This is a genomic window from Rhizobium sp. BK661, assembly GCF_024808825.1.
Lineage (GTDB): Bacteria > Pseudomonadota > Alphaproteobacteria > Rhizobiales > Rhizobiaceae > Rhizobium.
In genome coordinates this window covers 224163-281575 of sequence record NZ_JANTYT010000003.1, presented here as the reverse complement: position 1 = coordinate 281575, position 57413 = coordinate 224163, and the positions used below count along the sequence as shown (strand labels likewise).

Genomic DNA, 57413 nt, shown 5'->3' with positions numbered 1-57413 from the left:
TCGGCTGCGGCTGCTCGGGCAGCGTTTTCAGCACACATAGCCCTCGCGGACACCGAAATCGTCGACGGGCAGGATATCCATCCGCTCCAGCGAATACATCAGCAGCATTTCGACGGTCCAGCGGTCGATTCCCGTGATGACGGTCATGCGCTCGATCAGCGCCTCGTCGTCCATGGTGGCGGCGATGTCGCGGGTGGGGATCAGGCCGTCCAGCGTTCCTTTCGCGATCGCCTTGATGGTGGCGATCTTGCTGGCGGAAAAGCCGCAGGCTCGCAGCGGGTCGACCTCGGCCGCGATCAGGTCTTCCGGGGTCGGGAAATCGCGACCCTCGAATAGCCCCTTGAGACGGCCGATGATAGCGTCGCCGGCCCTGTCCGTCAGCTGCTGATAAGCGATCGCCCGCACGAGCGCCTGGTAGGGCTCGCGGGCGGCTTTGGCATCGTGCCGGCAAGGGCCGACCAGCTTGATCAATCTGGCCCAGTCCTCGTCATGGCTGGCGAGGAAGGCTACGGAGGCGTCACAGCACGAAAAGGCCTTCATACATTCGATTTCCAGCTTATGCACTTTGGGGCGCTTCCCTGTCGAGTAATGCTCGTTTGCGATCAACGCCCCAGGCATAACCGGAAATCGCCCCGTCGTTGCGCACCACGCGATGGCAGGGAATGGCGACCGCGATACTGTTTGCAGCGCAGGCACCGGCGACCGCCCGGGTGGCGCGCGGCGCGCCGATACGGCGGGCGATTTCCGAATAGGACACGCGCTCGCCGACCGGAACCTCCTGCAAAGCTTGCCATACCCGGCGTTGAAACGCCGTGCCGCGAACGTCGAGCGGCAGATCGAGGCCGATGCCGGGATTTTCGACGAAGCCGCAGACCTGGGCGACCAGCGCCTCGTAGTCGCGGTCCATGCCGATCAGGCGCGCCTTCGGGAAACGATCCTGAAGATCGCGAACCAGCGCCTCCGGGTCGTCGCCGAGTAGGATCGAAGCCACGCCCTTCGTGCTGGACGCCACCAGGATCGCGCCGAGATAGGATTGGCCGACTGCAAACTTGATGTCCTCGTTGGTGCCGCCGTCACGATACTGGGTCGGCGTCATGCCAAGCATGCCGTTCGATTTCTCATAGAAGCGGCCACTGGAATTAAAGCCGGCGTCGTACATCGCTTCGGTGACGCTCGTCCCGGTCTCGAGGCCTTCACGCACTTTTTTGGCGCGCTGGCCAACTGCATAGGCCTTCGGGGTCAGCCCCGTCGATGCCTTGAACATGCGATGGAAATAGCTCGGACTGCGATCGACAGCAGCTGCCAGATCCTCCAGCGAGGGCTCTTCCTCGCTGTCCTCGATGATCCGGCAGGCCTTCGCGACGAGCGCGGCCTTCCCGCGTTCGAGTGTAGGACCGTCGGGATTGCAGCGCCGGCAGGCCCGGAAGCCGGTCGCGCGGGCGCTTTCGATCGTGTCGTGCAGGGTGACATTCTTCGGGTTCGCCGTGCGCGACGGGCACGAGGGCCGACAATAGACGCCGGTCGTCGAAACCGAGTACCAGAGCTTACCGTCCGCGGACTTGTCGCGAGTGACGATACGCGCCCAGCGAGGATCGTCCGCTACGAAAGGGTGCGACGTGCGAAGGGTTGGCGCGGGGCGGATGTTCATGTTCATGGTTTCTACCCGAATTCGTTCCAGATCGACCGTGCCTTGGATCCGCAAGGGGCCACACTCCGATCCTCGCTCTCACATGAAGCAAAAACCACCCGGATCTTGCGCAGGTTGTCGACAGAGCGCCTGGTTCGCTTGGAGGTGAAGGCAGATGAGGCTCGCACAGGGGCTGTGCGAGCCTTGGTTCTCCTGACCAAGATTAGCAGCCAGGTGGGCTAGCGCTGTCAGGTTTCAGGCCTTATCGATCAGACTGAGCTGCATCATTGCAGTCAGACCATCGTCGAGACCATTTTCTTCGACGATCATGCCATCGACGATCTTCAGCACGGTCTTGCCAGTGAAGCGCATCTTGCGGCCGGTTGCGGCCGGCAAGCCGCCGAGAAGGAAGTCATCAAAGGCCGGGCCGGTGTGCGTGCCGCCGCCTTCCCACTGGCCGACGACATAGTCGCCCTCGGCGATCAGGTCGGCGGTGCCCCAGAAGTTGAGATCGGGGAACGCGGCTCGGAAGTCGGTCATGAACGCCTTGATGTCCTCGCGGCCGCGGCGCGGTTCATGCAGGGAATATTGCAGGAGCATGTCGGGTGCCGCGATGTCATCGATAACAGCAAGATTGACCTCCTTGCCCCAGAATTCGGTGAACCAGCGAACCACGACGGCCTTGTTGTCCTCTTCCTTGCTCATGGGAAGTCCTTTCTTCAAATCGTGCGACCATCGAAACCACTCGATGACCTGATGAAACGGATATTTGAGCTTTCCGGCGACCAAACTCCGGTTCTTATCTTCGAATTGGAAACGGGTGTGCTGGGCGATCCCATCAAAGGCGAAAGGCGCGCCCGCCCAGTGAAGAGATGCAGATCCGGCCGGACCTGCATCGCATTCGTTTCACTAGAATGAGTGATCAGCAGGCACCATCTGCGTTTCGATGGCGATGGTGATGATGTCGCCGAGTTCGGGGATTGCGAAATCCAGTCCCCATTCGCTGCGGCGGATCCTGCCGGTTGCCGAGAAGCCGATCTTCGGGACACCCATCCTTGGGTGCTTGGCCATCGAGCCGTTGAAGGTGACGTCGAGCGTTGCCGGGTGTGTCTCGCCGCGAAAGGTGAGGAGGCCTTCGACCGTGCCGGTGTTCTCGCCGGTCACGTGGATCGTCCTGGAGACGAAAGTGATCGGCTTGGCTGCCAGGAAGGTCTCCCCTGTACCGATTTCTGCGTCGAAGTCGACCTTCTCCGGCCAGGGATAGTCGGTGCGGACTGAGAGCGGATCGATCGCAACCGAGAGCGTGGAGGTTTCCGGCTGTTCCGGCTTCCAGTCGAGTCGCGCATCGACTTTGGTGAACCGCGCGGTGTAGTGCGACAGGCCGGAGTGGTCGAAGGACCAGCTGAGACTCGAATGCGAGGGGTCGGTCTTATAGGTCCCGGTCGGCGCCGGATCTGTGGCGGCGGCAAGGGCGAGCGTCGTGCTCAAACCAAGAGCAAGGGCGAATGTGGTTATGCGAAGCATGGATGTTTCCTCGGATGTGGGATGATGCGGGGCATCGGCTCAAGCCGCCTTGTCGCGGCTGATGGCCTGGAGGCGCTCCCAGACGTGGCCGGGTTGTGGGATATCGAGATCGAACACGGTCTCGAACGTGTCGGAAAGATGTCCGGCGCTCGTGATGCGCTGCTCGGTGACGCTGTTCGCCGTCACATGGCTCAGACGGTCGTTCTGAAGTGCGACATAACCGTCCGCCGTGTGACGCAGGACCGCGAGTGCATTTGTGAAGGGGGAGCCTGGATCCTGCATCAGCCAGCCATGCGTTGCGACCATTGCGGACTCGTCGCTATGGTCGGCCTGGAAATCGAAGCTTTTCGCGATGCCGTGCACATGGTTGTTGAAGCGGAGCCAGCCGTCGTCCGTTGGCATGATCGAGAAGTCGAAGCCGCGCTGGCTGAATGGTCCTGAGGCGAGTGGCACCGGCTCGATGATGGCGTCCGCCACGCCGACTTCGGCAAGATAGGGCCGATCGAGGTCGATACGCAGCGTCAGATGGTTGCCGATGGCGATGTCGCCGAGCCTTTCCCGGTCGACGCCGCCGCACAGGCGGGTCACGCGGAAGCCAAGTGCGGCAAGGGCGGCACCGAAGAGGCCGTTCATTTCGTAACACCAGCCGCCGCGCCGCCGTTCGACCATCTTGGCGAAGGCCCCAGCCGGGGTGATCGTTGAGGGCCATCCCATGAAGGCATCGACCGCCTCCCATGTAAAGCTCATGAGATGCGCGCGGTGCAGCTGCGATAGGCTTCGGATGTCAAGACGCGACGGCCGCTCGACCGCGATCCGGGTCAGATAGGCATCGAGCTGCGTGGCTGTCAGGGGCATAGCGTTTTCGTTCGAAGGCACGTGTGTCATCCTTCGATCTCCTTTCAATGGACCGTTGTTCAGTTCCGGTGTTGTGCTGGGGTGGTTCAGGCGACCTCGCGGTCGTCCTCGGGCGGGAAGGCCAGACCGAAGTCCTTGGCGACCGAGGCGATCTGCTCGGGCGTTTCGGGTTTGCAGAGCTCGACGATCGGAAAGAAGCTTTCGAACCCGCCCGGTGTGACGACGCCCATGAGGCGGCCCTCCGTCTTCCCGACATTGCGAAAGCGGTGCGGCACGCCGCGCGGCAGTGCGATGCAGCCGCCTTCGGCAAGTTCGATATAGTCGCCGCCGCACCAGAAGCCGAAGCGCCCGCTAAGGACGCGAAAGAACTCGTCCTCGCGCTCGTGTATATGCAGTGGCGAGCCTTCGCCGGCCTGCAAATAGGCCTCGTACATGCCGAGGGAACCGCCAGTATTGTCCGCCATCATGCGGATCACATGCTTACCGAACGCCATTGCTCGCGTCCCATGCCTCGGCGGCGAAACCGCCGCATAGGTAAACTTTTTCATCTTGCTCTCCAGGTTCGGAATGCATCGATCGTCGATGCTTTCACTGTTGCGGCAGGACGCAGAAATCCGAACCGCGCTCCGACTACCGGGGCGCGGTGCCAATGTCTTTTGCCCGGCCGCACGAGGCCGCCGATGGCGTGCAGATGACAATTGTCCGGGCCGTCCAGCCGGTACGGCATTTCTATAGCGCACCGCGAAAACCGGCGTTCCTAAATGAATGTGCAAGCCATGCCGAATATCCTAAAAGTTTGCTAAGAAGATCGGGGATGCGCGCAATGGGGGACGGCAGTGAGGTTCGACGACAGGCTTCTCGATTTTTTCAATCGGCCGCTGATGTGCATTATCGCCGCGGCTGACGAGACCGGCCGTCCTTCGGCGGGACGCGGTGTCGGCTTCCATCCCCTGGAAGACCGCGAGACAGTCGACGTCATCTTTTCCGCTTGGCAGTGGCCACGGCTCGAAGCTTGTATCCGGCAGACCGGGCGGCTCGCTGTCACCTTCGTCAGCCCGTCGGATTATGTCAGTTTTCAACTGAAGGGGTCCGCCGAGATGCGGGAGACGGAAACACCCGACCTCGATCGCGCCGACCACTTTATAATGGCAGCGACCGACGAGCTGGAATCCCTCGGCGTGCCGCGGCGCCTTATCGCTCCATGGTTGACGGCACGAGAGGCGCGCGTCGCTCGGCTCATGATCAGTGAAATCTACATACAGACGCCCGGCCCGCTCGCGGGCATGTTGGCAGGCACGCAGACTGGTGCGAGGTCTCAATGAACCTGCGGCTTTCCGATCTTTCCGCCTGCTTCGAGGGCGTCATTCCGTCCATCATCGCCACGGCGTCGGCCGATGGCATGCCGAACATCTCCTATCTCTCGCATGTGGTGCGGGTCGATGAAGAGCATGTCGCGCTTTCCAACCAGTTCTTCGCCAAGACGGCGGCGAATGTACGCGCCAATCCCAAGGTCACACTGATCGTGGTCGACGGCTTCACCGGCGATCAGTTCCTGCTCGACATCGGTTTTGTTCGTTCCGTTGATACCGGTACACTGTTCGACAGGATCGCCCGCCAGCTCAAGGCGAGTAGCGCGCAGGTCGGCATGTCCGATGTCATGCGGCTCAGAAGCGCCGATATTTTCCGAGTGCACGGAATAGAAAAGGTTCCATCGCCGGCGGAAACAGGCTCACCCGCGACGGGCCGCGCGCCCGTCAGCCTTCCCGCCCTTTCTGAGGCGATCAAGGTCATCGAGCGACAGGCGGAAGCCGATGAGATCATCGACAGTCTGCTCGGCGGCGTCCAGCGCGTCCTCGGATACGATCATGCGCTCGTGCTCATCCACGACAGCCATCGTGGCTGCCTCATCACCACCGGTAGCATAGGCTACGAGCGCTCGGGTCTCGGATCGGAAATCGCCGGCAGCGAGGGATTGATCGGCGCAGCTGCGACGAGCGGCCAGACGATCAAGGTTAGCGACATGAGCCGCGTGCGCCGGTTCGGAGAGGCGATCGGTCTGGAGGCAGAACGGACCGAAAATGCCACGCGTACTGTCGCTTTCCCGCAATTGTCGACGGCCATGAGCCAGATCGCCATTCCCATGACCGCCCAAGGAACGGTGACAGGTGTACTCTTCATCGAGAGCACCGAGCGGCTCGCCTTCCGCGAAGAGGACGAGGCTGCTCTCGAAATTCTGGTTGGACAGGCGGCCAGCGCCCTCAGGGCCAGCGAGCGGGAAGCGGCGGCGGCCGAATTGAAGCCGGCGGTCGGCATGCCCGAGTCTGTTATCGCCGGGCGGGAAGTCCGCGTCGTCCATCACCGCTTCGACGACAGTGTGTTCGTCGACGGAACCTACATAGTGAAGGGCGTTGCCGGGACCTTGCTGCGCCTGATGCTCGATTGGCATCTGAGCGACGGCAGGACCGAATTCACGAACAGAGAAATGCGGCTTGCGGTCGGTTCCCGGATGCCGGAGATCAAGGACAATCTTGAAACCCGGCTTCTGCTGCTGCGTCGCCGACTCGACGAAAAGCAGGCGCCCGTACGCCTCGTCCGCGTCAGCAGAGGCCGCGTCAGGCTGAAGGCGGAAGGACCGCTCATCCTCGAGGTCACCGCCTCCGACGAGACGACCTTCGAGAGGCTCTAGCCGGTCGGTAGTCTAATCCTTTCAAGGCGTAGGTCGATCTCAGTTGACAAACTTTGCATGCTCATTTGCGTTCAAACTGAGGAGCCCAACCGCGCGTTATGCCCCGGCTCATGGCGCTCTTGGCCAGTGACAGTTGCTGCCGCAAGTGCCTGATGTCCTCGAGCAGTGTGGCAATCGTCGCATTCACGTCGTCGTCATGCCAGGCGAGGGCTGCCTGCACTTCGAAATCGACGTCTTCCTTGGCCACGGGCAGCATCAGTGTAAATCCAAGCTCAGTTGCTGGCCTTTCAGAACGGGCAGGGGGCGACCGATCTCGATGTTGCCAAATACGCGCTTGCGGCGTTCGGCATCGCGTTCGCGCTCAGCCTTACTCGCGGCTACGGCTGCCAGGGCATTTGCAATGACTTGCTCTGTATGGGTCATAGGAGCCTCCATGGGAATGTTCTTATTTTGTTCTCATTCAATGAAAAGTCAAGGACGTGCGGGCTCAGTGCTCTGGACGAAAGCGAATCGGCCTCCATTTATCAATACGGAAAAGTCAAGGGAGTTAGGGGCATGGTTGGCGAAATCCCCGTCTTTATCAGTCCGATGGACGTCGAAATTGAAGGCAACGGCCGATATCGACATGCTGATACAGTCGCAGATCTCGCCGCCATGCTCCTAAGCAGCAAATGGCCGAAAAGTCGTCCGTCGTTTCACAGCGCTCTGATGGCGTCCCTGGAGGCGATGGAATTTTACACTGACGCAGCGACAGCTCGGGCAGCTTTCGTAATTGCGGCGCACGAAGCGGGGCTTCGCGTTCTTCCGGACGACGGAGAAAAATCGCAAAAGAACTACCCAAGAAATGATGAGCAGCGCCCCAGAGCGCACGCCGGGGGGAAGGTCCGCCCTTTAGAGGACGGCCCAAGGTAAACAGATGATTGCCGCTCCCCGACGGTACACGCGATGGCGGCCGCCCTTCATCGCAGTGACGCTAGTGCTGTTCTTTTTTACCTGCGGATTGCCAAAAGTTACCTTCGCAGATCCCGTTACCGATGATGGTCGCGCTTTGATAGCAGCGATACGGGCGAACGATTTTCTTAGCGCTCGCAACATCTTACGCCGCGGGAATATCGACGGAAATGGATTTGCCGATGGGCGTTTCAAACGAAGTTTTGTAAAGGAAGCTCTACAGGCGCAGGCTGATGACCGTATGGTCGACCTATTGCTGGAGAACGGCGCGGACCAGAAGGGATGGGACTATTTCGCAGGTCGCGCCTCAGGCGCTTACGTGGTGGCCGTCGGGGGTGTCAAAAGGCGCGGTGCTGATTCGACGGTTCGGATCATCAAGGCGCTAAGAAGCAAAAACTTCGAGCATATTCGTGGTGTAAAGGAGAACATCAGCCTCCTTTCGATTAATGGGCTTCCCTATCCAGATTTCGTCTCCATTGTTGACGAGCTGTCCGCCGATGGAATTGACCTGAAGGGTGAGTTTCGTAACGGGACGCTCAAAATGGTGCGAGTTTTCGATACTGGCGTTGAGACCACCTGGCCGTATCTTCTTAAAATCATTGATGTGAATGAGGCCGATGCGTGGGGAAATACCATTATGGGCGTTTACGCTGGGGCCAGTTGCACGGTGGAGAGCTGGCAGCAAGACGATCCTGTTTGGTTTTGCAACGAGGATCCTGCCAGGTTGAGGAAGATTGAAATTGCTGCCCATTCGCCGGGGTTTAAGGGAGACACACTTCTACAAAAGGCCGGTGGCTGGACCACGTTCGACTATCTAGACTTCACATCTGGTCAAACTGGGAGTTGCTTCAGCCTCCCACGCGAGATCAGTCCGGTTCAGGACGAAATTCGGGACTTCGTGAAATCCACCTTCTCAGGAGAACTGGCGCAGTGGACACCGGTGAACGACCCGTCATGTTCGGTACGCGGTTCGACCATCGTTTGCAAATGCCTGAGGCCGTAAGAAGTTGCTCACCGCATGGGTCCGCTATGCCGACTAGCTCGGATACCGCGCGGGTCGCCAACTAGCCAAGCAGCATAACGACAACCATGCCCCAGATCGTCAGCAGCGTGTTGCCGATGGCGTATGTTACGGTATAGCCGAGGGCCGGAACCTGGCTTTTCGCAGCGTCGGTAATCATGCCAAGGGCCGCGGTCGTGGTCCGGGCGCCAGCGCAGGCGCCGAACAGGATGGCCGGGTCAAACTTGAACAGATATTTCCCGGTGTACATCGCGAGGATCAAGGGGATGGTGGTCGCGACGACGCCCCAGAGGAACAGGCTGACGCCGAGCTCCTTGAGACCTGCGACGAAGCCGGGCCCGGCGGTAAGGCCGACGACCGCGATGAAGACGTTCAGGCCCACCGAATTCATGAACCACACGGTCGACGATGGAATCCGACCGAATGTGGGGTGCACCGATCGCAGCCAGCCGAAGACAAGGCCCGAGATCAATGCGCCGCCGGCGGTCGAGAGGGTCAGCGGTATGCCCGCAACATTCAGGACGAACGCGCCGACGAGCCCGCCCAATACGATTGCAGCGCCGATGAAGGCGACATCGGCGACGTCGGTGGCTCGGTCGGCATAGCCGATGTGTTTGGTGGCGGCCGCAATGTCCTTTGAGCGGCCGACGAGTGTCAGGATGTCGCCGCGGTGTAGGACGGTGTCGGGCAGGATGGGGATGACGACCGCGGTAGCTCCGCGCACAATCTTGCGCAGGAATACACCACGCGCGGCTGGCGACTTGGCAATCTCGGAGAGCTTCTTGCCATCGATCTCCTTGCTGGTAACGAATACGTCGACGCCTTCAGCTGGGACATTCTGCAGTTCGGGATCGTTGACTTCCTCCGCTTCGTGACCAAGCACGTTGACCAGCACATCGGTAGGACCAACCACGGCAACGACATCGCCAGCTTGCAGAACCGTATCGGCCGTCGCCTCCTGGATCACGCCGTCCCGACGGATGCGCTCTACGAAAACCCGTGCGTTTGGGATAAGCGCCTCGGCCTTCGCGGCCGTCAGGCCAACCACGGGCCCACCGGGCTTGATCCGGTATGCGCGCAGTTCGAAACGGTGCCAGGCCGAACCTGCCCCACCAAGTTCTGCCGCGGCGCTGTGGCGGGTTTCATAGTCCTTGCAGGCGGCGACGAGGTCGATTCCAAGAAGTCTTGGACCGACAAGCGCGAGAATGACTGCCGATCCCGCCGTGCCGAAGATGTAGGTCACCGCATAGGCGATGGGCATCGCGTTGAGCGTCGCAGTTACTTGGTCGGGCGGTAGGCCGGCGCGGTTTATCGCGTCCGTCGCTAGGCCCATGGAGGCCGAGATCGTCTGAGACCCGGCATAAAGACCGGCCGCGGAACCGATATCATAACCCGCCAACATCGCAAGGATCACCGGAACGGCAAGGCAGTAGATGCAGACGATCACCGAAAAGGCAGCCTGCGGCAGGCCATCGGTTGCGATGCCACGCACAAATTGCGGGCCGACGCCGTATCCTACCGCAAAAAGGAACATGAGAAAGAATACCGATTTTACGTTCGGCGACACGGTAATTCCGAGCTGACCAATGACCACGGCCGCAAGCAAGGTCGAGGTGACGGCCCCAAGGCCGAGACCCTTATAGGTGAACTTTCCGACGAAGTAGCCGATCGCAAGCGATAGGAAGATCGCGATCTCGGGATATTTTCGAAGCGTTTCGGCGAACCATTCGAACATGACGGCGTGATCTCCTGAGTAGAACTATGCGACGGAGTGTTCGTCGCCCGCTAGGGCTGCGCCAATTCGCCCTTTGACGCGCGATAGGCCTGTAGATAGCCGCGCGCAACCGCTCGTATTGCGCGCCCGATCGAGTCGTAAGCCTCGTCGGGTAGGTTGGCGAACGATACGCGCACCGACCAGTTGGGGGCATCGAAGCCCGATCCGTTCAGAACCACGATGCCGTGGTCTTCGGCGAGCTTGAAGGCGATGTCGAGCGGATGGACGTTCTGCTTGACCCAGTCGGTCACCTCGTCGCCGACATACTTCCGCGCCCAGAATTCGTAGTCGATGATGCCGTAGTAGCGGTCGAAATAGGGGCGGGCGTGAAACTCAATCCCCATCCCGTTCATCAGTTTGTCGAAGCGCCGTTGGCAGATGGCCATGCAGGCCTTTTGATAGATCTTGTCCTCGTCCATCATCTCGACGAGGCCGAACAGCGACATCATCACCTGCTGCGGCAGCGACAGGCCGGCGGTGTGGTTCAACGCTACATCGCGGCTGTCAGCGACGATGCGATCGATGAATTTGATCTCTCGCGGATGCGGAGTGAGTGCCTTGTAGCGGGCGTCCATCAGCTTCTGGGCAGATTCCGGCAGCGCGCGGATCGCCTTGTCGAAGATGTTGTCCTGGGCGACGGCGACGACGCCTAGGCGCCAGCCGGTGCAGCCGAAATACTTGGAGTAAGAATAGACGCCGATCGTGTTGTGCGGCAGATGACCCATCACCGACTCGAAGTTCGGCACGAAGGTTCCGTAGACGTCATCCGTCAGGATCATCAGATCCGGGCGTTTCGTCTTCACGAATTTCACCAGACGTCCCATCGACTCGGGATCAAGCGCAACAGCCGACGGATTGCCGGGATTGACGATGAACAGCGCCTTGACCGACTTGTCCTCGAGCGCTTTCAGGTCTTCATCGGTGAGCTGGAAACGGTCCTCAGCCTCCGCCGAAACATGAACTTGCTTCAGCGCGTAATCTTCGAGGTGTGGCATTTCCAGATATGGCGTAAAGATCGGCGTGACCAGCGCGATCGTGTCGCCGGAATTCAGCAGCCGGGCGTTTTTCAGGGCCTTGAAGATATAGCACATGGCCGCGGTACCACCCTCGACCGGGTATAGGTCGAATTTCGCGCTCGGACGATGGCCGGCGCACATGGCCCACATCAGGTATTCGTGCGTGATCGCTTCGTTGTGGACAAGCGCACGGTCGGGGACGGGGTAGTGGTCTCCGATGATTGAATCCGTCAATTCATTGACGAATTTATCCGGCTCGAAGGCGAATTTCTTGACGGCAAAATCGACAACCGCCTCGAGCGTCTCGGCGCCGGGAGTATCGGGGTCGCCCTTGCGTTTCTGCACCCAGGCTTTCAGGCGGCCGTAGCAGCCATCCGTCGGAGGCATGCCCGCGAGACCGGCTGCTTCGTCATAAGAGACCCGCTTGGCCTCGGTGAGCGCGAACTGCCCGAGCAGGAAGAACGCCTCGCGCGCCCGCGTTGCGATCCAGTTCGGATTGCCTCGCCCGGCGTTGAGATAAACGCGCCCTGCCTTGTCGGCCTGCGCCAGGCGGATCAATTCGTCCTTGATCTCAAACGGGCTAAGGTCCTCGAACTTGGCGTAAATACCAGCGTCTGGCATGACCATTCCTCCCCGTCACGCAGCGCTCGCCAATTGCGTGGACGCCGCCGTTGTGCTTACGTTCCGGGGATAATCGGCCGAACTCTCCTGACATGGAAGTAAGTTACGCCGCAAGGAAGAGTAGAATCCTGTAATCTACGCACACTTCACCCCTTTTTCATAAGCCCATTATGAATGGGTGCGAGAAGCAGGATTGACGTGTCACGAACGTGCGTCCGACAGCGCTGGCGGCCGATCGACACTTCGTTCCGGATGAAGGCGCCCGCCGCTCCGGTGATATCTGCTCACCAACAGCGTATACTACCGTAAGATACGTAGGTGCAGCCGTCGGGCGCTGTTATGCTGCAACTGCTAACAAACAGGTGGCTGGCCGCCGGGCAGTTCCTTCACAGAGCGGACGCAGATCGAGAATATCATTCAAGCATAGATCTTTGGTCTCTCGCTGAGAGCGTGAATGAGGAGATTTGGCATGCGGTATCCTTCCTATCTTCCGAAAGCCGATTTCGCCGCTCAATTCGGTCCTGCCGGCTTCTTCTTCGATTACGCCTTGGATGCTGCCCAGCGTAGCGTGCTGTTCTGGGATGTGATGCGAAAGCGCGGCAATCAGTATCGGACCCATGCCGAAGCGACGGCTCCGCACGTACTGAGCTTCACGCCCGAGATTGTCCTCGATGGGCGCTCCCTCGAGAAACCCGTCAACTACGCACTGGTTCGGATCATCTCGCCCAGCGGGATCGAGGTCGACGAGAAGCGCCGGCCGTTCGTGGTCGTGGATCCGAGGGCCGGACACGGGCCGGGCATTGGCGGGTTCAAGGCGGACAGCGAAATCGGTGTCGCGCTGCGAGCCGGGCATCCCTGCTATTTCATCGGCTTCCTTCCGGAGCCTGTCACGGGGCAGACGATAGAAGACATTGCGCTTGCCGAAGCCGTGTTTCTGGAGAAAGTCATCTCTTTGCATCCGCAGGCCGACGCCAAACCCTGTGTGATCGGAAATTGTCAGGCAGGGTGGGCGGTCATGATGCTGGCCGCCATGCGGCCTGAGTTGTTCGGCTCGATCATCATTGCCGGGGCGCCGCTGTCTTATTGGGCGGGTGAGCGCGGCAAATACCCGATGCGCTACACCGGCGGGCTGTTGGGTGGTACCTGGCTCACCGCGCTCACGAGCGACCTCGGCCACGGAACCTTTGACGGCGCCTGGCTGGTACAGAATTTCGAAAACCAGAACCCGGCCAACACGCTCTGGACCAAGCAATATAACCTCTACTCGAAAATCGACACCGAGGCGCCGCGCTATCTCGGCTTCGAGGAGTGGTGGGGCGGACATGTTAGCCTGAACGCGGAGGAGATCCAGTTCATCGTCGACGAACTCTTCGTCGGCAACAATCTCGCCGCCGGTCGCATCGAGACATCGAAGGGGGAGGCCCTAGATCTTCGCAACATTCGCGCCCCGATCGTCGTCTTCTGCTCGAAGGGGGACAACATCACGCCGCCCGCACAAGCGCTGGGCTGGATCTTGGACCTTTATGACGATGTGAACGAGATCCGGGCGCACGGGCAGACGATCGTTTACACCGTCCATGAAACAGTCGGCCATCTTGGCATCTTCGTGTCGGCGAGCGTCGCACGCAAGGAACACGGGGAGTTCTCCAGCAATATCGACCTGATCGATGCGCTGCCGCCCGGTCTTTATCAGGCGATCTTCGAGCCAAGGACCGATGAGACCATCGGCGGGGATCTCGTTGAAGGCGATTGGATCATGCGCTGCGAGACAAGAACGCTCGACGACATCCGTGCGCTTGGTTGCAATGACGCCGAGGACGATCGCCGTTTCGCGACTGTTGCAAAGGTGTCGGATATCAACCTCTCGCTCTATCGTACTTTCCTCCAGCCTGTGGTCCGCGCGATGGTGACCGAATGGACGGCGAACCAATTGCGCGGCGCGCACCCGCTCCGGCTGCAATACGAACTGTTTTCTGACGTCAATCCATTGATGGCGCCGATTGCGGACCTTGCCGTCGACGTAGAGGACGAACGGCGTCCGGTTGCCGCGGGGAATCCCTTCCTGGCGTTGGAGCAGGCATTCTCCCAGCAGATTGTTGCGGGGCTGGAGGCATGGCGTGAAGGAATGGAGGCGCTAAGCGAAGCGACGTTCCTCTCCGTCTATGGCTCTCCGCTTTTGCAGGCAGCCGTCGGGATCGATCCGTCCGACACAAAGCCGCATCGACGTGCGAGCAAGACCGGCTTTCATCGTCAGGTCCTCCAGACAAGAGTCGACGAACTCAAAGCGCAGATCGGCAATGGTGGCCTTCGCGAAGGCCTGGCGCGCAGTCTGCTCTACGTCGCCATGGCAAGCGGCGCAGCCGACGAGCGTGGGTTTGCTGCGATCCGTCGGATGCGCAACGCCGAGGACGGAATGCCGGCAATGACGCTGGCCGAGTTCAAGGCGTTGATCCGCGATCAATTCCTCATGCTGGTGATCGATGAGGAAGCTGCCGTTAGTGCGATACCTTGCCTGCTTCCTGCAGAGGAAGACATTCGCCGCGAAGCCTTGTCGTCTCTGCAGCGGGTCTTGAACGCGCGTGGGCCTCTTTCGGAAGAAGCCGAGCGGCGCTGGCAGAGAGTTATCGGGCTCTTCGACCTCTCCGGCGAGCCGCTTGCCGGACCCGCATCGGAGCCGCGGAAGCCGACGCCCCTCAAGGCAGTGAGGCGCGCGAACTGAACGAGAGCCAACTACCGTCGAGCTTGTACTCGTCCTTCAACATGGAGCATGTGCAGATGTCGGATCTGGACAACATCGGGGAAGAAGCCGGGCGTCACGAGAAATATGAACGGCTGGTCGCAAAGGCAAAGCAGGTGCCGCAGATGCAGACGGTTGTCGCCCATCCTTGCGACGAGACATCGCTGCGTGGAGCGGTCGAGGCGGCCGAGGTCGGGTTGATGCGCCCGATCCTTGTCGGGCCAGCAGAGAAGGTGCAAGCGGTCGCCCAGTCACACAACCTCGATATCTCGCCATTCGAACTGGTCGACACACCGCATAGCGACGCAGCGGCGGCGAAGTCGGTGGAGATTATCCGGGAAGGTGGCGCCGACCTCCTGATGAAGGGAAGCCTGCACACGGATGAGCTCATGCGGGCGGTGGCCTCATCCACCACCGGGCTACGGACGGCACGCCGGATCAGCCACGTCTTTGTCATGGATGTTCCGCACTACTCGGAGACCTTGTTCATTACCGACGCGGCAATCAATATCGCGCCGGATCTCGATGCCAAGCGGGACATCATTCAGAACGCGATCGATCTCTTCACTCAGATCGGCCTCGGAGTGCCGCGAGTGGCAATCCTTTCGGCTGTCGAAACAGTGACGTCGAAAATCCCTTCGACCATCGACGCGGCCGCTCTTTGCAAGATGGCCGAGCGCGGGCAAATCACCGATGGCATTCTCGACGGACCGCTTGCTTTCGACAACGCGATAGACCCGGAGGCGGCGAGGATAAAGGGCATCCAGTCGCCGGTCGCCGGCCGCGCGCAGATCCTGGTCGTGCCCAATCTCGAGGCAGGCAATATGCTGGCGAAGAACTTGACCTTCCTCGCAAGGGCGGACGCTGCGGGCATTGTTCTCGGCGCCCGTGTGCCGATCATCCTGACATCCCGCGCGGATTCCGTCAGGGCGCGTCTTGCCTCCTGTGCCGTCGCAGTCCTGCTTGCCGATGCACGTCGCCGCACGGCACCGATACAGGGTAGTTGATGCCATGGATACCATCCTCGTCGTGAATGCCGGTTCGTCGAGCCTGAAATTCGAAGTGTTTTCGGTTGCGAGTTCGCTGGTGCGGCTGATCAAGGGTCAGATGGAAGGGATCGGAAGCGCACCTCACCTGACCATCAAGAGCGCCGGCGGCGAGCGGTTGGCGAACGAAAACTATCCGCGCGAGGATGTTCCCGATCTGCCGGCGGCGATGCGTCTGGTAGGGGAATGGCTACGGCAGCGGCAGGAGGGGCGACTGATCGCCGTCGGCCACCGCGTTGTGCATGGCGGTCCGAACCATTCAGGCCCTGTGCGCATCGACGCGACGTTGCTTCGCGAACTGGAGCAGTATGCGCCGCTGGCACCGTTGCATCAGCCCAACAACCTCGCGCCTATCCGCGTGCTTTTGGAACGGCAACCCGAGCTTCGGCAGGTCGCTTGCTTCGACACGGCCTTTCATCGAGGCCACGACCCGATGACGGATCACTATGCTATTCCGGCGCATTATTTCGAGGAGGGTGTTCGGCGCTACGGTTTTCACGGGCTGTCGTATGAATATGTCGCCGGAAAGCTGGCGGAAATTGCACCCTCCATCGGCAAGCGACGCGTTATCGTTGCGCATCTAGGATCCGGCGCATCGATGTGCGCCTTGCATCAAGGCGTGAGCGTCGAAAGCACGCTTGGATTTACCGCGCTCGATGGCCTGCCGATGGGCACGCGATGCGGACAGATCGATCCTGGTGTGTTGCTTTACCTCCTCCAGCAGCATGGCATGACGGCGCGGCAACTGCAGGACCTTCTCTACAAGGAGTCAGGCCTCAAGGGACTTTCCGGTGTCAGCAATGACGTGCGTGACCTGCTTGCCAGCGACGAGGCGGGCGCAAAGCTCGCGCTTGACCATTTCGTCCACCGCATCGGCCTCAATGCCGGCGCGCTGGCTGCCGCACTCGGGGGCGTGGACGCCTTTGTGTTCACGGCGGGCGTCGGTGAAAATTCGCCGATGATGCGCGCAAGGATTGCTACGAAACTCGGTTGGCTTGGCGCTTTGCTCGACCCGGTGCGGAATGAGGCCGGCGAGCTGCTTGTCTCGCGCGACGACAGCAAGGTCGCCATCTATGTCGTGCCAACGGACGAGGAACTGATGATCGCGCGGCACACGCTTGCGCTGATCGCGGCGTAGGCGGCGCACACGTTTAGAAAGAGAGGGGTTGATATGATTCCAGAGGTAAAGGCCAAGCTTCTCGAAGGAAAACGCGGGTTGGTGGTCGGTATCGCCAACGATCAGTCGATCGCCTGGGGCTGCGCCCGAGCATTTCGCGCCCTGGGTGCGGAACTGGCGGTAACCTATCTGAACGACAAGGCCAAGCCTCATGTCGTGCCGCTGGCCGAGGCACTGGACGCGCCCATCGTCATGCCGCTGGATGTTGGTGTGCCGGGACAGCTCGAGGCCGTCTTCGACCGTATCTCGGAGCAATGGGGTGAACTCGATTTCGTCGTGCATTCGATTGCATTCTCGCCGAAGGATACGCTGCAGGGACGCGTCGTTGATGTGCCGCAGGATGGCTTCTTGAAGACGATGGATATCTCCTGCTGGTCGTTCATCCGCATGGCTCATCTTGCCGAGCCATTGATGAAACGCGGCGGCACGCTGTTCACCATGACCTACTACGGCAGCCAGATGGTGGTGAAGAACTACAACGTCATGGGTGTCGCCAAGGCGGCGCTGGAAAGCGCCGTGCGCTACGTCGCCGCCGAACTTGGACCGAAGGGCATTCGTGTTCATGCCATCTCGCCAGGTCCCTTGGCGACGAGGGCAGCCTCCGGTATCCCGGAATTTGACGAGCTGTTGAACAAGGCCCAGGAAACGGCCCCAACGCGCAGCCTCGTCTCGATCGACGATGTCGGCATGGCAACGGCCTTCCTGGCCCATGACGCCGCGCGCCTGATCACTGGCGATACCATCTACATCGACGGCGGCTACCACATTATCGATTGACCGGCCGAGGTGAATCTCAGGAATTGTACTGGGAGTTGCTGCTTGGTCCTTGCGGGCCTCCCGTGAATCGACTTCAACTATGCGGAGCTACTGAGTGGACGTTGCCAGATTGTTGCCGCTTGCTCGGATACCATGCGTTCCAAACTGGTTAGATGCAGCGTACTTGCAGTTGCTTGCGGGAGGAGGCAATGAGTTCGCCGGGTGGACAAAATCTCTCACCCGAACCCGCAAGGGTCCGGGATCAACTCGACCGCATCTTGTCGAGCGCAGAGTTCCAGGTTCCGGATCGCAGCCGAAGGTTTCTAGCGTACATCGTCGACGAAGCCTTGGCGGGGCGGCTGGAGAATCTGAGAGCCTATGCCATTGCCCAGGCTGTCTTCGGCCGTGATGCCTCCTTTGATGCGCAAAACGACCCGGTGGTTCGTATCGAGACCGGGCGTATTCGCCGCGCGCTGGAGCGTTACTATCTGGTGGCCGGGCAAAGTGATCCCATCCAGATTACCATTCCCAAGGGCGGATACGTACCGAGTTTCATTTCGGGCCAGCTGGACGTCGGACCGGAAACCCGTTCGATGCGAGCCGATGATGAGCCCTCGGCGGCGCAAGAGAAACGCCGCCTTGCGTATCGCGAACTGGTGCTGCCGATTGGGTTGCTGGTTGTCGTTTTTGCAGTAGGCGTCTTCGCGCTGATCCGTCCAATCGAAGGATTGTTCGCTTCGCTTCGCCCCATATTCGTCGCGACTTCGCCTGATCGAGATGTATTGCGACCGCAGATCGTCGTCGAGCCTTTGGTCGGCATAGGTCGGGGCGATGGCGACGCGGATATTGCCAAGGGGTTGACCGACGGAATTATCGTGCAGCTGACCAAGGTCAACTCAATCGCGGTTAAGGCGTTAGGGACAGAAGCCTCTCTCGCTGCAGATCAAGGGCAACTCTTTTTGCAAGGTAGCCTAGAGACAGAGAATGGCCGGCTGCACGTCCAAATTCGGTTGGTTGATCGAGCCGACGGGGCCGTGGTCTGGACAGGCGCTTATGACAACACTCTTCGCGAAGGCGGCATCCTCGACATCCAGGATGAGATCGCACGGAAGGTTGCCGATGCGATATCCATGCGGCAGTAATCAGAAGGCGGGGACGGCAGGCCCCTGCCGGAGGGCGTCCAAAACGTGTCCGCCGTCAACCTTGCCCCGCAGGTTCAACTGCGATACCCACGGCTCGTAGGCCCCTGAAAAATCTCTCCTGATCCTCCGGCCGTTGCAGGCGCAAGGAGACCTCCCGGCGAATGTCCTTCATCAATCCTGGTGCGTGGGCACTCAGCCAATTCTCTTCCTGCTTGGCGTCGGCTGTTTTCCCGGCTGCGCCGAGGATCGAAAGCAGCACGAGATGATGCATGGGATTGTATTCCAGGTCGGACATGCGAGACCAAAGTTCTGCCGCCTGGATGTCGTTTCTCATGAGGGCGCACAATGCCATGCCGATTTCATAGTATCCCTTCGGTCCCACACCCCGGTTGACAACGTTCGAAATCAGCTCGCAGCCCGATGCCCATTTCCCGGACATCGCCAGTCGCAGACCGTATTCGCCCGCGACTTCCGTGTCGTTGGGGTTCACGGCGTAGGCGGCTGCGCCCGCCTGCAGCGCCTTGTCGATGTCGTTTCTGAAGAAACTTACCAGCATGAGAGCCTGAAGGACGCGCGCGTCGTTGGGGGCGAGCGATGCTGCTGTCTCCGCGGCGGCAGTGGCGAGTTCCAATGTTTGGGGTGTGGGCGACGTGCCGAGCTTGTAGCGAAACCGCATTTCATCCAGATAGGTCAGAGACAGCAGTGCCCAGGAAGCGGCACTCTTTGGAAACATTTCCGTCGCTCGCTGGAGGCAATCGCGCGCCGCTTGGTGACTCTGAGCATCCATCGACCGACGATAGCTGTAGTAGGCTAGTCTGCAGGCATAGGCATCAGCACTTCCAGCCTGGGGTTGCTGAACGATTGTGTCGGTGTCGGCCCTAAAGACCGCACCGTACGGCTCAGCGACGGCGCTGGCGATCTGTTCGGCAGCGTAAGCCTGAATCTCGAGTTTGCCCTGCACGCGAACATCCGCATCGTAGTTGTTGGCCCAGATTACAACCCCGTCTGACTGACGTACCAGCCGAGCGGCGAGCCGCAGCCTGTCCCCGTCGAGCTGGACATTGCCCTCTAAGCCATAAGCGGTCTGGCTTCGCTCTTCGGTCTTTGACGAATCCGCAATCACGACGATGTCATCGAACTTCGCGAGCTTGCCGATGATTTCGTCTCGCAGGCCATGCGCGAGATTGGCGGCGGTGCTTGAAAGGCCGCCGCCGTCGAACGTCTCGACAATGATTCGCGGTTCGGATGGTATTATTGGCGATGTTCCAGACGGATCATTGCCGAACAGCGAAAATGTCGGCGTGAGGAAGACATGAAGCGAGGTGGCTCCGACCAGCAAAGCAGCGCCCAGCGTCAGGCCCATCAATTGTTGACGGATGGGGCGTCCGACCCGGGGAAGCGACCGCTCAGTCTCGTCCTGTTCCGTAGATGGCGCCGAACCTACAGGCGCCGTCGGCAACGTCGGGCTTGGCGGGCAATCAGCATACTCGAAATACGGCCTGTATCCGCCCTTCGGTATGGTGATCGTTACGCTGTCCATCTGTCCGGCGACGAGGTAGTAGCGTTCGAGGGCGCGTCGAACGCGACCAGCTTCGATCCTGACAACGGGATCGTTTTGGGCGTCGAAGTTGACTTGGCGCCCGAAAACCTCGTTGGCAATCGTGAAGGCCTTCAGGAACTCCGATCGTCCCTCCAAGGTCTCGTTTATGATGAATTCCAGAAACCTCCGACCTCGCTCCGGCGAGTGGAACTCTTCGCTCGAGAGTATTCGTTCAAGTTGCTGGTAGACTTCCTCGGCCGTCGGCCTCATTGGCTTGATTATTGCGCTGCTCATGATGACGCCCTAACGAGATCACGCAAATATTTAGCTACATCTGATACTAGCGCATAACTACCGAAGGCTGCAACCGCTGCGTCAGACCCATCCTGAAATGGTTGCCTGCCGATAGCACGGGATACAACAAGCCGACACGTAGCGCTGCAGGCTTCTCGGCGTTTTGCAGAGAATGGTGCACCGAGCCGCGCGGCGCTGTGCTGGCAGGTGTCAATCTACCTTCGCGCGCTCCGGGACTGTTGGAGAACTCATCGCTGCATCTGGCGCCTCCGAAGGCCAAGCCCAGGCACGCAGCAACTCATAGAAGACGCTGAGGACGATCGGTCCTAAGAACAGGCCGAGCAGGCCATGGGAAAGGGTTCCGCCGATGACACCGATGAGGATTACCGGCATTGGGGTCGATAGTCCCCGAGACATCAGGATCGGCTTCAAGACGTTGTCGACCACCGTGATCGGGATCGCCACGACGGTAAAGGCAAACGCGATCGACGTCGGCCAGGAGAACCATGCCCAGACGATGGCCGGGATAAGGACAAGACCCGGGCCAAGTTGCATCAGGCAAAGCATGAACACGAGAAAGGTCAGGGCTCCGCGTGCCGGGATATCGAAAAACGCGAAACACAGGCCGCAGAGGAGTGTCTGAAGCAGTGCAACACCGATGACTCCGCGCGAGACGTTGCGAACGGTTGATCCCGCCAGCCGCGCGAAGCCCACACCCCTCTCACCGCCAATGCGGCCGGCTAGTACCTGAATGGTTGAGGCGAGGCGGGGAGACATGGTGAGGAAGATGCCGGAGAGAATGATGGAAGCAACGAAACTCAACACTCCACCGCCGATCGACGCAAGCTTGGCGAGGATAACACCCATCACTTCGCGAAGAGGCGCCTGGAACTTCATGATCGCCTCAGCGAGATTGCCTGCCACCTGGTTCCAGCCGGCATAAAGGCGCTCGCCGACCACAGGCCAACCGCGTATTGCTTCCGGCGCTGCGGGTAGCGTGAAATTGTCGGACTTCAATTGAGCCACGAGGTCCTGCGTCGCGTCAGCGAAATTGACGGCGACCAGCGCCAGCGGTGCGATGATCAGCACAAGGCAAGCGATAACGATAACCGTGGCCGAAAGCACGGGCCGATCCCCGAGCAGCTTGGACAGGCCGTTGAACAAGGGAAAGAGCGCCACCGCAAGGATCGCCGACCAGATGACGATCAGCGCGAATGGCGCAATCAGTTGCAGGCTCCAATAGGCGAAGAGCCCAATGATGCCGATCCGAACCAGGTCGCTGACCCGGGCTTCCACTGAAATCTGCGCGGGACTGGCTCCAATCGCGGTCCCGCTCGTCTGTTGCTCCATCGTGTGTGCCTATCCCAAGAGTTTCGACAGGACGTGGCTGAATGGATCAGGCGTCATCGCGTCGTCTCCGGTACGATGTTTCTAAGACTCTGATCCTCCATGTAATTCGACGGCCGCTTCTGCCGTTTGCCGAGATCCGGTGCTTGGAACTTTACCCGCTCGTAAGGGATCGACTGCAGGATGTGCGAGATGCAGTTGATCCGGGCGCGCTCCTTGTCGTCGGAAGGCACGATCCACCATGGCGCGTGGTTGCTGTCCGTCATCCGCAGCATCTCGTCGTACGCCCGCGTATAGTCCCACCAACGCTGGTAGGACTCCACGTCCATTGGGCTGAGCTTCCACTGTCTGACCGGATCATCGATGCGACGCTTGAAGCGGCGTTCCTGTTCTTCCTCGCTGACGGTCAAGAAGTACTTCAGCAGAATGACGCCGCTTTCGACAATGGCCGCCTCGAAACGGGGCGCCAGTTCGAGGAAGCGCTGCGCTTTCTTCTCGCTGGCGAAGCCCATCACGCGATCAACACCGGCTCGGTTGTACCAGCTGCGGTCGAAGATCACGATCTCGCCGGCTGCCGGCAGGTGCGCAATATAACGCTGCATGTAGATCTGGGATTTCTCGCGATCGGTGGGTGCGGGCAAGGCGACGACGCGGAATACGCGTGGACTGACCTTCTCGGTGATCCTCTTGATCATGCCACCCTTGCCGGCGGCGTCACGGCCCTCGAAGATAATGACGATGCGGGCGCCCGACTTCTTTACCCACGCCTGCAGATGCGACAGTTCAATCTGCAGCCGCTTGATCTCCTTGTCGTAGTCCCAGGACTTGGCCTTCTTGTGTTTGCCTTTGCGTTCCGTTGAAGCCTCTTGTTTCACATCGTATGCTTCGTCCATCGTTCCCTCCATTGTTCTATGTCGCTGTGCACTTTCACTGTTCTGCAGAATTGCCTATCAGCGCGCGCAACGCCTCTTCCCGACCATTGAAAAGATTGTGGGTGCCGATCTTCTTGATGACTCCGGCACGCTCAAGGACGCCGCGGCTTTCCTGGCTGAGATCGGCGATGGCAAAGACGATGTTCCGTTCCGCCAAGGCATCCGCCACGGCATCGAGTGCGACGGCGCCGGTGCTATCCACGTGCGTGATGGCACTGGCGTCGAGAACGAAGCACTTGGTTCCGGCGGCGAGCTCCTTGGCAACCGTCGTCAAGCGCGTACGTACGTAGTCGGCGTTATAGAACAGGATGTTGCCTTGGATCGCGAAGACGGCAGCGCCTTCGACAGGGCGAGCATCCGGGAAGCGAGTGAGGTCAAAAAAACCGTGTCGACCTTCAATGTGGCCAAGGAGGCCGTCGCGCGGGAACATCGTCTTGCGCAGGAGGTAGACGAAGGTAGCGGCCACGGCGACGACCACGCCGTTGAGGACGCCGAAGCTGATCGCGCCCCACATGGCGATCAGCGCAAAGACGAACTCCATGCGACTGATGTGCCAGATCTTCTTGAGTTCCTGAACGTCGATCAGGCTGATGGCTGCGGTTGCAAGGATGGCAGCGAGTGCGGGGATCGGCAGGATCCGCAGGGCGCTGTGGAGGAATACAAGAGCCGCAACCAGAGTGGCGGCGGAGACCAGTCCCGCCAGTTGGGAAACGCCGCCGGTCGACAGATTTATGGCGGTTCTCGAGTCCGACATGCTGATGGGAAATGAACCGAACAGACCGGGTGCAATGTTGGCTGCGCCGAGGCCTATCAGTTCCTGGTTCGCATCGACTTCTTCGCCGGTGCGCGATCCGAAGCTTCGCGCGGTTACGATGCCTGCACCGAAGCTCACGAGAAAGATCACAGCCGAACCAAGAACGAGCTGACTAAGCGGCATCTGATGGACTGCCGGCAGGGAGAAGCTCGGGAAGCCACTTGGAATATCGCCGACGACGGCCATGCCGTGTCCGCGGAAGTCGAAGAGCGCGGAGAGCAAGACGGAAATAACAACCACGAGAACAGGACCCGGGATCTTGAGGTCCAAAGCCTTCACGATCCAGAGCAGCGCGAACATAGCGAGTCCGAATAGAAGTGACGGCCAGTGGACCAAGGCGGCCTTGCTGAGAATCTCGACGATCGGTGCAAGGAGACCGTCGGATTCGATCTTTACTCCGGTGAAGCGGCTGATTTGTCCGACAAGGATAGACAGCGACACCCCTGCAAAGAAGCCGACCAAGATTGGACGCGACAGGAAACTCGCGAGGACGCCGAGCCGCAGCAGCTTTGCCAAGATGCAGAACACGCCGACGCCAAGGGCGAGGGCCGAGGCGATAGCGACGCGGTCGACGCTGGCGGCCGCAGGCTCGGCTGCGATGATCGCTGCCATCGCCGCGGCAAGCACCGTCATCGTGGCGGCATCAGGGCCAACGATCAGAAGCTTTGAGGGACCGAAGATTGCATAGGCGATCGGAGCAACGATGCTGGCATAGATGCCTGTCTCCGGCGGCAGGCCGGCAATCGCGGGATAGGCGATGGCGCTCGGCAAGCCCACGGCAGCGATCGACAGCCCAGCTGGGATATCGCTACGAAGCCAGTCCTTGTTGAAGCCGGCTAAGCCGCGCAACATTGGTAGGCTGCCTATCACCTCGGGCTCCTTTGTTTTTTGTAGTCTCCGAGAGTCTGGCCGGCCGCCACACTCGAGCGGCGACCGGAAAAGTTGATGCGTATTAGTGCTCGAGGAAGACGTAGTTCATCCAGCTGCTCATGCGCAGCAGGACCTTGCGCAAGACGGCAACGTGGTGCCAGTAATGTGTGTAGACGGCAACTTCGGCGACGACGCCTCCGGGCAGTTGGTACCCGTCGGTGCTTTCCAGGAGTTCGATGCGCGCCAGCGTTTGTCCCGGTGAAACTCGTTCGGGTGATTGCGGATCGATCAAGGCGCCGCTCGGCTGCAACTGGCCCTGCGCCATAACGTCGATGACCTCCTGGACGCGCGCCTTGAAGATCTTGCCGGGTACCGCTTTGAAGGCCACCTCGGCATCGTCGCCGACGCGTACGCGCTGGAGCGAGTTCTGGATGAAGGCGGCTGCCAGCATTCGATCCTCGCTGTTGATGAAGACCATCACCGGCCGCAAGGGCAGGGGATTTGCCATCATGCCGGGCCGGAGAAAGACCTGCGTCACATAACCGTCGCTTGGTGCCCGGACGGTGGTCTGGTCGAGGTCGTATTCGGCGTTGAGCAACTCGGCCTGCAGTCGCGCCACAGTGGGGTTTGTGCCGTTGATCTCCGATTCATAAGCAAGTTGGGCTTGTGCCGCCTGTGCGCGCGCCGTATCGACGGCGGCCTCGGCCGTCAGGTAGATGCCGCGCCGGTTCTCGACTTCCAGTTCAGAGTACACGGCGCCCCTACCGCTCGACTTCGCGTTTTCGTTCGAGGCCTGGAATTTCTCAAACGCCTGCAACGACCTGTCTCTTGATGCTTCCGCACCAGTTACGGCCGAGTTGGCGGCGTCGAGAGCCGCCTTCAGTTGCAGGACAGTTTGCTTGGCTTCAGCAAGCGACGCCTTTTTCTGATCGACGGTATATTGGTAGGGGCGAGGATCGATCCTGAAGAGGACGTCGCCCTTCTTCAGCGGAGCGTTTGGCGTGACGGGTACTTCCACGACCTGACCGCCGACCGTCGGAATGACCGGAGCGGAGGTAAAATAGATACGCCCATCGCTGGAATAGGGGTGGTTGTAGCTCATGAGCAGCAACAGGGTGGAAATCAGGAAGATTCCGCCGAGAACTGCCGTTGCAAGCGTCCACTGGTTCACGGGAATGCGGAAGACCTTGAAGATCACCCAACAGATTGCGGCATAAGTGAGTATGAGGAGCAGATCCATCAGGCGTTCTCCTTCTCCGGCGACTGCGCCTCGAGTTCCGCGATCCGTGCATGAAGGCGGGCAATTTCGGCATTGGCTTCGGCCTCAGGGGACAACTTGCCATCCGTCCGGATCCCCCAGCCGCGATCTTCGCGGTAGAGCGTGGCCCAGATGAACAGGAAGGGCCAGATTGCGTGCAACGTGAACAGGCTCACCCAACCGGCAACATGGATGGCGTCCTGGTGCGGATGGTTTCTGGCCTTGGCGATTAGATGCGGAATGTCGTGGATGGCAATCACCGCATAGAAGAGGGTGACCACCATGAAGACCAACACTCCCAGTGCAAAGTAGTCGAGAAACACGGTCCCTCCTTTTCGGCTGTTTGCAGCGCCCATCCGGTCACAGCCGAGGACGGAATACTAGACGTACTTTGGGGTAAAGGCCCGTAGCATCGCGTAACCTCTATCGAATCCGTAGGTTCACCGCTGCTGAAGACGGTTCTCGGGCGGCTGTCATGCTTGGCTGCGGGGCAGAAAATGTCCCTCCAGGTCGAAGGCCATCACGCCGTAGGATCGCGTAAGTTACGCTTACGCTCCCGGCAATCGTTATATGATGCCGCCATCTGCTTGACGCGACTATGACAGCGGGGGGCGGCATGACGTCGGGAGAAAGCAATTCGGCAGAACTGTCCGCGCTCGCGATCGCCGAGGCGCATTTTTCAGGGCAGGTCGAGCGGGTGCGGCAGTTGTTTCGCGCAAGCGAAACCTTTCGCAGCATGTGTGAAGACCTGGCCGCCGCTGCCGAGACATTGGCGAATGTGGACGGTCTTCCGGATGACGTGAGGGAAGCTCGGCGCCAGGAATATGCGAGCCTTGTCGAGGCGCTTGTCGCCGAGATCGGCGAGGCGCTGTCCCAATCGAAAATCGTGACGCTCAGTCGATGGGGCCTGGCAAGGCCCAAGCTGCGATAGGTCTGAACATTCAATCGAAGGTTTCATGCAAGGAGGTCAATGCGTGATGAAAGCAAGATCCTTCAAGCTGCTTGCGGGGCTTTCTGCCCTGGCGATCATCTCGATGCAGGCGGTGCCGCCGGTCTATTCACAGACTGCGACGCCCACGCCGAAGCCTGCGGCGGCAGAGACGACCGCGCCCGCGCAGCCTCAGCCGGAGCCGGAGACGGATCTCCTCTCCGAGGACGAAATGGAAGTGCTTGTGGCTCGCATCGCGCTTTATCCGGATGAGCTGGTAGCCGCGATCTCGGCTGCCTCGCTGTTTCCGCTGGAGATTATCGAGGCGCAGCGTTTCCTCGAGGCGAAGAAGAAGGACACCAACCTCAAGCCGAAGGACGACTGGGACGGAAGCGTCATATCGCTTCTGAACTACCCTGATATCGTCAAGATGATGAGCGAAGACCTCGATTGGACGCAATCGCTGGGGGATGCGATCACCAACCAGCAGAAGGATGTGCTGATCGCCATCCAGCAGCTTCGTGACGAAGCGGTGGCGAAAAATGTCATCAAATCGGACGACAAGATCACGGTGGTGACAGAGAACGAGAACGTCGTCATTCGGCCGACCAATCCGGAGAAAATCTATATTCCGCAATATCCGCCAGAAATGCTCTACGAGCCGGGCTATGCGGTCGAGCCGATCTCCTATTATCCGAACTCGTATGACAACTATTACTATCCAGGCGCAGCGTTCTTCGCTGCAGCCGTTACGGGCATTGCGTGGGGGGCCATCGTCAACTGGGATGATTGGGGAGTATGGGGCGGCAATTGGGGCGGCGACCTCGATATCGACTGCAACAATTGCTTCAACGACCGGAATTTTAGCGGCAAGGTCAACTGGAACGACGTCGACTGGACCAAGGTCGATCGCAGCAAGCTGAACATCGATAGAAATCAACTTGCGAATATCGACCGCTCGGCGATCAAATCCAGCCTGCAGTCCGATAACCGCAACCAGCTAAAGAACAAGGTCAGCGACCGGCAGGCAAATCGTGGACAGGGAACCAGAAATGTCAGCGCTCGCGCAGACGACATCCGCAAAAGCACGGCGGAGGGCCTGAAGCAGCGACCCGGTGCGGGAGATCGTGCCGCCAACCGGCCAGGCGCGGCGCGTCCCGATGCTCGCCCCGGCAACGTGGCCAATCGTGTGGATGCACGTCCGGGGAATGCGGCCAATCGGCCGGGTAACGCTGCCAACCGTCCGTCAAGGCCGGCAGCCAAGAACAGGTCAAGTGCGCCGAAGATGGCGGCGCGGCCCGACAACCGTTCGCGCCAATCGAGCGCCCTCGGCAATGTCCAATCCGGCCGGCGTGAGGCGGTGGCTTCCAAGCGAGGCGGACAGAGCATGGGCGGCGGGCAGCGCGGTGGTCCACGTCCCTCTGCCCAACGCTCGCGCCCGATTCCCCATGGCGGCGGCGGCCGTGGTGGTGGTGGTCGTGGGGGCGGCGGTCGCGGCGGCGGCGGTCGGCGATAGGGTGTCTAGCTATTCAGATTTCCGGAGATAAACCATGAGACTACAGTTGAAATTGATCCCGCTGTTGCTCGGAACGGCTCTCTCCCTGGCCTGGGCGGCCCCATCGATGTCCCAGGGTCAGACGAATCTTCAGGAATTCGAGGCCGGCACGCCGCCGGCTTTCGATGACCCAGCAGCGGCGCTCGAACAGCTCAAGACCGTGTTGGGCGCCAATAACGTTGATGGCTTGGCTAAACTTCTCGGGCTGGATGCGGCCAAGTTGCAGGCCAGCAACGAGGCGATGATAAGCTACGCAACGATCCGCGAGGGTGCTGCACGACAACTGAAATTGCAGGACCTCGGCGATCGAAAAGTTGTTCTGATTGGTGACATCCTGTGGCCGCTGCCATTTCCTCTGTCGAAGAACAAGGACGGCAAATGGGCATTCGATACGGAAGTCGGCCTGCAGGAGATCGTCAATCGGCGCGTCGGCCAGAATGAACTCTCGACGATCCAGACCATGCATGACTATGTGAATGCCCAGTACGCCTACGCGCAGATCGACGAGGACGAGGACGGTCTCTTCGAATTCGCACAGAAGCTGATCAGCACTCCGGGACAACGTGACGGCCTCTACTGGGAGCCCGGTGCCTTTGACGAAGAAAGCCCGGCCGGGCCGCTGATAGAAACCGCCGCCTTCAGCAAGGCGAAGCGTGGCGAAGGCTATTACGGCTACCGCTATCGCATCCTGACCGCCCAGGGCCCCAACGTGATCGGCGGAAAGCAGAGCTACATCGTCAACGGCAACATGACGGGCGGCTTTGCGTTGATTGCCTGGCCAGTCACGTATCGTGTGACCGGGGTTCAGACCTTCATCGTCAACGGTGCCAACATCGTCTACCAGCGCGATCTCGGACCGGAGACCGAGCAGCGCGCCGCGGCGATCAAGGAGTTCAACCCCGACGATAACTGGACGGTCGTGCGGGACTGAAACGCGCAGAACTACGGAGCACGCGCCCGTCCCCCCCTCGCAATCCTGAAAGCAGGCGGCTTGTCCGCCCGCTCTCATGCTCGTTTGATAGGTCAGTTAGCGTTCTTCATACTGATCGCCTTTTGTAGGTCTTCGAGCTCCTCGCAACCGCCAGGGCAGAGTTGTTTCAACAATGCCACCTGCTCCTCGGCTTTGGGTAGGTCGCCTGTTTCGACATAGAGCTCGCCGAGATATTCGCGTGCCGCCTTGTGGTCGGGCTGCAGCTCCAGTGCCTTCGTATAGTAGGTCAGCGATGTCCTGTAGTCGCCAGTCTTGCGAAGCGTGAATCCCATCAGATTGTAAACATCGGCCTGCTGGTTGTTGTCGGCGAGGTCGCGAAGCTCGGCGAGGGCGCCAGCATAGTTCCTGGCTTCAATCTTGGCACGTACCGAGGTCAGGTCAGGAGCCGTCGTGGATTCGATGTTGTCGACAGCAAAGGCCGGGAATGTCGTAAGGTAGACGGCTGCAGCGCAGAAGTGGGCGAAGCCTGAGAGCATGCGTTTCATGTTAGTCTCCTTTGAGCCTTTAGGCATGGATTGTCGGAGTAAAGCCGTAGGCGCTTCCGTCCTTGACGAAGGTGCCTGAGCCAGGGAAGGGGAAGTGCGATCCGCAAATGGCGATGTCGTCGGCGATGATGCGGTCGATGAGGCGACGGCGCGTATCGATTGCCATCGGCCCGTCCTGATCGTAGCTGCCCTGCCATTCGGGATGGGGAGCGAGCAGCGCCGGCACGTACATTATGTCGGCGGAAACGAGCAGTTGCTTGTCGCCGGAGGCAACAAGGTAAGTGGAATGGCCTGGCGTGTGACCCGGCGCCGCGAGAAGCCGGACGCCGGGCGCAACCTCCGCTCCGTCGTCAACGAGTTTCCAATTTTTCCATTTGGGAAAGACATCGGCGATACGCTTGCCTGCCGGCTTGCGGCCTTCGGCGAGTTTTTCGACCCGACCAGGCTCTGTCCACCAGTTGTATTCCACAGCATTGACCACGATCTCGGCGTTCGGGAAGACTGGCGAATTGGTTTCCTTTTCCATCAGGCCCCAGACGTGATCGGGGTGGAAATGTGAGAGCATGATCGTATCGATCTTCTTGTAATCGATGCCGGCGGCAGCCATGTTTGCCGGCAGGTGCGTGGCGTTGCTTTGCCATTGGCCGACGCCGGAGCCGGCATCCATCATGACCAGATGATTACCGAGCTTCAGGACGACGACGGTCAACGGAATCGGCATGAATTCGGTGGTAAGCCCCGCGTTTGAGAGCGCCTGTTTGGTATCGTCGATCGAGGCATTCTTGATGAACTTCGGATCGTGCGGTTTTTTCCAGATACCGTCATAGATCGCCGTGACCTCAACATCGCCGACCTTGTATTTGTAAAAGCCGACTGTTGGCTCCAGCGGCGTTGCGGCGAGTGCCGGCAGTACGAATTCGAGCTTCGACGAGAGGCCGAAGGCCGCAGCGGCGGCTGCCGATCCCAGGACAGCGCGACGTGACATGGTGAGCATGAGCATGCCTCCTCTTGTTGATGGCATTTCGGGTAGCGAAGGCCGCAGGCAAAGTGCTGCCCATCGCTAACGAACTAGATCGGCTCTCCTCGGTGCTTATTCCCGGTACTGGACTGTGGTTTCTCAAGTGTCTGGAAATGTTGAGAAGTTTCTGCCGCCCGCGGCTGATGTCCTTCCACGGGCAAATAAAATCGGTGCAGCGGTGGAATAAACGCGTGCGGCGGAAGGTCTTGATGGCAGATGGCCGCATTGCGTGGATGTGGGTGTCGCGCTTAGAATCCCTTGCTGCTGAGGCTGGAAAATGATGACCGACGCCCAGACCGCCTATTCATCGGAATCAGACGACGTGTTGGGATGGTTGGCCCTTCGGCGGTCTCAGACGCGATTGTCACCATTTGCGGTGCTTCATAAAGCTGCAATGCAGCTCTTTCACCTGATGGCTCCGGCAAGGGTGGGTGCAGAGCAGGACGCATCCAACGCCGAAGCGAGTGCGCAGCACGAACTCATGCAGCGCTTCCAGCAGACGATCCTTCCCCATCTTGACGCGGCCTACAATTTCGCTCGCTTTCTAAGCCGCGACGCGGATGCAGCACAGGATATCGTTCAGGAGGCGTTCCTGCGCGCTTACCGCAGCTTCGGCGGATATCGCGGCGGCGACCCGCGTTCCTGGCTCTTTGCCATCGTCAGGAACTGCTGTCACGCTTGGCGCCAGCAGGATCGGCGCAAAGCGCGGTTCGAGCGGCAGCTAAGCGATGGCGGCGGCGCGGACGCCGACGACATCGGAGAGAACGAGATCGCCTCGGAGGAGGACACGCCGGAAACGGCGACGATCCGTCGTAGCGAGCAGCAGCGCGTGCGTGATGTCATCAACGGCCTCCCTGAGGCAATGCGGGAAGTCCTTGTTCTGCGCGAACTGGAAGATCTGTCCTACCGGCAGATCGCCGACGTTATCGATGCGCCCGTTGGGACCGTCATGTCTCGGATTGCTAGAGCGCGGCGCGAATTTGGCGAGGCATGGGACGAATGCAATAAAGCCGGGGTAGTCAGATGAGCGACGAAGCCGATCAGAAGGACTGCGAATGGCGCACCATGCTGCACGGCTTTGCCGATGGCGAGCTTGATTCCGATCGTGCGGCGCGGTTCGAGGAACATCTGGCCACCTGCTCGGATTGCAAAGCGGAGATTGAAAGGGTCCGGGCTGTGAGACAGATCATCGATCAGGACGGCGTCAAATGGCGACCACCGGAGGGATTGCACTCGCAGGTCATGTCGATGCTGTCCTTCGAGCATGGGGCGTTATCCAGTCTGCCGCTAGGACGGCGGTCGGGCTGGCGTCAGGCTCTCGATTTCCTGCGGTTATGGAGTTTGGTCCCATCGCTGGCCGCACTTGCAGCAAGTCTGATAATCTTTGCGAGCGTACCGTCCCCGACCTTGCTCTTGCAGGATCAGATTTTGGCAAGCCATGTTCGCTCGATGATGGCCGATCATCTGACCGACGTGCAGACGTCAGACCAGCACACGGTCAAGCCTTGGTTCAACGGCAAGATCGATTTTTCGCCACCGGTCACCGATCTTTCAAAGGACGGCTTCCCGTTGGTCGGGGGGCGTGTCGACTACATTGGCGGTCGAGCCGTCGCTGCCCTTGTTTTCCGACGTCATGGGCACGTCATCAACCTCTTCATCTGGCCGGCTGTGTCGTCCACGCAGGCCGCGGATGTGCTTGATGGATACAACATGGCTCTGTGGTCGGACGGCGGTCTCGCCTTCTGGGCGATTTCCGACGTCGCGTCCAGCGATCTCGCCGAGTTCGAGAAACTGTTTAGGGCGTCGACGCACGTCGGTACGGAGTGACACCATCCCTGAACCATTTCCAGGCCGATGAGTTTCTCCCAGAAGCAACCGGCGGAGATCATCATGCCTGGGAAGGATAAAGAACTGTCGCGTGAAGAAGATTATCGCGATTTTGAGGAGCGCAATATCGACGACGGCTGGCCTTATGCCGACAAGGGACAGACGGGCGCCGATTCGGAAAACGGTGCCTATGGCGAAGCCTCTAGGCGAGAACCCAGCAGCGGCTTCCGGGTGGATGGCGTCGATGAGGATGGCAACGAGAATCCTTTCAGGGACTCGCTACGCCCCGGGCTCATCGACCGCGACGACAGCGATGAGCTGGAAGCGAAAGTGGCGGAAAACCTAGAGAACATCCCCGACGTTGATGTCGGCGGCATTGAGGTTCATGCAGATGGCCATGTCGTAACCCTCGAAGGAGAGGTCGAAACAATCGGAATGGCCCGGAAAGTCGAGCTCGCAGCGCTTGCGGTCGATGGCGTGCATCATGTCCGTAACAAGATCGAAACAACCGGGGTCGACTCGCATATTCCCACTGACGATTGACACAACGGCAGTTGGGCTTGTGATCGCTTGCCCTTGTCAGTCACTCGAATGGACGCCTTTCACCAGGCGTACATCAGTTGGCTGCAAGATATCGCGGGCATCTTCGAGACCAGACTGCGCCACTCACGTGTAGCGTCCGCTCATATACAATGTTAGGTTCCTAGCCATAGTCGGGGTGCCGCTGGTTAGGAGGAATGCGAATGTTCCGATTGGGCAGAAAGTATCGACACCTTGTTCATGACGCCGGTTGCGGCTGCGCAAATCCGCTTCTGCAGCGACGATCTGGCTATCTCAGCGACTATTCGCGACGAACCTTTCTGGCCGGGATCGGATCGGCCACGGTTGCCGGGATGCTTCCCGGCGTGGGTAGCGCACAGACGCCAGCGCCACTGTCCCGGCTACTTCTTACTCAGGTGCGGCTGTTCGATGGCAAGTCGGATACACTGCAGACGGGCGTTCAGGTGCTGGTCGAAGGCAACAAGATCTCTGCCATCGATAAAACCAACAGTGCACCGCCTTCTGATGTAACGATCATGGAATGCGGTGACCGCGTTCTGATGCCAGGTATGATCGATGCGCACTGGCATACGATATATGCCGCGGTGCCGCTGCAAACATTGATGGTCGGGGATCCAGGCATCATTTTTGCGTCTTCAACAGCCGAAGCAGAGCGCACCTTGATGCGAGGCTTCACGACCGTGCGGGACCTGGGCGGACCCGTCTTTACCTTCAAGCAGGCAATCGATGAAGGCACTATTCCGGGACCTCGAATTTTCCCCTCAGGGGCGATGATTACAACGTCCGGCGGTCACGCCGACCTGCGCAAGCCATTCGAAATACCTGCACGAGATGGTCAACTCAGCCTCAGTGAAATGATGGGTAGCTCGGCTATCGTCGACGATGTAGGCGACCTGAAACGACGCGTGCGTGAACAGCTTCTCCAGGGCGCCTCACAGATCAAGCTCGTCGGAGGGGGAGGCGTTTCGTCGCCCCGCAGTCCGCTAGACATGACCACTTTCAGCGAGGACGAAATTCGGGCGGCAGTCGATGTGGCGCGGGACTGGAATACTTACGTCACCGTTCACGCTTACGCACCGAAGACAGTGCAGCGTGCCCTCGTCGGCGGAGCGGCGTGTGTCGAGCATGCGCATCTGATGGATGAAGACACAGCAAGGATGTTCGTGGATAAGAACGTCTGGCTGAGCACCCAGCCTTTCCTGACCATGGACGATGCGGCCTCACAAACTGGCCCGGGTGCGGAGCGTATCAAGCAGCTATTTGCCGGAACCCCTAAGATCTACGAGTTTGCGAAGAAACATGGCATCAGGACCGCCTGGGGTTCCGATGTGCTCTTTTCTCCGGCACTGACGCCCCGCCAGAATACCATGCTGACCCATCTTGCCAACTGGTATACCAATGCCGAGGCGTTGCGCATGGCGACGTCCGGTAATGCGGACCTTCTGGCGCTTTCAAGTCTGCGGACGCCGTATGGCGGCAAACTCGGCGTTATCGAAGAAGGGGCGTTTGCCGATATCCTGGTTTGGGACGGCAATCCGCTTGATGACCTGCAGATGATCGAAGATCCGCAAAAGAATCTGAGTGTCGTCATCAAGGACGGACGGATATTCAAGAACACACTCTAGGCTACGAGGAAGCGATGCGGGAAAGTGGCGAGAGGGCGGTTTCCGCAACCTGGGTCCTGATTGCGGTACTTCTCGTCCTTGCAATGCTGCCGATGGCAAGGACTGTCCTTGCTCCGCTGACGTTTGCCCTCTTGGTGATTGCTCTTCTCTGGCCTGTACAGCAGAGGATGCAACGGATCGTTCCACGCTACGTTGCGCTCCTTGTGAGCCTGCTTGTTGTCGTATTGGCCTTTGTGGTGTTCGCGTGGATTGTGGCCTGGTCCTTTGGGCAGGCGGGGCGGTGGGTCATTGCCGATGCCTCCCGCTTCCAGCAGCACTATGAAGAAATCCGTGCCTGGCTAGAGGACAAGGGCATAGCCGTTGCGGTGCTCTCGGTCGACAGCTTTTCAACGACCTCCATTCTACGCGCTGTTCAGACCGTGAGCAGCCACGTCAACAGCGCCTTGAGCTTCTGGCTCATCGCGCTGACGTACGTTGTGCTTGGGATGATGGAGGTCGAGGATTTTGCCCGCAGGATTGCCGCGATGCGAAGCCAGTCGGCGAGAGAGCTCCTACTGAACGGGAGCCGGGAAACAGCACAGAAACTTCGCCGCTACATGTCAATCAGGACGGTGATGAGCATCGCAACTGGTCTGCTTGTCTGGATCTTCACACGCGCACTCGGTCTGCCCCTCGCCGAAGAATGGGGTATCATAGCGTTCGCGCTCAACTACATCCCGTTTGTTGGTCCGCTCGTGGCAACGTTGTTTCCCACGATGTTTGCCCTCATCCAATTCGACAGTTGGCAGTCGGTATTGGCGGTCTTCATCGGGCTGAATCTCATACAGTTCGCCGTCGGTAGCTACATCGAGCCACGCGTCTCAGGCAGTGCGCTGTCGCTTTCTCCTGTTATCGTGTTGTTTTCAGTATTCGCCTGGGGCTATCTCTGGGGAGTATTCGGCGCGTTCATTGGCGTGCCGATCTCGATCGCCTTGCTGACGTTTTGTCGTCACCATCCCTCAAGTCGGTGGGTCGTTGAGCTGTTCGGAACGGGCCGCGACGGTAACCCGCGACCGCCGTAGGGCAAGATTTGGCGATCCTGTCTTTAGGTGTCTTGATTGTCTCTGGAAGATCAACCGGTGGGTTCGCTGGTGATAGGCGGATGCCTATCTGTATTGTAGACGAGTAGCGTGGTTATGCCTTAACGGAGCTCGACCTATGCCCAACCTGATCGAAAGTCACCTTGCCCTTTTGCCGGAATCCACCGGGAGGGCCACAGCAACTTTGCAGCCGCGTCTCTTCCACTACACAACGCTTCAGGGCTTTCTCGGTATTGTCGGCTCGAAAATGATGTGGGCGACAAATATTCATTACCTCAATGATTCAGAGGAGTTCGTCTACGGCCTTGGCTACCTGAAAACGGAAGCCGAGACCCGCGCAAAGGACGCGTCCGCTGGACATCAGGCCGTATTGCTTCGGGTCGCCTCTCTCGTTGACTACTTCAAGCAGGGATATGTCTACACGGCATCCTTTGCGGAAGACGACGATCTGCTCAGCCAGTGGAGGGGATATGGTGTTGGAGGAGGCCTATGTCTGGGATTTTTGGTCCGCGACCTGCAAAAGATTGCGGAGCGGTCGGGCTTCCGCCTCATCAAATGCATCTATGAGCAGAGCCAGAAGGCTGCGCTCGCCAAGGAGTTCATAGATCACTCCTTAACGGCGATCGATGCCACCACTGCCTTGGGCAATGAGCGGGTCGAAGAGTTGGCAAACCAGATCGTCACCCGCTACCAACAACTCGCCTGTGCGTTCAAGGATCCTTCGTTTCGCGAGGAGTGTGAATGGCGCATTATTTCCAAGTTTGTGCCGGTTGACCACGAATCCGTGAAAGTCCGCGGGACGGCAACGATGCTGGTGCCGTACTTCGAGGTCGACCTCGATCTGGGGCAAGATGATCGCGGACGAACGAACATCGGAATTGACACCTTGATTGCCGGCCCGAGCCTGCAGAAGGAGCGAATTCTCCAGGCGGCTTCGATCGCCACCAAGCACTTGACCATTGAGGCTTCAAGGCCGTCAGAGATTCCATACCGTTCGCTGTAATCGCACTTTCTTCTGGATATGATCGCGGGCGGTGACGGCTTTTGAACCCTTCCGCACTGGCGCCTTGCCTGCCTTACAATCCCTCTTCCCTCGCATACGCCGCAAGCAAATCGGGGAAATCCTTCTCCGAGTTGCCCTTGAGTAGCGCCCGAGTGGTGATGGCATCGATATGATGCCGCATCAGCGAGCAGGCCTGTTCCCGCTCGCCCTTGTCGAGGGCGGCGATCAGTTCCCGATGTTCAGACACCGCGCAGTCAGGCGAATGCGGGCGTCCGTATAGCGACAGGATCAGCGATGAGCGCGAAACCAGTTCGGTGACGTAGCGCAGGAGCACATCGTTTTCCGTCAGCTTGGCCAGCAGCACGTGAAATTCGCCCGCCAGCTGGATGGACGCCGACGTGTTGTTGGTGCGTGCCGCGTCCTCCGCATCCACATGGGCTTCGAGCTGTCGGATCTGCTGCGGGGTCAACGTCCCGATCAACGTGTCGACAACCAGCGTTTCGAGTGCCTGGCGGACGGCAAAGATATGGCGAGCGTCCTCGAGACTGGGCTGCGCGACGCACGCGCCCTTGTGGGGGCGCAACTCGATCAGGCCTTCGCCGTTCAGCCGGGCGAGCGCTTGCCTGACGATGGTGCGGCTTACACCGAGCCGCTCGCCGATCGAGTCCTCTGGCAGCTTTGTGCCGGCCGCAAGCGCCTGATCGAGGATCGCACGCTTCAAGGTGCGGTACACGGCATCGGACTTGGATACCGCCGATTTCTGATTCTTATCGCGAAGTGTCGAGGCCATGACCGTCCTAATCTAAAATCCAAGCGTGCAATGACGTAAAGTGTGTGCAGACCCAGAGAATGGCGACGCTACCACTGCGTCGTTGAGCACGTAAAGGCGTGGAACGGCAGGATTGCCTTCGCCCATCCCGATGATCCCAACGTTTTTCATGCTGTGAGCCTCTGATACGTGGGAGGAAAGATCTCGTCGATCGCAGGATGACGCCAGGTTCTCTCGGGATAGCGTGCCACGAGGCGCTCAAATTGCGCCTGCGCACGCTGATGTGCCGCCTCGAAATCGAAGCCCGGGATTCGGCCTTCCGCCATCACTGTGCGCCCGTTGATGATGACGGAGTGAACGTCGCGCCCGCATGCGGACGTCATGAGGCAGGCGATGGGGTCGATGATCTCTCCGAGCCGATCGTTCGACAGGTCAACGACGACGATGTCCGCCGCGGCTCCCGGTTGCAGCCGTCCAAGGTCAGGGCGGTGAAGTGCGTCGGCGCCGCCGATTGTCGCTGCATCGTAGAGGTCGGCCGACCTCGGAGTGTCGATTTCGCCTGCCATTACACGACCGAGCATCAGGCCGAGCTGCATGTTCAAGATCATGTCGGGTGGCCAGGTATCGGTGCCCATGCCGATCCGCAAGCCGCTCCCGCGGAGACGGGAAAGATGATCGAGGGCGGCTCCATGTCTTGCCATCACCAGGGGACAGTGGACCAGCGTTGCGCCGGCTCCGGCGATGATGTCGAGATCATTGCGATCGGCGTGGGTCCCATGCGGCAGCAGCGCTCGTTCGGAGAGAAATCCGATCTGCTGGAGCCAGCCGGCACTCGTCATGCCGAAGCGACGCCGGATTGTCTCGACCTCGAATGATGACTGGCAGCAATGGAGGCGAACCGGCACATCAAGATCGCGTGCTGCTTCTGCCGTTCTCCTCAGGAGGTCGGCTGTCCAGAACTCGATCCGGTCGGGAGATAGCATCGTGCGGACGAGCCCGCCGCTGCGGTTTTCGTGCGTGGCACAGAACTCGATTGCTGTCTTGAGCCCTTCGACGCCGCGAAGTTCGTCTATCTCGACGACGATACTGCCATCGGGTTCGACGACGGAATGACCTGCCCGAAAGGCCGGCCCGAGATAGACGCGAAGTCCGAGGGATTCCGCCGCCTCGGCCGCGGAAGCGAATTCTTCCGGGGTCTCGTTCCACTCGCGATAGAAGAGCGAGGCGATGGGAAGCGCGGTGGTGATGCCGTTCCGGATCAGTTGGGCGAAAGCATACCGCTTCTGAAACGCCAACTCTTCGGGGTCGAGCATCTCGACTGGCCCCGCATCGACATAATCGCGCGGCCAGACGCGTCCCTTCTTCCAGCCGGGCTGATGATCGAGGCCGAGCACGCCGGTGTCGAGATCCGAAAGCGCGTCCAGGTCGATAAAACCCGGACCGATAAGGGCCATGCCGTGGTCGATGCGGCGCGCGACCGGGCCTTTGTAGTGATGGCCGACAAAGACGATCCGGCCACTCTCGTAGACGACTTCGCCGTTCTCGAAAAGGACATGGCGGCCGTTCTGATGTCCGACGACCCAGCGTGCACTCAAAAGCGTCGGGCCGGCCTCTTTGGTCCTCCATGCGTCATTTGACATTCGGCAGTTCCTCGCTCATCACGCCGTCACGTACGACGACCCGTCCGCGACGGATGACTGTGCGCTTCTGCGGCGTCAGTGCGACCGCTTCGGCGAGCGTTCGGGCTCGAACGAGCACAAGGTCACCCCGGCAGCCCGCAGAGAGGCCGTAATCCGTTAATCCAATGCCTTCGGCGCCACCGAAAGTGCAGATGCTCGCCGTGTCCCTGAGGTCCGCGTCGTTGGTCATGCCGTTGCGTTGTGCAAGATATTTGGCGCGCTCCAGCATGTCGCCGTTGCCCCACGGCTCCCAGGTGCCCTGGATACCGTCGGAGCCGGAGGCGATGACAACGCCGGACTGGCGCAGGATGCGGAGTGGCAACGCCGGCGCCGACGGGCTTCCGACTGTCATCACCGCTATACGCTCCGCTTCCAACGCATCGATGAGCGAACGCTGCCGCCGGCCGTCGAGCATGCCGAGGCAATAGGCGTGGCTCACCATTACCCGGCCCTGCAGGGAAAGTGCGCGCGTGCGCTCCAGAATCAGTTCGAGGCAAAAGGCGCCCAGGTCTCCCGGTTCATGCAAATGAATGTCGACTGGCTTCTGATAGCGTTCGGCAAGGGCAAAGATCGCGTCGAGATGGCGCACGGGATCGCGGTCGATGCTTGCCGGATCGATCCCGCCGACGACGTCGGCACCGGCTTTCAGCGCCTCTTCCATCAGAGCAAGCGTGCCCTCGCGAACCAGCATGCCGCTTTGCGGGAAGGCGACAATCTGTACATCGACAAGGTCCTTGAGCCTGTCGCGGGTTTCGATGACGCCCTCGATGTTGGCGATGCCGATTTCCGTGTCCACGTCGACATGGCTGCGGATGTGCATGACCCCGAACGCCAAAGTCTGCATGATCTGGCGTGCAGACTGGCGGCGTGCATCAATGCCGAGCTCCCGCTTGGCACACCGGTCGACCAGAATCCGGTCGTTGCGGGTCGGGCCGACGCTGTTCTCGAACCAGTCCATGCCGATCAGCGTCTTGTCGAGGTGGGTGTGCGCCTCGACTAGACCGGGCAGCGCGATGTGGCCGCTCCCGTCAATTTCAATTGCCGGCTTCTGCGCGGGGTTCTGCGCAAGCCAACCGTCACGGATATAGAGGTCAGCCGGTGCGCCACCGAGTGGGCTGACGTTGCGGATAAGAATGTCTGCAGTCACGGTCGTCTCCCTGGTCTGCCTGCCATTGCCGATATTGCCTCTTCGCCGTCAGGCAAGCTGCGCTCGTCCCATCATCGTCCGGAAAGCCCTACCTGCACGATGGAGGATCGCGTCCTCGTCATGATCGACGAGCTTGCGTGAGCGCATCAGAACGCGACCACCAACGATCGTTGTGTCCACGTCAGCGCCGTTTGCGAAGCGTGCGATCCTCTGCACGGGATGCGCAGGTGGCCAGAGGTGTGGTTGACGCATGTTGACGAGGATGATGTCGGCGCGCTTGCCGGGCTCAAGTGAACCGATTTCGTGTTCCATCGATAGTGCTCGCGCGCCCTCGATCGTTGCCATTTCCAGCAGCTGCATCGGTGGCAGGACACGGTCGTCCCGGAAGTGCCGTGCATGGTAGCGATGAGCCTGAAACATATTCCGGAACATATCGAACGAACGGTCGGGGGCGGCGGCATCCGTACCCAGCGACACGGTGATCCCCTGCTCGATCAACTCCGGGGCAGGGCAGCGACCGGATACAGACATCAGTGCGCTCGGATTGTGGGCCACCTTCGCGCCGCTCTGCTTCAAGACGGCGATGTCTTCCTCTGTCAGGTCGATGCAGTGGGCAAGAAGCGAGCGTTCATCGAAAAGCTCTAGCGCAGCTGCATTGGCAGCAATGGAGCCGGAGCGATGACCGTCTTGAACGAGCAGTGTACTCTTCTCGCGTGCAAGATCTCGCAACTGTCTTGATAGATTGTATACAGTTTGATTCTGCAACTCGCTGGCATCGAAGACGGGAAGGGACATTGCAATCCGAATGCGATCGTCGCGTTTTGCCCACTCCTCGGCTAGCTCCGCACATACGGCCAATTGCGCCTCGGTAGAGACCGGGGTCTCAACGAACGCATCTCCGGTGTATGTGCGATAGACGTGCCGTTGCGGTCGGTTTGGCCCGATGGCGAGGACCTCGCGCACACCCATGTCGAGGATCGTGGCAAGATGAGCACGGGCGGCTTCGGGCGCCTCCGTGCGCATGATATCCGGGCCGCCGCCGAAGAGGAGCGCGGCCGTGGTGGTCCCGCATTTTATCCGCTCCAGGGCCGATAACGCCGCCTCGGCGGCCCAGAATTCGGTATCCGTCGCCTGCGCGTAGACGCGTCCGGTCGTATCCATCCATTGTTCAGAGCCATCGCCCAGCCCTTTGGTCAAGGTGTGGCCGGCATGCGCATGCGTGTCGATGAGGCCTGGCATGACCACCATGCCCGTGGCGTCCATGCGTTCAGCGTCTGCGGGCGCGGCAATCGCGCCGTCCGATATGGCCGAGATTCGTCCGTCTTCGATCAGCAGATGTGCCTTTTCCAGGACACGCCGTTCCGGGTTCATGGTGATGACGACACCGTTCTCGATCAGCAAAACCTTCGCCATTGCGGCTCCTCCCTCAAGAATATTTGCGAGCATTTTGTACACAATCAAGCAAAATCGAATATTGCGCTTGATATTGTGCACATCATATGTACTTTAATGCTCGGGAACAATCGTATCCAATAAGATGACAAATATGTATACCAAAAATGGGAGACTGATGTGAAAGACTATCTGAAGACCCTCCTGGCAGGGTTGGTAATCCTGGTGCCATTGGCGACGCCGTCGCTTGCAAAGACCCTGCGTTGGTCGTCGGCCGGCGATGTCATCTCGTATGATCCGAACGCACAGGTCGACAGCTTCACGCAGAGCGTGCACCACATGGTGTTCGATCCGCTGGTGCGCCGTAACAAGGATCTCGTGCTCGAGCCCGCGCTCGCAACGTCATGGGAAGTCGTCGAGCCAACACGCTGGCGCTTCCACCTTCGCCAGGGCGTGAAGTTCCACGAAGGGCAGCCCTTCAATGCTGACGATGTCGTTGCGACGATCCAGCGCCAGATTGATCCCGGCGCGCGCAACCGCGAGAACCTCTCCGCCGTCGTCGGCGTCGAGAAAGTCGATGACTACACGGTCGACCTGATCCTGCGCGGCCCATATCCGCTTCTGCTTAACGATCTTGCGGCAATCTACATCATGAGCAAGCCGTGGATGGAAGAACATCAGGCGCTGAAGCCCGGCAATGCCTCCACTGGCGTCACGACCTATGCCAGCAACCATGCCAACGGCACCGGCGCCTTCAAGCTGGTGACCTACGAGCCTGATTCTCGTTCCGTCTTTGCCGTCAACGAAAACTGGTGGGACAAGCCGCAGCATAACCTGACCGGCGTCGAGTTCCGCCCCATCGCGTCGGACGCAACCCGCGTGGCCGCTCTGCTTTCCGGCGAACTTGACATGATCGCGCCGGTTCCTTTGCAGGACATCGACCGGATCGGTAGCACCCCGGGTCTGAAGGTCGTCGAGAACCCGTCGCTTCGCGAGATCTTCCTTGGCTTCAATTTCCGGCCGGAACTGCATGCCGCACCCGGCAAGCCCAATCCGCTGCTCGACGTGAAGGTCCGACAGGCCCTCTGGCACGCGGTCGACGTCAATGCGATCCAGAAGCGATTGATGCGTGGCAAGTCACGCGTCTCCGGCATGCTCGTCGCCCCCGAAGTCACCGGTTACGATCAGTCGATCGACGTGCCCTTGCCCTATGATGCCAAGAAAGCGAAGGCTCTGCTCGCGGAAGCGGGATATCCTGACGGCTTCAAGGTTGGCCTGGCCTGCCCGAACGACCGCTACATCGCCGACGAGCAGATCTGCCTGGCGATCGCGTCCATGTGGGCCAAGGTCGGCGTGCAGGCGGATGTCGCTGTCGAAAGCAAGACAACGTATTTTCCGCGTATGGATAAGGGCGATCTCGACGTCTACATGCTCGGCTGGGCCTCCCTGCCTCCGATGGACGGCTATAGCGTCCTGCAGGCGCTCCTGGCGACCAACGACGGCAACTACGGCGGCAGCAACCCGAACGGCCTTTCCGACGCAAAGATCGATGCCCTGACCAAGTCAGCGTCTGTCGAGCTCGATGAAGGCAAGCGCGTCGGTATGCTGAAGACCGCCTTCCAGATCGCCCATGACCAGGCGTTTTACCTGCCGCTGCACCAGCAGCCGGTTGCCTGGGCGATGAGCGACAAGGTGGAGATTCCGCAGTTCGCTGATGAGTACGTGCGCCCCTGGTTCGCACAGCTGAAGTAAACCAGCCGCTTCCGTGATCCCGAGTGACGCAAGGACCTCGGGATCACGCGTTGAATTGGGTGATAAGCCCTATCCAATGGGACGACGCACGATGGCGTTCGTCAGGCCGGTTCGATCCGTTCCGCGTTCGGACGAGGGAACGGAATACGCAAAGCAGCGCAGTTTAGCCGATCGGCCGAGCGCGCTCCTGCAAGGTACTTTCTGATGTTCAGGATTCTATCGGTAAGGCTGCTTCAGGCCATTCTGGTGATGGTGGCCGTCACGGCCATTGCTTTCATCATGTTCCGGTTCGTCGGCGATCCTGTCGCCGCGATGGTTCGGGAAGGCGCAACCCAGGCCGAGAAGGACGCGCTTCGCGCCACCCTCGGCCTCGACAAGCCGCTCGTCGTGCAATTCATCGAGTTTGTCGGTCGGGTGCTGCAAGGTGACTTCGGCACGAGCTTCCGCTACCAACAACCGGTTGGCGTCCTGCTGCTGAGCAGGCTTCCGGCGACGCTGGAACTCGTGCTTGTCGCCACCGTCATGTCGCTTGCGGTCGGCATCCCCCTCGGTGTCGTCTGTGCGCTGAAGCCGAACGGCTTCTGGTCGCGGCTGACCCAATCGCTGACGCTTGTGGGCATTTCCATGCCGACCTTCGTCACCGGGTTGCTGCTCATTCTCATCTTCGCGGTCAATCTGCGCTGGCTGCCCTCATCGGGGCGCGGCGATCTCGTCGATCTCGGCTTCTGGCAAACCGGCTTCCTGACGATCTCCGGCTTGAAGTCCCTGATCCTGCCGTCGATCACGCTCGCCCTGTTCCAGTTGACCCTGATCATGCGTCTCGTCCGCTCCGAGATGATCGACGTGCTCTCGTCGGACTACATTCGTTTCGCCTTCGCGCGCGGACTACCGCGCTCTTACATCTATGGGCGTCTGGCGCTGCGCAACGCGCTGATGCCTGTCGTCACAGTGACTGGCCTGCAGATCGGCCAGCTCATCGCCTTCGCGATCGTCACGGAAACGGTGTTCCAGTGGCCCGGCATGGGCCTGTTGTTCACTAATGCCGTTGGCTATCCGGACATTCCCGTTCTTTCGGCCTACCTGCTGTTTGTCGGCTTCCTGTTCGTGCTGATCAACATGATCGTCGACATTCTCTACACCTTCATCGACCCCCGCTTGAGGACACGATAATGGCCACGCAAGCTCGTCTACTGCATAGGCTCCCGCCGGTTTCCGTGATGATTGCCTGCCTCGTTCTGGCGATCATGCTGGTGCTTGTGATCTTCGCGCCGATGATCGCGCCAATGGATCCCCGCGATGTCTCGTCCTACTCGCTGATGGACATGGAAATCCCCCCGATCTTCATGGAGGGCGGCGACCCTCGCTTCTTGCTCGGTACTGACAACCAGGGCCGCGACCTGGTTTCCGTCATCCTCTTCGGCCTGCGGATCTCGATCCTCATTGGTATCGGGGCGGTGTTGTTCGCTGCTGCCGTCGGCGTCGCGCTCGGCCTCATCGCAGGCTTCTTCGGCGGCCTGGTCGACGGCATCGTAATGCGCATCGCCGATATTCTCGTCAGCTTCCCGACGATCCTGGTGGCGCTTCTGATCAGCGGTATCGCACGCGCACAGCTGGACGCAGATACCGTTCTGACCTGGGCGCCGCTCATCCTGATCGTCGCGATCGCGATCAACGAGTGGGTTCAATATGCCCGCACAGTGCGCGCCTCCAGCATGGTCGAGATATCGAGGGACTATGTCCGCGCTGCCAAGGTCATCGGCCTGCCGCCACGCCGTATCATGCTGCGCCATATCCTGCCCAACGTGATGAGCTCGGTGATGGTCATTGCGACGATCAATCTCGCCGGCGCGATCCTGACGGAGGCGACATTGTCGTTTCTCGGCGCCGGCATGCCGCCGACCTATCCGTCGCTCGGCACGCTGATCCGCATCGGCAACCAGTTCCTGTTTTCCGGCCTGTGGTGGATCGCCGTGATGCCGGCCACTGTCCTCGTAATTCTCGTTCTGGCAGTCAACATCATCGGTGACTACCTGCGAGATCGCTTCAATCCCAAACTGATGGCACGCTGATGAGAAACGCTACGCAACCTGTCCTGGAGATCAGGAACCTGCGGGTCGAATATCCGCTCGCCAACGGTGAGACCCTCGCAGCCGTCAACGACGTCAATCTGACGATCGAGCCCGGCGAAATTCACGCCTTGGTCGGTGAATCCGGCGCCGGCAAGACGACCGTCGGCAACGCGCTGATGGGCCTCCTGCAGGCTCCCGGCAGGATCGCATCCGGCTCGATCGCCATCGCCGGCAAGCCGATCGATGTTCGTACCGGTCGTACCGCGGGCATCATTCCCGGCCGCGATGTCGGCGCGATCTTCCAGGATCCGATGACGAGCCTCAACCCGCTCTTCACGGTCGAGAGCCAGCTGTGCGAGGGCATGCTGACACATCTGAAAATCGGCCGGCGAGAGGCACGCGCCAAGGCCCTCGGCCTCATGAAGGCCGTTGGCATTCCGGAGCCGGAGCGCCGGCTCGGCAGCTATCCGCATCAGCTGTCGGGTGGCCAGCGGCAGCGTGTGGTCATCGCCACGGCGCTCGCCTGCGATCCGCAACTGATCGTTGCCGACGAGCCGACGACGGCGCTCGATGTCTCTGTGCAGGCTCAAATCCTTAGGCTGATCCGCGATCTCGCCGACGTGCGTCGGGTGGGTATTCTGCTGGTCACGCACAATATGGGCGTGGTTGCAGAGATCGCCGATCGCGTCACGATCATGCAGAACGGCCATATCATCGAAAGCGGACCAGCGCGCGATGTGCTCACATCGCCGAAGGCACCCTATGCTCGCACGCTGATATCGGCCGTACCGCCGATCGACACGCGGCTGAAGCGTCTGCCGGTTCCGAGCGAGGAGACCGAAACCACGCTCCAGGCCCGCGAGGCGGTCCGCACGAAGAGCACAAGCCGCGGCGGCGCCAAGCAGACAGACGTCGTTCTCGACGTTCGTAACCTGTGCGTCGAATATGGCAGCCGTTCCTTTATGCCTGGCAGCAAGTCGTCCGTCTTCCGTGCGGTCAAGGACGTCTCATTCGATGTTCGCCGGGGCGAGATATTTGGCCTCGTTGGCGAATCCGGCTGTGGCAAGACCACCGTCGCGAACACGATCGCCGGGCTCGTCACGCAAACCTCGGGCAAGATCGAGTTCCAGGGCACCGAGCTTGGCGCGCGCCGTGACAAGTCGGTTCGCCAGTCGCTGCAGATGGTGTTTCAGGATCCGTACTCGGCGCTCAATCCGCGGCTGCGGATCAATGCGGCCATCGCTGAGCCGATCCTGTTCTACAAGCTCGCCTCGACGGCGGAGGAAGCGCGCCTTGACGCGAAGACTCTGCTGCAAGCGGTCGGTTTGCCGGGAGACGCCGGTGCCCGGTTCTCGCATGCCTTTTCGGGAGGCCAGCGGCAACGCATAGCCATCGCAAGAGCGTTGGGGCCGTTGCCATCCATGCTGATCTGCGACGAACCAACCTCGGCACTCGACGTCTCGGTCCAGGCGCAGATCCTCAATCTCCTCAAGGATCTGCGTGATCTCGCCGGCCTCTCTATGCTGTTCATCAGTCACGATCTGGCGGTGATCCGCCAGATGTGCGACCGCGTCGCCGTGATGAAGGCGGGAGAGATCGTCGAGTTGGCCGATACGGAGACCCTGTTTTCGGCACCGCGACACGACTACACGCGCGAACTTTTGCGCCTGGCTCCTTCCCTTGATCGCATTCTCTCCAAAGAGAATGCCGTCGCCAGTCTGTGAGAATTTGAAACAATGGCAGACATTCTGATTAGAAACGGCGCCGTGATCGCCATCGACAACGAGCGGCGGATCATTCCCGATGGGGCCGTGGCCATCGAGGGCGACCGCATCGTCGCTGTCGGCCCCTCGGAGGAGGTTGCAAGGGATCATCCGGCGCGGGAAACGATCGATGCCGGTGGTATGGCAATCATGCCCGGGCTGGTCGACAGCCATGCGCATGCCGGGCATGGCCTCATCAAGACGATGGGCGGCGGGCGAAGCGACCTCTGGTATCGCGCATGCCAGGGCGCCTACACGGTCGGTTCGACGCCGGAATTCTGGTTTGCCGAGGCGCAGCTTGCGGCCTTGGAGCGCTTGCGCTTCGGTGTGACGACGGGCGTTTCTTTGCTCGGCGGCGGCGATTCTGTCATGCGCACCGATGAGCCGGTCTATGGCGACGCCCATATGGAGGGCGTGCTTGGCGTCGGCACGCGCTCGGTCGTTGCCGTCGGCACGACAAGGCCGCCGCAACCTCTGACTTATGCGCGCTGGGAAGACTCCGTTCGCTTCGACCATGCTGTCTCGTTCGAACAGCAGCTTTCAACGTGCCAAACCCTCGTTGATCGCTGGCATCGCACTCACGAGGATCGTCTGCATGTCGCGCTGCTGACGCCAACGCTGCATCAGGAACACCTCGATGCTCGCGGCGCCGAGGATGCGATCGCGCAATCGCGCAAGGTCAAGCGCCTGGCCGACGAGCGCGGTTTGCTCTTCACCCAGGACGGTCATACCAGAGGCAGCGTTCGCATCGCACGCGAGATCGGGATTCTCGGGCCGCGCACGCTTCTCTCTCACGCCACAGGAGTTGATGACGGCGAAATCGCAATCTGCGCAGAGACAGAGACGCGCATCGTTCACAATCCAAGCGCGGTTGCTTCTATCCTGGCGCGCTGTCCGGTTCCCGAGCTTCTCGATGCCGGTGTCGTCGTTGCAATAGGCTCCGATGCGACGGCGCCTGATCGTTCTGCGGACATGTTCCGGCACATGCAGCAATGCATGCATTACCATCGGACCCATTTCCACGATCCGAGCTGGCTACCGCCGGGCAAGGTCCTGGAAATGTGCACGATCGATGCGGCACGCGTTCTTGGTCTCGACCATGAGATCGGATCGCTGGAGCCCGGCAAGAAGGCGGATATCATTCTCGTCGATCTGCGGCGCCCACACCTCTATCCGGCGAACATGCCGGAGTTCCGGGTGACCTATTTTGCCAACGGCAACGATGTCCACACCGTTCTGGTTGGCGGTCGCGTGCTGCTCCGCGACCGCAACCCCGTAGGCATTGACCAGGATGCTGTTCTCGATGCCGCGCAGCGCGAGACAGAGATGTTGATCGACCGGTTGGGGCTGCGGGATCTCTTGGTGACACCTGACATGTTCTGGCGCCACAGCCGCGATACTAGCCTCATCGAATAGGGCGCCTCGGCAGTCCGTTCGACGGGTTGGCGACGGCAGTCTCTGGCTTGAGCGACATCAGGAATTCTCTCATGACACGCATCGGCATTATCAATCCCAACTCGACATCGTCCATGACGACCGCAATCGGCGCTGCGGCCTTGAGGGCCGCGCATAAGACGACTGAAATCATTGCTATGCAGAACGATCGGGGCCCGGCTTCCATCGAAGGCGCCGTCGATGGGGCGAGGGCTGTCCCCGGCCTTCTCGATTGCATTGAACGGGCCGAACGCAGCGGCGCGATGGATGCCTATATCATCGCCTGTTTTGACGACACCGGCCTTGATGCCGCGCGCATGCTCACCCGCAAGCCGGTCATTGGCATCGGCGAGGCTGCCGCGCGGATCGCCGCGATGATTTCCAGGCGCTTCACCATCATCACGACGCTGCCGGTCTCGATCCCTGTGCTTGAAGACAACCTCGTTCGCTACGGCCTTGCATCGGTTGGGACAGTACGGGCGTGCGGCATTCCGGTACTGGGACTGGAGGCGGATCCGAGTGCGGCACTCTCGACCATAGGCGAGGGGATCCGTGATGCGCTTCGCGTGGACCGCTCCGGTGCGATCGTTCTGGGATGTGCCGGTATGGCCGACATGGCGCAGCAACTATCCGACCGTCATTCGGTCCCGGTGGTAGAAGGCGTATCCGCGGCGGTCCGACTCGCGGAGCTGCTGACAAGCCTTGAATTGCAGCCGCGAGCGACTCCACACGGCGCTACCCCACATTGCAGTCACGATGTCGGCCCGAGGTAAAGCGTCTTTGCAATATTGGAACATCAAATGCTGAAGGTCACCCAGGCTGCCGGCGATCGGCATTGGCCGATGCTACTCCTTGTCATGTTGATTGCAGTGAACCTGCGGCCATTCCTCACCGCGCCGGCGCCGGTCGTTGCGAATATCGTGGCCGACACGGCAATGGGCTACAGCATGCTTGCGATGCTGACCTTGTTGCCGATGTTGCTGATGGGCGTCGGCGCATTCGTGGCGCCTGGCATCCAAGCTGCGATCGGCACACGCCGCGGCATCCTTGCCGCCCTCGCGTTGTTGACGGTAGGCTCTCTGCTGAGGCTCGTCGCACCCGGGGGCCTTTCGTTCATCCTGACGGCGGCGCTCTGCGGCGTCGGGGTGGCATTCATTCAGGCAGCGTTCCCCGGCATCATCAAGGCAAAATTCCCGGGCAGCGTGCCTGCTGTCACCGGCCTCTATTCGGGTATGCTCATGGGCGGTGGCGCGGTCGGTGCGCGGCTGACGCCGGCCCTCGTCAACAATGGATACGATTGGCGGACCGCGCTTGCCTGGCTGGCGGTACCCGCTGCGATCGCATTTTGTGTGGCATTCCTTGTGCTGTCGGACTCCAAGGCGTCCAAACCCGACAAGGATCTGACAGGTCTGTTGCTGCGCCGTCCGCGCACCTGGACATTGATGATCGCGTTTGGTCTGGTAAACAGCGGGTATTCGTCGATGGTCGCTTGGCTCGCGCCCTACTATCAAGCGCACGGCTGGTCGAACGCTGAGAGCGGCAATCTGGTCGCGATCATGGCGGTCAGCCAGGCCGTCTCAGCCCTTCTTCTGCCCAACCTGGCGCGCCGCAGCATCGATCGCCGCGGCTGGTTGCTGGTGACCCTTCTGATGCAGGCCATCGGTTTTGCGGGGCTGGCATTTCTTTCGGGAATGCTGCCGGTCCTGTGGGTGGCGATTTGCGGCGCTGGGCTCGGGGGAAGTTTCTCCCTTGCCATTGTCACGGCGCTGGATCATCTGCCACGGCCGGAGCAGGCCGGCGTTCTCGTCTCCCTGATGCAAGGAGGTGGCTTTCTGATTGCATCGCTTGGACCCTTTGCCACATCCTTCCTCCACGGCATGACCGGCAGCTTTGCCAGCGGGTGGATCATGCACCTGGCGTGCCTCGTGGTCGTATTTGCTCTCTACGTACGCTTCAGTCCCCGGAGCTACGAGGACGCCATCGGCCTGACTTTTCCGGCCCATGCCAGCATTGGCTCGGCATAGGACCGAAGGTGTGCTCGCAACGAGCCTCGCCTAACCGGCAAAGTCGGGCGTGAGGGAAACGTTCTTTGCCATCTCTTGTAGCGCGCGGCAGATTTCCTCGAATGCAACGCGAATTCGGCGGCTCATGATGCGGCCGCGCAAATAGCCGTGCACGAGTTGCTCGTGGTTGCGCCAATCGGCATCGACGCCTGCGGCTATCAGGCGCTCGACATAGACCTTCCCGTCGTCGCGCAGCGGATCGACATCAGCGGTGAATACCCGTGTTGGGGGCAGGCCCGAGAAGTCCTTGGCCTTGAGAGGCGATACTTCCTCCAACTCCTGATCCGATGGCTGCTCGGAGCCGGAATAGGCGACGCGATAGCCGGCGAGATCGGAAGTGCGCAGCAAGGGTGCTTCCGCGTTCTCTATGTAGGACGGCCAGGAGTGGTCTCCTCCGAGGCCGGGATAGATCAAGAGCTGCGCTATCGGCATCGGGCCGGTGAGGCGCCGCATGCGCAGGGCGAGCGCCGCGCAGAGATTGGCGCCGGCGCTGTCGCCGACCGTAATCAGTCGCGGCGTTTTCACCGCAAGATGACGCCAGACCGTTTCAACGTCATCGATCGGAGCGGGATAGCGGTGCTCCGGCGCAAGACGGTAGTCGACGGCGGTCAGATGCATGCCGGTGCTGCTTGCGATTTCGGCACAAACGTCGTCGTGGCTTTCCAGGGAACCGACGACGAATCCGCCGCCATGACAATAGAGAATTGAAGGCCGGCCATCGCTGGCATGAGCCGGTATGTAGTGCCGCACCGGGACATGATTGACGGCAGTGTCGATGACGCTGATATCCGTGGGACGAGGCTGGCGAAAGACAGCACACATCGCATCATAATGGCGGCGGTTGTCCGCGGCCGAAGCGACATTCGAATCCGCGGGATAGGATGCTTCCGTCTTGGCGATGAAGGCCAGGATTTCAGGGTCGTCGATCATTTCGGAGATGCTCCTGCTTCCAGGCGGCGGGTCAGCCAATCCGGATCCATGTCCGGCACCGAGGCCAGCAAGGTCTTTGTGTAGGTTTGCGCCGGCCGTTGCAGCACATCCCTGACCTTCCCCTGTTCGACAACCCGTCCGCCTTGCATGACGGCGCAGTCGTGCGAAATGGCGCGAACCGCCGCCAGATCGTGAGTGATGAACAGGTAGGAGACGCCGGTCACTTCCTGGATCTCTCTCAACAGCCGCAGTATGCCTTCGGCGACGAGCTGATCCAGTGCCGACGTCACTTCATCGCAGATGATGATCTTGGGTTCGGCCGCCAAGGAGCGCGCAATGCCGATGCGCTGCTTCTGCCCTCCTGATAGCTCTGACGGAAGGCGATCCGCGAACTTGGCGGGGTCGAGCTCCATCCGGTGCATCAGCTCATCGACCTTGTGGTTGCGCGCGGCGCCCGTGAGGCCGAGATAGAATTCGATCGGCCGGCCGATGATATCACGGACCCGTTGGCGCGGATTGAGCGCGGTGTCGGCGTTCTGATAGATGATCTGGATTTGCCGCAACATATCCCGGCTGCGTTGCTTGAAGCTCGGGGGAAGAGGTTGCCCGTCCAGCAACACCTGGCCGCTGTTAGGCTCCAGAAGGCCAGCCACGACGCGAGCAGTGGTGGATTTGCCTGATCCGGATTCGCCAACGAGTGCAAGCGTGCGACCGCGATGGAGTTCGAGGCTAACATCCTGCAGTACCTTCAATCTGCCGTAGGATGCTGTGACGGAGTCGATCTTCAACAACGGCTGGACGTCGATTGCCGGCGAAGGTTTATCTTCCGCCTCCATCGAGCGGACTGACCACAGGCTCTTGGTATAGGCTTCCTTCGGCTCCGTGAGCATGTCGCGTGTGGATTGGTCTTCCACCTCGCGTCCGTGCAAAAGCACTTTAATTCGATCCGCCATTTGCGCCACAACGGCCAGATCGTGGGTGATATAAATCGCAGCCGTACCGAACTGGCGGACTGCATCGCGGATCGCGGCCAACACTTCGATCTGCGTGGTCACGTCGAGCGCCGTTGTGGGCTCGTCGAAGATGATGAGATCAGGCTTGCAGGCCATCGCCATCGCGGTCATGGCGCGCTGCAACTGGCCACCGGAAACCTGATGCGGGTAGCGCCAGCCGATGATGTCGGGTTCGGGCAAACGCATGCGGCGATAGAGGTCGACGGCCTGCCGTTCCGCATCATGCCTGGTCAGAAGGCCATGTGTCACCGGCGCTTCGGCATATTGATCGATGAGGCGATGCGCCGGGTTGAAGCTCGCTGCCGCCGACTGCGCAACATAGGCGATGCGCCGGCCCCGAAGCTTGCGCAGAAAAGCTTCGCTGCGGCCGACGAGTTCCTCTCCATCGAAACAGACCGAGCCGGCGCTGATACGACAGCCGTTGCGGGCATAGCCCATGGCCGCAAGTCCGATCGTCGACTTACCGGCGCCGGATTCGCCAATCAGGCCCAGCACTTCGCCTCGCCTCAGATCGATATCGACACCATGGACGATCTCGGTCCACGCACCGTCGATCTGTGCTTCCATCTTCAGGCCGCGAATTTCCAAAAGCGGTTTTGCGTTGCCCATCGTCTAGTCCTTCAAGCCGCTGGAGCGATGCAGCATCCAATCGACGACAAAGTTGACCCCGACTGTGAGCAGCGCGATGGCCCCGGCCGGCAACAGCGGCGTGATGTCGCCGAAGCTGATCAGGGAGGCCGTTTCCTTGACCATGCTGCCCCAGTCCGCAGTCGGTGGCTGCAACCCGAGTCCGAGGAAGGACAGGGCAGAAATGCTCAGGAAGACGAAGCAGAAACGCAGGCCGAATTCCGAGATAAGCGGCGGAAGGATGTTGGGCAAAATCTCACGACGGATGATCCACCATAGGCTCTCGCCTCGCAGATTCGCCGCTTCGACGAATTCCATGACGACCACGTTCATCGAAACGGCACGTGTCAGACGAAAGACGCTGGTCGAGTCGAGAATGGCGATGATGAATATCAGATTGACCATTCCGGTGCCGAAAATGGTCAGCAACAACAACGCAAAGATCACCCGCGGTATCGCCATGATCACATCGACGATGCGCGACAACACCTCATCCGTCCAGCCTCCCAGAGTCGCGGCCAGCATTCCGCCTGCGCCGCCGATCAGGAAGGCAAGGACGGTGGTCACGAAAGCCACGCCGATCGTATTGCGGGCACCGAAGATCAGCCGGGAGAGCATATCGCGCCCCAGGCCGTCGGTTCCGAGCACAAACATGGAACTCCATGGTTCAAACTCGCCGCCGGCAACTTCAGCTTCGCCGTAGGGAGCAAGCCACGGCGCAAAGACCGCGACGACGATGTAGAAGGCGATGATAAGAAGGCCGAGACGCGCCGACCATGGGACGGTCGAGAGGCGGAGCGATTTTACAATGGCAGTCATGCGTGCTCTCTCCTCATCGCGGATGCAGCAAGCGCGGATTGGTCGCGATCGCGATGATGTCCGCAAACATGTTGAGGAAAATGTAGATCGCAGCGAAGATCAGACAGCAGCCCTGAACGACCGCGAGATCGCGTTTGGCAGCGGAATCGACGAGCAATTGTCCGAGGCCCGGATAGACAAAGACGACCTCGACCACCAAAACGCCCGTTACGAGATAGGCGAGGTTGAGCGTAACGACCGTGACGATCGGGGCGAGCGCGTTGGGCAGGGCGTGACGGCTTATCACCTTGAAGCGCGATTGTCCTTTCAGCCGCGCAGTCTCGATATAGGGGCTGGCGAGCAGGTTAATGATCGACGCTCGTGTCATCCGCATCATGTGTGCGGCGATGACAAGGGTGAGGGTAATGGCCGGCAGGAAACAGATGTAAAGCCGCTCAATGAGCGAGGTCGTGGCGTCCACGGTGGCGAGCGATGGGAATAGGCTCGTTCGCACAGCCAGAAACAGGATGAGGATATAGGCGACGAAGAACTCCGGAAAGGAGATCGAGGTCAACGTCAGGAGGCTCGAGAGGCGGTCGAACAGGCTGTTGCGCCAGAGGGCGGCCAGAAGTCCCAACGTCAGTGACAGGGGAATGGCAAGTGCTGCAGCATAGGCGGCGAGAAACAGCGTGTTGCCAAGCCGCCCGGCGATCAGTTCCCCCACCGGGCGGTTGTTGGCAAGAGACATGCCAAAGTCGCCGGTGGCGACGCCGCCTAGCCAGTGCACATAGCGCATGACCACTGGCTGGTTCAATCCGAGCTGTTCGCGCAGGGCCGCAAGCGTTTCTGGCGTTGCGCTCTGGCCGAGCAGCTGCTGAGCGGCATCGCCCGGAAGAAGTTCGATCGCGAAGAAAATGATGATCGATACCAGGAAGAGCGTCAGCAGACCGGTCGAAAACCTCTTGAGTATCAGCTTCGGTATGGGCCCCATTGCGATATCCCTTAGCTGGCGGCGGCGGATTCCATCATGATTTCACGCACCGGCTTGCCTGCATAGGCCGGAGCCTCCAGATGCCGATGGTGTTTCCACACCTCTCCCAATTTGATCGATAGTGCGAGGTCGATCGGCGAAGCAGCCGACTTTGCGGTGTCGACGTGCAGCAGCATATGCTCGCCCGTCGCCAGGAGTTCGTCCTGGGGTCCACCGTAGAGTTCGTGCACGATTCTTACTCTCTTTTGGTCGAAACCGAGCAACAGCGTTTCCACACGCAGCGGAGCTCCCATCTTCACCTCGCGCAGGTGCCTGATGTGCGTCTCGACCGTGTAGAGCGAACGGCCGCTGGCCAGATAATGCTTGTTCATGCCGATAAAGTGCAGGAAGGCATCGGTTGCGTCCCCGAAGACCTGCAGATAGCGGCTTTCGGTCATGTGGCCGTTGTAATCCACCCAATCCTCCCGAACGCGATCGGCGTGCAGCGCCAAAGGCTTTTCCGGATCGACCGTTGACTGACGCGCGTGGCTGTGTGCTTTGGCATAGAGCGCGGACTCGTATTCCTTGAGGAGGGCGCCAGCGCCCCAGTCGTTGCCCTTCAATGCCTGCATGATGGCGACGAGATTGTCGTCGCGGATGCGCTCGAGTTCGCGGATGCTGTGCTTGCCGGATTGGGCATCCGACTGCGCGGCGATGATATCGATCAGTTCGTCGGTCAGATCGGGGACGTCCATAAGCTTCGTCCAGGGCCATTTCAGCGCCGGGCCGAACTGGCTCATGAAATGGCGCATGCCGGCCTCACCACCCGCGATGCGGTACGTCTCGAACAGGCCCATCTGCGCCCACCGAAGCCCGAAACCAAAGCGGATGACGTCATCGATTTCCTCAGTCGTCGCGACGCCGTCATGGATCAGCCACAGTCCTTCGCGCCACACCGCTTCCAGAAGCCGGTCGGCGATATGGGCGTCGATCTCCTTGCGGACGACGAGCGGTTTCATGCCGATGGCGGTGAGGAAGGACTTGGCACGATCGAGATTGTCCGGCGATGTTTGGCCCGGTACCACTTCGACCACCGGAAGCAGATAGACAGGATTGAAAGGATGGGCGACGAATAAGCGCTCCGGCGTCGCGAAGCCCTCGATGAGCTCCGTCGGCTTGAATCCCGAGGTGGACGACCCGATCAACGTATTTTCTTTGGCGTGCTTCTCGATTTCAGCATAGACCTTGCGTTTCAGATCGAGCCGCTCCGGCACACTCTCCTGCACATAATCGGCATCGCGAACTGCTTCTTCGATGGATGACACGAAGCTCAAGTGGCCCTTCGGCGCCATGGGAGCGAGGGTCAGCTTGCGATAAGCGCGTTCGGCATTGGCGAGAACTTCTCCCACCAAGCGTTCGGCCTGCGGATGCGGGTCGAAGACCTTGACATCGTAGCCGTTGAGCAGAAATCGAGCGATCCAGCCGCCGCCTATGACGCCGCCACCGATCGCTGCGGCGGATTTCACCGTGCCAGTCATGTTCACCTTGCCAGATTTGAGATGGAGCAGGCGCCGCCCTCCGGACGGCGCCGACAATCAATGAAGAGCCTTAAGCGGCGCTCCACCAGCGGTCGATCAGCTTCCAGCCGTCGAAGAAGCGGTTCGACGCCAGCTTTCCATGCGCAACCTTGTCGTTGCGGGCATCGATATAGTTGCTGAACATCGGAATGATCGCGCCGCCGTCATCGCTGACGAGTTGCTGCATCTCGTGATACATCTCGCGGCGCTTGTTTTCGTCGAGGCTGGAGCGCGCCTCGAGAAGAAGCTGGTTGAAGCGGTCATTGGACCAATGGCTTTCATTCCAGTCCGCGCCCTTTGCATAGACCAGCGAGAACATCGAATCTTCGGTCGGCCTGCCGTTCCAATAGCCGGTGACGAATGGCTTCTT

The 57413-nt window shown here is 60.2% G+C and carries 53 protein-coding genes (1 of these 53 only partly in view); 25 read left to right on the top strand and 28 right to left on the bottom strand.

The window, feature by feature from the left end; all coding sequences use genetic code 11:
• Window positions 1-27: 27 nt before the first annotated feature.
• The 6 genes from FHX16_RS10155 to FHX16_RS10130 all read right to left on the bottom strand — a co-directional run bounded on the left by FHX16_RS10155 (window position 28) and on the right by FHX16_RS10130 (window position 4554).
• The gene (locus tag FHX16_RS10155; protein WP_210296666.1) at window positions 28-540 is read right to left on the bottom strand and encodes a DNA-3-methyladenine glycosylase; all 513 of its coding nucleotides are present in this window, start codon (window positions 538-540) and stop codon (window positions 28-30) included.
• A 16-nt stretch (window positions 541-556) separates the two neighbouring features.
• Window positions 557-1654: a bifunctional DNA-binding transcriptional regulator/O6-methylguanine-DNA methyltransferase Ada gene (gene ada, locus FHX16_RS10150; protein ID WP_246712592.1), complete on the bottom strand. Its 1098-nt coding sequence runs from the start codon at window positions 1652-1654 to the stop codon at window positions 557-559.
• A gap of 228 nt (window positions 1655-1882) precedes the next feature.
• Window positions 1883-2332 (bottom strand): ester cyclase, encoded by a 450-nt coding sequence (locus FHX16_RS10145; protein ID WP_183861858.1) that lies wholly within the window; start codon window positions 2330-2332, stop codon window positions 1883-1885.
• Window positions 2333-2536: 204 nt separating this feature from the next.
• Window positions 2537-3151 (bottom strand): YceI family protein, encoded by a 615-nt coding sequence (locus FHX16_RS10140; protein WP_183861855.1) that lies wholly within the window; start codon window positions 3149-3151, stop codon window positions 2537-2539.
• A gap of 39 nt (window positions 3152-3190) precedes the next feature.
• Window positions 3191-4036: an arylamine N-acetyltransferase gene (locus FHX16_RS10135; protein WP_183861853.1), complete on the bottom strand. Its 846-nt coding sequence runs from the start codon at window positions 4034-4036 to the stop codon at window positions 3191-3193.
• Between the two features lie 56 nt (window positions 4037-4092).
• Window positions 4093-4554 (bottom strand): cupin domain-containing protein, encoded by a 462-nt coding sequence (locus FHX16_RS10130; protein WP_183861851.1) that lies wholly within the window; start codon window positions 4552-4554, stop codon window positions 4093-4095.
• Window positions 4555-4842: 288 nt separating this feature from the next.
• Here FHX16_RS10130 and FHX16_RS10125 point away from each other — a divergent pair, with 288 nt between their 5' ends.
• On the top strand, window positions 4843-5328 hold the full coding sequence (locus FHX16_RS10125; protein WP_183861849.1) for a pyridoxamine 5'-phosphate oxidase family protein: 486 nt from the start codon (window positions 4843-4845) through the stop codon (window positions 5326-5328).
• Window positions 5325-6692, top strand: coding sequence for a GAF domain-containing protein (locus FHX16_RS10120; protein ID WP_183861847.1), 1368 nt, complete (start codon window positions 5325-5327; stop codon window positions 6690-6692). The genes FHX16_RS10125 and FHX16_RS10120 overlap by 4 nt, the downstream gene beginning before the upstream one ends.
• Before the next feature lie 61 nt (window positions 6693-6753).
• On the opposite strand, the gene FHX16_RS10115 is transcribed toward FHX16_RS10120, so the two are convergent.
• Together FHX16_RS10115 and FHX16_RS10110 are read right to left on the bottom strand one after the other, a co-directional pair.
• Entirely contained in the window at window positions 6754-6948 is a 195-nt protein-coding gene (locus FHX16_RS10115; RefSeq protein ID WP_016555129.1) for a hypothetical protein, read from the bottom strand.
• Window positions 6948-7115 carry a hypothetical protein gene (locus FHX16_RS10110; protein ID WP_183861845.1) on the bottom strand — a complete coding sequence of 56 codons (168 nt, stop codon included), beginning with the start codon at window positions 7113-7115 and terminating at the stop codon, window positions 6948-6950. The genes FHX16_RS10115 and FHX16_RS10110 overlap by 1 nt, the downstream gene beginning before the upstream one ends.
• A gap of 132 nt (window positions 7116-7247) precedes the next feature.
• Between FHX16_RS10110 and FHX16_RS10105 the strand changes: the two genes are divergently transcribed.
• The gene (locus tag FHX16_RS10105; RefSeq protein ID WP_183861843.1) at window positions 7248-7604 is read left to right on the top strand and encodes a DUF982 domain-containing protein; all 357 of its coding nucleotides are present in this window, start codon (window positions 7248-7250) and stop codon (window positions 7602-7604) included.
• A 4-nt stretch (window positions 7605-7608) separates the two neighbouring features.
• Window positions 7609-8646 (top strand): hypothetical protein, encoded by a 1038-nt coding sequence (locus tag FHX16_RS10100; RefSeq protein ID WP_183861841.1) that lies wholly within the window; start codon window positions 7609-7611, stop codon window positions 8644-8646.
• A 61-nt stretch (window positions 8647-8707) separates the two neighbouring features.
• Here the strand turns inward: FHX16_RS10100 and aspT are convergent, their stop codons facing one another.
• Both aspT and FHX16_RS10090 read right to left on the bottom strand, forming a co-directional pair.
• A complete protein-coding gene (gene aspT, locus FHX16_RS10095; RefSeq protein WP_183755430.1) occupies window positions 8708-10399 on the bottom strand; it encodes an aspartate-alanine antiporter in 1692 nt (563 codons plus the stop codon).
• A gap of 50 nt (window positions 10400-10449) precedes the next feature.
• Window positions 10450-12075, bottom strand: coding sequence for a bifunctional aspartate transaminase/aspartate 4-decarboxylase (locus FHX16_RS10090; RefSeq protein WP_183861839.1), 1626 nt, complete (start codon window positions 12073-12075; stop codon window positions 10450-10452).
• Between the two features lie 469 nt (window positions 12076-12544).
• On the opposite strand from FHX16_RS10090, the gene FHX16_RS10085 reads away from it, so the two are divergent.
• The 5 genes from FHX16_RS10085 to FHX16_RS10065 all read left to right on the top strand — a co-directional run bounded on the left by FHX16_RS10085 (window position 12545) and on the right by FHX16_RS10065 (window position 18933).
• Window positions 12545-14794 (top strand): DUF3141 domain-containing protein, encoded by a 2250-nt coding sequence (locus tag FHX16_RS10085; protein ID WP_183861837.1) that lies wholly within the window; start codon window positions 12545-12547, stop codon window positions 14792-14794.
• 56 nt (window positions 14795-14850) lie between these two features.
• The gene (locus tag FHX16_RS10080) at window positions 14851-15819 is read left to right on the top strand and encodes a phosphate acetyltransferase (RefSeq protein ID WP_183755433.1); all 969 of its coding nucleotides are present in this window, start codon (window positions 14851-14853) and stop codon (window positions 15817-15819) included.
• Window positions 15820-15823: 4 nt separating this feature from the next.
• Complete coding sequence (locus tag FHX16_RS10075; RefSeq protein ID WP_183861833.1) at window positions 15824-16996, top strand: acetate/propionate family kinase; 1173 nt, start codon at window positions 15824-15826, stop codon at window positions 16994-16996.
• Between the two features lie 33 nt (window positions 16997-17029).
• Window positions 17030-17812, top strand: a complete 783-nt coding sequence (fabI, locus tag FHX16_RS10070; RefSeq protein ID WP_183861831.1) for an enoyl-ACP reductase FabI — start codon at window positions 17030-17032, stop codon at window positions 17810-17812.
• 188 nt (window positions 17813-18000) lie between these two features.
• Window positions 18001-18933 (top strand): hypothetical protein, encoded by a 933-nt coding sequence (locus tag FHX16_RS10065; RefSeq protein WP_183861829.1) that lies wholly within the window; start codon window positions 18001-18003, stop codon window positions 18931-18933.
• A gap of 55 nt (window positions 18934-18988) precedes the next feature.
• Here FHX16_RS10065 and FHX16_RS10060 read toward each other — a convergent pair whose 3' ends face one another.
• The 6 genes from FHX16_RS10060 to FHX16_RS10035 form a co-directional block, all read right to left on the bottom strand.
• Window positions 18989-20767, bottom strand: a complete 1779-nt coding sequence (locus FHX16_RS10060) for a hypothetical protein (protein ID WP_259127478.1) — start codon at window positions 20765-20767, stop codon at window positions 18989-18991.
• Window positions 20768-20977: 210 nt separating this feature from the next.
• Window positions 20978-22117: an AI-2E family transporter gene (locus tag FHX16_RS10055; protein WP_183755438.1), complete on the bottom strand. Its 1140-nt coding sequence runs from the start codon at window positions 22115-22117 to the stop codon at window positions 20978-20980.
• 53 nt (window positions 22118-22170) lie between these two features.
• Complete coding sequence (gene ppk2, locus FHX16_RS10050; protein WP_183861825.1) at window positions 22171-23007, bottom strand: polyphosphate kinase 2; 837 nt, start codon at window positions 23005-23007, stop codon at window positions 22171-22173.
• Between the two features lie 34 nt (window positions 23008-23041).
• Window positions 23042-24712, bottom strand: a complete 1671-nt coding sequence (locus FHX16_RS10045) for a SulP family inorganic anion transporter (protein WP_210296665.1) — start codon at window positions 24710-24712, stop codon at window positions 23042-23044.
• 100 nt (window positions 24713-24812) lie between these two features.
• Window positions 24813-25970, bottom strand: a complete 1158-nt coding sequence (locus FHX16_RS10040) for an HlyD family secretion protein (RefSeq protein ID WP_183755441.1) — start codon at window positions 25968-25970, stop codon at window positions 24813-24815.
• The gene (locus FHX16_RS10035) at window positions 25970-26311 is read right to left on the bottom strand and encodes a DUF3302 domain-containing protein (RefSeq protein ID WP_183861821.1); all 342 of its coding nucleotides are present in this window, start codon (window positions 26309-26311) and stop codon (window positions 25970-25972) included. The genes FHX16_RS10040 and FHX16_RS10035 overlap by 1 nt, the downstream gene beginning before the upstream one ends.
• 293 nt (window positions 26312-26604) lie before the next feature.
• Between FHX16_RS10035 and FHX16_RS10030 the strand changes: the two genes are divergently transcribed.
• From FHX16_RS10030 to FHX16_RS10020, 3 genes are read left to right on the top strand one after another with little or no spacing between them, the layout of a single operon-like run.
• A complete protein-coding gene (locus FHX16_RS10030; protein WP_183861819.1) occupies window positions 26605-26919 on the top strand; it encodes a hypothetical protein in 315 nt (104 codons plus the stop codon).
• Window positions 26920-26965: 46 nt separating this feature from the next.
• Complete coding sequence (locus tag FHX16_RS10025; RefSeq protein ID WP_183862021.1) at window positions 26966-28432, top strand: DUF3300 domain-containing protein; 1467 nt, start codon at window positions 26966-26968, stop codon at window positions 28430-28432.
• 34 nt (window positions 28433-28466) lie between these two features.
• Complete coding sequence (locus FHX16_RS10020) at window positions 28467-29402, top strand: DUF2950 domain-containing protein (RefSeq protein ID WP_183861817.1); 936 nt, start codon at window positions 28467-28469, stop codon at window positions 29400-29402.
• 92 nt (window positions 29403-29494) lie between these two features.
• Here the strand turns inward: FHX16_RS10020 and FHX16_RS10015 are convergent, their stop codons facing one another.
• Window positions 29495-29947 carry a tetratricopeptide repeat protein gene (locus FHX16_RS10015; protein WP_183861815.1) on the bottom strand — a complete coding sequence of 151 codons (453 nt, stop codon included), beginning with the start codon at window positions 29945-29947 and terminating at the stop codon, window positions 29495-29497.
• Window positions 29948-29966: 19 nt separating this feature from the next.
• Complete coding sequence (locus FHX16_RS10010; RefSeq protein ID WP_183861813.1) at window positions 29967-30941, bottom strand: MBL fold metallo-hydrolase; 975 nt, start codon at window positions 30939-30941, stop codon at window positions 29967-29969.
• A 301-nt stretch (window positions 30942-31242) separates the two neighbouring features.
• On the opposite strand from FHX16_RS10010, the gene FHX16_RS10005 reads away from it, so the two are divergent.
• The 6 genes from FHX16_RS10005 (at window position 31243) to FHX16_RS09980 (ending at window position 37060) form a co-directional block, all read left to right on the top strand.
• On the top strand, window positions 31243-31992 hold the full coding sequence (locus FHX16_RS10005) for a sigma-70 family RNA polymerase sigma factor (RefSeq protein ID WP_405049270.1): 750 nt from the start codon (window positions 31243-31245) through the stop codon (window positions 31990-31992).
• Entirely contained in the window at window positions 31989-32792 is an 804-nt protein-coding gene (locus FHX16_RS10000) for an anti-sigma factor (protein WP_246712590.1), read from the top strand. The genes FHX16_RS10005 and FHX16_RS10000 overlap by 4 nt, the downstream gene beginning before the upstream one ends.
• 63 nt (window positions 32793-32855) lie before the next feature.
• Window positions 32856-33335, top strand: coding sequence for a BON domain-containing protein (locus FHX16_RS09995; RefSeq protein WP_183861811.1), 480 nt, complete (start codon window positions 32856-32858; stop codon window positions 33333-33335).
• A gap of 200 nt (window positions 33336-33535) precedes the next feature.
• Window positions 33536-34978 carry an amidohydrolase family protein gene (locus FHX16_RS09990; protein ID WP_259127422.1) on the top strand — a complete coding sequence of 481 codons (1443 nt, stop codon included), beginning with the start codon at window positions 33536-33538 and terminating at the stop codon, window positions 34976-34978.
• Between the two features lie 14 nt (window positions 34979-34992).
• On the top strand, window positions 34993-36039 hold the full coding sequence (locus FHX16_RS09985) for an AI-2E family transporter (RefSeq protein ID WP_183755448.1): 1047 nt from the start codon (window positions 34993-34995) through the stop codon (window positions 36037-36039).
• 136 nt (window positions 36040-36175) lie between these two features.
• The gene (locus tag FHX16_RS09980) at window positions 36176-37060 is read left to right on the top strand and encodes a DUF2971 domain-containing protein (protein WP_183861809.1); all 885 of its coding nucleotides are present in this window, start codon (window positions 36176-36178) and stop codon (window positions 37058-37060) included.
• Between the two features lie 73 nt (window positions 37061-37133).
• On the opposite strand, the gene FHX16_RS09975 is transcribed toward FHX16_RS09980, so the two are convergent.
• The 4 genes from FHX16_RS09975 to FHX16_RS09960 all read right to left on the bottom strand — a co-directional run bounded on the left by FHX16_RS09975 (window position 37134) and on the right by FHX16_RS09960 (window position 42068).
• Window positions 37134-37850: a GntR family transcriptional regulator gene (locus FHX16_RS09975; RefSeq protein WP_183755450.1), complete on the bottom strand. Its 717-nt coding sequence runs from the start codon at window positions 37848-37850 to the stop codon at window positions 37134-37136.
• Between the two features lie 146 nt (window positions 37851-37996).
• The gene (locus FHX16_RS09970) at window positions 37997-39469 is read right to left on the bottom strand and encodes an amidohydrolase family protein (RefSeq protein WP_183861807.1); all 1473 of its coding nucleotides are present in this window, start codon (window positions 39467-39469) and stop codon (window positions 37997-37999) included.
• Entirely contained in the window at window positions 39459-40655 is a 1197-nt protein-coding gene (locus tag FHX16_RS09965) for an amidohydrolase (RefSeq protein ID WP_183861805.1), read from the bottom strand. Before FHX16_RS09965 ends, FHX16_RS09970 begins: the two co-directional genes overlap by 11 nt.
• 48 nt (window positions 40656-40703) lie before the next feature.
• Window positions 40704-42068 (bottom strand): amidohydrolase family protein, encoded by a 1365-nt coding sequence (locus tag FHX16_RS09960; RefSeq protein WP_183861803.1) that lies wholly within the window; start codon window positions 42066-42068, stop codon window positions 40704-40706.
• A gap of 159 nt (window positions 42069-42227) precedes the next feature.
• Between FHX16_RS09960 and FHX16_RS09955 the strand changes: the two genes are divergently transcribed.
• From FHX16_RS09955 to FHX16_RS09925, 7 genes are all read left to right on the top strand, one after another.
• Window positions 42228-43799: an ABC transporter substrate-binding protein gene (locus tag FHX16_RS09955; RefSeq protein WP_183861801.1), complete on the top strand. Its 1572-nt coding sequence runs from the start codon at window positions 42228-42230 to the stop codon at window positions 43797-43799.
• 204 nt (window positions 43800-44003) lie between these two features.
• Complete coding sequence (locus tag FHX16_RS09950; RefSeq protein ID WP_183861799.1) at window positions 44004-44969, top strand: ABC transporter permease; 966 nt, start codon at window positions 44004-44006, stop codon at window positions 44967-44969.
• Window positions 44969-45868, top strand: coding sequence for an ABC transporter permease (locus FHX16_RS09945; RefSeq protein ID WP_183861797.1), 900 nt, complete (start codon window positions 44969-44971; stop codon window positions 45866-45868). Before FHX16_RS09950 ends, FHX16_RS09945 begins: the two co-directional genes overlap by 1 nt.
• Window positions 45868-47592, top strand: coding sequence for an ABC transporter ATP-binding protein (locus FHX16_RS09940; protein WP_183861795.1), 1725 nt, complete (start codon window positions 45868-45870; stop codon window positions 47590-47592). The genes FHX16_RS09945 and FHX16_RS09940 overlap by 1 nt, the downstream gene beginning before the upstream one ends.
• 12 nt (window positions 47593-47604) lie before the next feature.
• Window positions 47605-49047, top strand: coding sequence for an amidohydrolase family protein (locus tag FHX16_RS09935; RefSeq protein WP_183861793.1), 1443 nt, complete (start codon window positions 47605-47607; stop codon window positions 49045-49047).
• A gap of 71 nt (window positions 49048-49118) precedes the next feature.
• Complete coding sequence (locus tag FHX16_RS09930) at window positions 49119-49838, top strand: aspartate/glutamate racemase family protein (protein ID WP_183861791.1); 720 nt, start codon at window positions 49119-49121, stop codon at window positions 49836-49838.
• A gap of 27 nt (window positions 49839-49865) precedes the next feature.
• Entirely contained in the window at window positions 49866-51089 is a 1224-nt protein-coding gene (locus tag FHX16_RS09925) for a cyanate transporter (RefSeq protein ID WP_183861789.1), read from the top strand.
• A 30-nt stretch (window positions 51090-51119) separates the two neighbouring features.
• Here the strand turns inward: FHX16_RS09925 and FHX16_RS09920 are convergent, their stop codons facing one another.
• From FHX16_RS09920 to FHX16_RS09895, 6 genes are all read right to left on the bottom strand, one after another.
• Window positions 51120-52058, bottom strand: coding sequence for an alpha/beta hydrolase (locus tag FHX16_RS09920; RefSeq protein WP_183861787.1), 939 nt, complete (start codon window positions 52056-52058; stop codon window positions 51120-51122).
• Window positions 52055-53680, bottom strand: a complete 1626-nt coding sequence (locus FHX16_RS09915; protein ID WP_183861785.1) for an ABC transporter ATP-binding protein — start codon at window positions 53678-53680, stop codon at window positions 52055-52057. The genes FHX16_RS09920 and FHX16_RS09915 overlap by 4 nt, the downstream gene beginning before the upstream one ends.
• A gap of 3 nt (window positions 53681-53683) precedes the next feature.
• The gene (locus FHX16_RS09910; RefSeq protein WP_183861783.1) at window positions 53684-54517 is read right to left on the bottom strand and encodes an ABC transporter permease; all 834 of its coding nucleotides are present in this window, start codon (window positions 54515-54517) and stop codon (window positions 53684-53686) included.
• Between the two features lie 13 nt (window positions 54518-54530).
• Window positions 54531-55487, bottom strand: a complete 957-nt coding sequence (locus FHX16_RS09905; protein ID WP_183755463.1) for an ABC transporter permease — start codon at window positions 55485-55487, stop codon at window positions 54531-54533.
• An 11-nt stretch (window positions 55488-55498) separates the two neighbouring features.
• Complete coding sequence (locus FHX16_RS09900) at window positions 55499-57004, bottom strand: carnitine 3-dehydrogenase (protein WP_183861781.1); 1506 nt, start codon at window positions 57002-57004, stop codon at window positions 55499-55501.
• A gap of 70 nt (window positions 57005-57074) precedes the next feature.
• Window positions 57075-57413 carry the final stretch of an ABC transporter substrate-binding protein gene (locus FHX16_RS09895; protein ID WP_183861779.1) on the bottom strand. The gene runs 1215 nt beyond the window's last position, so 339 of the gene's 1554 nt are visible here — the last part of the coding sequence; the start codon falls outside the window, past its right edge; its stop codon occupies window positions 57075-57077.

Excerpts from the sequence above, each read along its gene's own strand:
- FHX16_RS10155 (WP_210296666.1), bottom strand. The coding sequence starts at position 540 with ATGAAGGCCTTTTCGTGCTGTGACGCCTCCGTAGCCTTCCTCGCCAGC.
- ada (WP_246712592.1), bottom strand. The coding sequence starts at position 1,654 with ATGAACATGAACATCCGCCCCGCGCCAACCCTTCGCACGTCGCACCCT.
- FHX16_RS10145 (WP_183861858.1), bottom strand. The coding sequence starts at position 2,332 with ATGAGCAAGGAAGAGGACAACAAGGCCGTCGTGGTTCGCTGGTTCACC.
- FHX16_RS10140 (WP_183861855.1), bottom strand. The coding sequence starts at position 3,151 with ATGCTTCGCATAACCACATTCGCCCTTGCTCTTGGTTTGAGCACGACG.
- FHX16_RS10135 (WP_183861853.1), bottom strand. The coding sequence starts at position 4,036 with ATGACACACGTGCCTTCGAACGAAAACGCTATGCCCCTGACAGCCACG.
- FHX16_RS10130 (WP_183861851.1), bottom strand. The coding sequence starts at position 4,554 with ATGAAAAAGTTTACCTATGCGGCGGTTTCGCCGCCGAGGCATGGGACG.
- FHX16_RS10120 (WP_183861847.1), top strand. The coding sequence starts at position 5,325 with ATGAACCTGCGGCTTTCCGATCTTTCCGCCTGCTTCGAGGGCGTCATT.
- FHX16_RS10115 (WP_016555129.1), bottom strand. The coding sequence starts at position 6,948 with ATGCTGCCCGTGGCCAAGGAAGACGTCGATTTCGAAGTGCAGGCAGCC.
- FHX16_RS10110 (WP_183861845.1), bottom strand. The coding sequence starts at position 7,115 with ATGACCCATACAGAGCAAGTCATTGCAAATGCCCTGGCAGCCGTAGCC.
- FHX16_RS10105 (WP_183861843.1), top strand. The coding sequence starts at position 7,248 with ATGGTTGGCGAAATCCCCGTCTTTATCAGTCCGATGGACGTCGAAATT.
- FHX16_RS10100 (WP_183861841.1), top strand. The coding sequence starts at position 7,609 with ATGATTGCCGCTCCCCGACGGTACACGCGATGGCGGCCGCCCTTCATC.
- aspT (WP_183755430.1), bottom strand. The coding sequence starts at position 10,399 with ATGTTCGAATGGTTCGCCGAAACGCTTCGAAAATATCCCGAGATCGCG.
- FHX16_RS10090 (WP_183861839.1), bottom strand. The coding sequence starts at position 12,075 with ATGCCAGACGCTGGTATTTACGCCAAGTTCGAGGACCTTAGCCCGTTT.
- FHX16_RS10085 (WP_183861837.1), top strand. The coding sequence starts at position 12,545 with ATGCGGTATCCTTCCTATCTTCCGAAAGCCGATTTCGCCGCTCAATTC.
- FHX16_RS10080 (WP_183755433.1), top strand. The coding sequence starts at position 14,851 with ATGTCGGATCTGGACAACATCGGGGAAGAAGCCGGGCGTCACGAGAAA.
- FHX16_RS10075 (WP_183861833.1), top strand. The coding sequence starts at position 15,824 with ATGGATACCATCCTCGTCGTGAATGCCGGTTCGTCGAGCCTGAAATTC.
- fabI (WP_183861831.1), top strand. The coding sequence starts at position 17,030 with ATGATTCCAGAGGTAAAGGCCAAGCTTCTCGAAGGAAAACGCGGGTTG.
- FHX16_RS10065 (WP_183861829.1), top strand. The coding sequence starts at position 18,001 with ATGAGTTCGCCGGGTGGACAAAATCTCTCACCCGAACCCGCAAGGGTC.
- FHX16_RS10060 (WP_259127478.1), bottom strand. The coding sequence starts at position 20,767 with ATGAGCAGCGCAATAATCAAGCCAATGAGGCCGACGGCCGAGGAAGTC.
- FHX16_RS10055 (WP_183755438.1), bottom strand. The coding sequence starts at position 22,117 with ATGGAGCAACAGACGAGCGGGACCGCGATTGGAGCCAGTCCCGCGCAG.
- ppk2 (WP_183861825.1), bottom strand. The coding sequence starts at position 23,007 with ATGGACGAAGCATACGATGTGAAACAAGAGGCTTCAACGGAACGCAAA.
- FHX16_RS10045 (WP_210296665.1), bottom strand. The coding sequence starts at position 24,712 with ATGTTGCGCGGCTTAGCCGGCTTCAACAAGGACTGGCTTCGTAGCGAT.
- FHX16_RS10040 (WP_183755441.1), bottom strand. The coding sequence starts at position 25,970 with ATGGATCTGCTCCTCATACTCACTTATGCCGCAATCTGTTGGGTGATC.
- FHX16_RS10030 (WP_183861819.1), top strand. The coding sequence starts at position 26,605 with ATGACGTCGGGAGAAAGCAATTCGGCAGAACTGTCCGCGCTCGCGATC.
- FHX16_RS10025 (WP_183862021.1), top strand. The coding sequence starts at position 26,966 with ATGAAAGCAAGATCCTTCAAGCTGCTTGCGGGGCTTTCTGCCCTGGCG.
- FHX16_RS10020 (WP_183861817.1), top strand. The coding sequence starts at position 28,467 with ATGAGACTACAGTTGAAATTGATCCCGCTGTTGCTCGGAACGGCTCTC.
- FHX16_RS10015 (WP_183861815.1), bottom strand. The coding sequence starts at position 29,947 with ATGAAACGCATGCTCTCAGGCTTCGCCCACTTCTGCGCTGCAGCCGTC.
- FHX16_RS10010 (WP_183861813.1), bottom strand. The coding sequence starts at position 30,941 with ATGCTCACCATGTCACGTCGCGCTGTCCTGGGATCGGCAGCCGCCGCT.
- FHX16_RS10005 (WP_405049270.1), top strand. The coding sequence starts at position 31,243 with ATGATGACCGACGCCCAGACCGCCTATTCATCGGAATCAGACGACGTG.
- FHX16_RS10000 (WP_246712590.1), top strand. The coding sequence starts at position 31,989 with ATGAGCGACGAAGCCGATCAGAAGGACTGCGAATGGCGCACCATGCTG.
- FHX16_RS09995 (WP_183861811.1), top strand. The coding sequence starts at position 32,856 with ATGCCTGGGAAGGATAAAGAACTGTCGCGTGAAGAAGATTATCGCGAT.
- FHX16_RS09990 (WP_259127422.1), top strand. The coding sequence starts at position 33,536 with ATGTTCCGATTGGGCAGAAAGTATCGACACCTTGTTCATGACGCCGGT.
- FHX16_RS09985 (WP_183755448.1), top strand. The coding sequence starts at position 34,993 with ATGCGGGAAAGTGGCGAGAGGGCGGTTTCCGCAACCTGGGTCCTGATT.
- FHX16_RS09980 (WP_183861809.1), top strand. The coding sequence starts at position 36,176 with ATGCCCAACCTGATCGAAAGTCACCTTGCCCTTTTGCCGGAATCCACC.
- FHX16_RS09975 (WP_183755450.1), bottom strand. The coding sequence starts at position 37,850 with ATGGCCTCGACACTTCGCGATAAGAATCAGAAATCGGCGGTATCCAAG.
- FHX16_RS09970 (WP_183861807.1), bottom strand. The coding sequence starts at position 39,469 with ATGTCAAATGACGCATGGAGGACCAAAGAGGCCGGCCCGACGCTTTTG.
- FHX16_RS09960 (WP_183861803.1), bottom strand. The coding sequence starts at position 42,068 with ATGGCGAAGGTTTTGCTGATCGAGAACGGTGTCGTCATCACCATGAAC.
- FHX16_RS09950 (WP_183861799.1), top strand. The coding sequence starts at position 44,004 with ATGTTCAGGATTCTATCGGTAAGGCTGCTTCAGGCCATTCTGGTGATG.
- FHX16_RS09945 (WP_183861797.1), top strand. The coding sequence starts at position 44,969 with ATGGCCACGCAAGCTCGTCTACTGCATAGGCTCCCGCCGGTTTCCGTG.
- FHX16_RS09940 (WP_183861795.1), top strand. The coding sequence starts at position 45,868 with ATGAGAAACGCTACGCAACCTGTCCTGGAGATCAGGAACCTGCGGGTC.
- FHX16_RS09935 (WP_183861793.1), top strand. The coding sequence starts at position 47,605 with ATGGCAGACATTCTGATTAGAAACGGCGCCGTGATCGCCATCGACAAC.
- FHX16_RS09930 (WP_183861791.1), top strand. The coding sequence starts at position 49,119 with ATGACACGCATCGGCATTATCAATCCCAACTCGACATCGTCCATGACG.
- FHX16_RS09925 (WP_183861789.1), top strand. The coding sequence starts at position 49,866 with ATGCTGAAGGTCACCCAGGCTGCCGGCGATCGGCATTGGCCGATGCTA.
- FHX16_RS09920 (WP_183861787.1), bottom strand. The coding sequence starts at position 52,058 with ATGATCGACGACCCTGAAATCCTGGCCTTCATCGCCAAGACGGAAGCA.
- FHX16_RS09915 (WP_183861785.1), bottom strand. The coding sequence starts at position 53,680 with ATGGGCAACGCAAAACCGCTTTTGGAAATTCGCGGCCTGAAGATGGAA.
- FHX16_RS09910 (WP_183861783.1), bottom strand. The coding sequence starts at position 54,517 with ATGACTGCCATTGTAAAATCGCTCCGCCTCTCGACCGTCCCATGGTCG.
- FHX16_RS09905 (WP_183755463.1), bottom strand. The coding sequence starts at position 55,487 with ATGGGGCCCATACCGAAGCTGATACTCAAGAGGTTTTCGACCGGTCTG.
- FHX16_RS09900 (WP_183861781.1), bottom strand. The coding sequence starts at position 57,004 with ATGACTGGCACGGTGAAATCCGCCGCAGCGATCGGTGGCGGCGTCATA.